The sequence below is a fragment of the Rhizobium altiplani genome (assembly GCF_001542405.1).
Classification (GTDB): domain Bacteria; phylum Pseudomonadota; class Alphaproteobacteria; order Rhizobiales; family Rhizobiaceae; genus Rhizobium; species Rhizobium altiplani.
In genome coordinates this window covers 55,823-110,920 of record NZ_LNCD01000070.1, presented here as the reverse complement: position 1 = coordinate 110,920, position 55,098 = coordinate 55,823, and the positions used below count along the sequence as shown (strand labels likewise).

At 61.0% G+C, this 55,098-nt stretch carries 57 protein-coding genes (1 of these 57 running past the window's edge); 28 read left to right on the top strand and 29 right to left on the bottom strand.

Translation table 11 applies throughout. The features are described from left to right. The 3 genes from ribB to AS026_RS15630 all read right to left on the bottom strand — a co-directional run. On the bottom strand, positions 1-473 hold the 5' portion of the coding sequence (gene ribB, locus AS026_RS15640) for a 3,4-dihydroxy-2-butanone-4-phosphate synthase (protein ID WP_018858978.1). 631 nt of this gene lie to the left of the window's left edge; 473 of the gene's 1,104 nt are visible here — the first part of the coding sequence; it begins with the start codon at positions 471-473; its stop codon lies beyond the left edge, outside the window. Between the two features lie 11 nt (positions 474-484). Continuing rightward, positions 485-1,582: a chorismate synthase gene (gene aroC, locus AS026_RS15635; RefSeq protein WP_018858979.1), complete on the bottom strand. Its 1,098-nt coding sequence runs from the start codon at positions 1,580-1,582 to the stop codon at positions 485-487. Between the two features lie 161 nt (positions 1,583-1,743). Continuing rightward, positions 1,744-4,911, bottom strand: a complete 3,168-nt coding sequence (locus tag AS026_RS15630) for a bifunctional diguanylate cyclase/phosphodiesterase (RefSeq protein WP_062370514.1) — start codon at positions 4,909-4,911, stop codon at positions 1,744-1,746. A 246-nt stretch (positions 4,912-5,157) separates the two neighbouring features. Here AS026_RS15630 and AS026_RS15625 point away from each other — a divergent pair, with 246 nt between their 5' ends. Next, complete coding sequence (locus tag AS026_RS15625) at positions 5,158-5,418, top strand: DUF1344 domain-containing protein (protein ID WP_018858981.1); 261 nt, start codon at positions 5,158-5,160, stop codon at positions 5,416-5,418. Positions 5,419-5,424: 6 nt separating this feature from the next. Here AS026_RS15625 and AS026_RS15620 read toward each other — a convergent pair whose 3' ends face one another. The 4 genes from AS026_RS15620 to AS026_RS15605 form a co-directional block, all read right to left on the bottom strand. Continuing rightward, positions 5,425-6,015 (bottom strand): histidine phosphatase family protein, encoded by a 591-nt coding sequence (locus AS026_RS15620; protein WP_025661090.1) that lies wholly within the window; start codon positions 6,013-6,015, stop codon positions 5,425-5,427. Positions 6,016-6,099: 84 nt separating this feature from the next. After that, entirely contained in the window at positions 6,100-6,918 is an 819-nt protein-coding gene (fabI, locus tag AS026_RS15615; RefSeq protein ID WP_025661091.1) for an enoyl-ACP reductase FabI, read from the bottom strand. A 123-nt stretch (positions 6,919-7,041) separates the two neighbouring features. Then, entirely contained in the window at positions 7,042-8,211 is a 1,170-nt protein-coding gene (locus tag AS026_RS15610) for a DnaJ C-terminal domain-containing protein (RefSeq protein ID WP_062370512.1), read from the bottom strand. A gap of 251 nt (positions 8,212-8,462) precedes the next feature. Next, the gene (locus AS026_RS15605) at positions 8,463-8,921 is read right to left on the bottom strand and encodes an RT0821/Lpp0805 family surface protein (RefSeq protein WP_018858985.1); all 459 of its coding nucleotides are present in this window, start codon (positions 8,919-8,921) and stop codon (positions 8,463-8,465) included. A 66-nt stretch (positions 8,922-8,987) separates the two neighbouring features. Between AS026_RS15605 and pdxH the strand changes: the two genes are divergently transcribed. After that, on the top strand, positions 8,988-9,608 hold the full coding sequence (pdxH, locus tag AS026_RS15600; RefSeq protein WP_062370510.1) for a pyridoxamine 5'-phosphate oxidase: 621 nt from the start codon (positions 8,988-8,990) through the stop codon (positions 9,606-9,608). Positions 9,609-9,613: 5 nt separating this feature from the next. On the opposite strand, the gene AS026_RS15595 is transcribed toward pdxH, so the two are convergent. Beyond that, on the bottom strand, positions 9,614-10,666 hold the full coding sequence (locus tag AS026_RS15595) for a polysaccharide deacetylase family protein (RefSeq protein WP_062370508.1): 1,053 nt from the start codon (positions 10,664-10,666) through the stop codon (positions 9,614-9,616). A 226-nt stretch (positions 10,667-10,892) separates the two neighbouring features. Here AS026_RS15595 and AS026_RS15590 point away from each other — a divergent pair, with 226 nt between their 5' ends. Both AS026_RS15590 and AS026_RS15585 read left to right on the top strand, forming a co-directional pair. Further along, complete coding sequence (locus tag AS026_RS15590) at positions 10,893-12,170, top strand: D-alanyl-D-alanine carboxypeptidase family protein (RefSeq protein ID WP_062370506.1); 1,278 nt, start codon at positions 10,893-10,895, stop codon at positions 12,168-12,170. A 58-nt stretch (positions 12,171-12,228) separates the two neighbouring features. After that, positions 12,229-12,537, top strand: coding sequence for a nucleoside triphosphate pyrophosphohydrolase family protein (locus AS026_RS15585; protein ID WP_018858989.1), 309 nt, complete (start codon positions 12,229-12,231; stop codon positions 12,535-12,537). Here the strand turns inward: AS026_RS15585 and AS026_RS15580 are convergent. The 3 genes from AS026_RS15580 to AS026_RS15570 form a co-directional block, all read right to left on the bottom strand. Beyond that, positions 12,534-13,031, bottom strand: a complete 498-nt coding sequence (locus tag AS026_RS15580) for a GNAT family N-acetyltransferase (RefSeq protein WP_062370504.1) — start codon at positions 13,029-13,031, stop codon at positions 12,534-12,536. The genes AS026_RS15585 and AS026_RS15580 overlap by 4 nt on opposite strands. A 19-nt stretch (positions 13,032-13,050) precedes the next feature. Next, the gene (gene tldD, locus AS026_RS15575; RefSeq protein WP_062370502.1) at positions 13,051-14,466 is read right to left on the bottom strand and encodes a metalloprotease TldD; all 1,416 of its coding nucleotides are present in this window, start codon (positions 14,464-14,466) and stop codon (positions 13,051-13,053) included. Positions 14,467-14,550: 84 nt separating this feature from the next. Continuing rightward, positions 14,551-15,138 carry an invasion associated locus B family protein gene (locus tag AS026_RS15570; protein WP_062370500.1) on the bottom strand — a complete coding sequence of 196 codons (588 nt, stop codon included), beginning with the start codon at positions 15,136-15,138 and terminating at the stop codon, positions 14,551-14,553. Positions 15,139-15,475: 337 nt separating this feature from the next. Between AS026_RS15570 and coxB the strand changes: the two genes are divergently transcribed. From coxB to AS026_RS15540, 6 genes are all read left to right on the top strand, one after another. Continuing rightward, positions 15,476-16,369 (top strand): cytochrome c oxidase subunit II, encoded by an 894-nt coding sequence (gene coxB / locus AS026_RS15565; RefSeq protein WP_025661096.1) that lies wholly within the window; start codon positions 15,476-15,478, stop codon positions 16,367-16,369. Between the two features lie 18 nt (positions 16,370-16,387). Further along, a complete protein-coding gene (ctaD, locus tag AS026_RS15560) occupies positions 16,388-18,085 on the top strand; it encodes a cytochrome c oxidase subunit I (RefSeq protein WP_018858993.1) in 1,698 nt (565 codons plus the stop codon). Positions 18,086-18,154: 69 nt separating this feature from the next. Continuing rightward, a complete protein-coding gene (locus AS026_RS15555) occupies positions 18,155-19,111 on the top strand; it encodes a heme o synthase (protein WP_062370498.1) in 957 nt (318 codons plus the stop codon). Continuing rightward, the gene (locus AS026_RS42335) at positions 19,111-19,248 is read left to right on the top strand and encodes a hypothetical protein (protein ID WP_018858995.1); all 138 of its coding nucleotides are present in this window, start codon (positions 19,111-19,113) and stop codon (positions 19,246-19,248) included. The genes AS026_RS15555 and AS026_RS42335 overlap by 1 nt, the downstream gene beginning before the upstream one ends. Position 19,249: 1 nt before the next feature. Then, a complete protein-coding gene (locus tag AS026_RS15545; protein WP_062370496.1) occupies positions 19,250-19,855 on the top strand; it encodes a cytochrome c oxidase assembly protein in 606 nt (201 codons plus the stop codon). A 58-nt stretch (positions 19,856-19,913) separates the two neighbouring features. Beyond that, positions 19,914-20,792 carry a cytochrome c oxidase subunit 3 gene (locus AS026_RS15540; protein WP_018858997.1) on the top strand — a complete coding sequence of 293 codons (879 nt, stop codon included), beginning with the start codon at positions 19,914-19,916 and terminating at the stop codon, positions 20,790-20,792. Positions 20,793-20,854: 62 nt separating this feature from the next. Here AS026_RS15540 and AS026_RS15535 read toward each other — a convergent pair whose 3' ends face one another. Next, complete coding sequence (locus tag AS026_RS15535; RefSeq protein ID WP_025661098.1) at positions 20,855-21,496, bottom strand: chloramphenicol phosphotransferase CPT family protein; 642 nt, start codon at positions 21,494-21,496, stop codon at positions 20,855-20,857. A gap of 131 nt (positions 21,497-21,627) precedes the next feature. Here AS026_RS15535 and AS026_RS15530 point away from each other — a divergent pair, with 131 nt between their 5' ends. From AS026_RS15530 to AS026_RS15505, 6 genes are all read left to right on the top strand, one after another. Then, complete coding sequence (locus AS026_RS15530; protein WP_018858999.1) at positions 21,628-22,011, top strand: DUF983 domain-containing protein; 384 nt, start codon at positions 21,628-21,630, stop codon at positions 22,009-22,011. Further along, positions 22,004-22,753: an SURF1 family protein gene (locus AS026_RS15525; RefSeq protein ID WP_062370494.1), complete on the top strand. Its 750-nt coding sequence runs from the start codon at positions 22,004-22,006 to the stop codon at positions 22,751-22,753. Before AS026_RS15530 ends, AS026_RS15525 begins: the two co-directional genes overlap by 8 nt. Positions 22,754-22,815: 62 nt before the next feature. Beyond that, complete coding sequence (gene ispH / locus AS026_RS15520) at positions 22,816-23,817, top strand: 4-hydroxy-3-methylbut-2-enyl diphosphate reductase (protein WP_062370492.1); 1,002 nt, start codon at positions 22,816-22,818, stop codon at positions 23,815-23,817. 107 nt (positions 23,818-23,924) lie between these two features. Beyond that, the gene (locus AS026_RS15515) at positions 23,925-24,890 is read left to right on the top strand and encodes a homoserine kinase (protein ID WP_062370489.1); all 966 of its coding nucleotides are present in this window, start codon (positions 23,925-23,927) and stop codon (positions 24,888-24,890) included. Then, on the top strand, positions 24,887-25,327 hold the full coding sequence (gene rnhA, locus AS026_RS15510) for a ribonuclease HI (RefSeq protein ID WP_018859003.1): 441 nt from the start codon (positions 24,887-24,889) through the stop codon (positions 25,325-25,327). The genes AS026_RS15515 and rnhA overlap by 4 nt, the downstream gene beginning before the upstream one ends. An 89-nt stretch (positions 25,328-25,416) precedes the next feature. Further along, positions 25,417-26,220: an endonuclease/exonuclease/phosphatase family protein gene (locus AS026_RS15505; protein WP_025661101.1), complete on the top strand. Its 804-nt coding sequence runs from the start codon at positions 25,417-25,419 to the stop codon at positions 26,218-26,220. Between the two features lie 66 nt (positions 26,221-26,286). Here AS026_RS15505 and fdhA read toward each other — a convergent pair whose 3' ends face one another. Beyond that, a complete protein-coding gene (fdhA, locus tag AS026_RS15500) occupies positions 26,287-27,477 on the bottom strand; it encodes a formaldehyde dehydrogenase, glutathione-independent (protein ID WP_025661102.1) in 1,191 nt (396 codons plus the stop codon). A 258-nt stretch (positions 27,478-27,735) separates the two neighbouring features. On the opposite strand from fdhA, the gene AS026_RS15495 reads away from it, so the two are divergent. After that, positions 27,736-28,044: a Dabb family protein gene (locus AS026_RS15495; RefSeq protein WP_062370487.1), complete on the top strand. Its 309-nt coding sequence runs from the start codon at positions 27,736-27,738 to the stop codon at positions 28,042-28,044. 37 nt (positions 28,045-28,081) lie between these two features. Here AS026_RS15495 and AS026_RS15490 read toward each other — a convergent pair whose 3' ends face one another. The 6 genes from AS026_RS15490 to AS026_RS15470 form a co-directional block, all read right to left on the bottom strand. Next, positions 28,082-28,981, bottom strand: coding sequence for a metal ABC transporter substrate-binding protein (locus AS026_RS15490; RefSeq protein ID WP_062370486.1), 900 nt, complete (start codon positions 28,979-28,981; stop codon positions 28,082-28,084). A gap of 15 nt (positions 28,982-28,996) precedes the next feature. Then, the gene (locus tag AS026_RS15485) at positions 28,997-29,869 is read right to left on the bottom strand and encodes a metal ABC transporter permease (protein ID WP_025661105.1); all 873 of its coding nucleotides are present in this window, start codon (positions 29,867-29,869) and stop codon (positions 28,997-28,999) included. After that, positions 29,866-30,606: a metal ABC transporter ATP-binding protein gene (locus AS026_RS15480; RefSeq protein WP_018859009.1), complete on the bottom strand. Its 741-nt coding sequence runs from the start codon at positions 30,604-30,606 to the stop codon at positions 29,866-29,868. The genes AS026_RS15485 and AS026_RS15480 overlap by 4 nt, the downstream gene beginning before the upstream one ends. Then, a complete protein-coding gene (locus AS026_RS44010) occupies positions 30,603-30,731 on the bottom strand; it encodes a hypothetical protein (protein ID WP_272481253.1) in 129 nt (42 codons plus the stop codon). The genes AS026_RS15480 and AS026_RS44010 overlap by 4 nt, the downstream gene beginning before the upstream one ends. A gap of 135 nt (positions 30,732-30,866) precedes the next feature. Continuing rightward, a complete protein-coding gene (locus AS026_RS15475; RefSeq protein WP_018859011.1) occupies positions 30,867-31,352 on the bottom strand; it encodes a peroxiredoxin in 486 nt (161 codons plus the stop codon). A gap of 62 nt (positions 31,353-31,414) precedes the next feature. Further along, positions 31,415-32,251: a protein-disulfide reductase DsbD domain-containing protein gene (locus AS026_RS15470; RefSeq protein WP_025661107.1), complete on the bottom strand. Its 837-nt coding sequence runs from the start codon at positions 32,249-32,251 to the stop codon at positions 31,415-31,417. Positions 32,252-32,391: 140 nt separating this feature from the next. Here AS026_RS15470 and AS026_RS15465 point away from each other — a divergent pair, with 140 nt between their 5' ends. Both AS026_RS15465 and AS026_RS15460 read left to right on the top strand, forming a co-directional pair. Next, a complete protein-coding gene (locus tag AS026_RS15465; protein ID WP_018859013.1) occupies positions 32,392-32,991 on the top strand; it encodes a YqgE/AlgH family protein in 600 nt (199 codons plus the stop codon). 155 nt (positions 32,992-33,146) lie between these two features. Beyond that, positions 33,147-34,214 (top strand): zinc-binding metallopeptidase family protein, encoded by a 1,068-nt coding sequence (locus tag AS026_RS15460; RefSeq protein ID WP_062370484.1) that lies wholly within the window; start codon positions 33,147-33,149, stop codon positions 34,212-34,214. A gap of 29 nt (positions 34,215-34,243) precedes the next feature. On the opposite strand, the gene AS026_RS15455 is transcribed toward AS026_RS15460, so the two are convergent. From AS026_RS15455 to thrC, 4 genes are read right to left on the bottom strand one after another with little or no spacing between them, the layout of a single operon-like run. After that, complete coding sequence (locus tag AS026_RS15455) at positions 34,244-37,156, bottom strand: EAL domain-containing protein (protein ID WP_025661109.1); 2,913 nt, start codon at positions 37,154-37,156, stop codon at positions 34,244-34,246. Then, entirely contained in the window at positions 37,153-37,767 is a 615-nt protein-coding gene (locus AS026_RS15450; RefSeq protein WP_062370482.1) for a GNAT family N-acetyltransferase, read from the bottom strand. The genes AS026_RS15455 and AS026_RS15450 overlap by 4 nt, the downstream gene beginning before the upstream one ends. Before the next feature lie 29 nt (positions 37,768-37,796). Continuing rightward, complete coding sequence (locus AS026_RS15445; RefSeq protein WP_025661111.1) at positions 37,797-39,095, bottom strand: M16 family metallopeptidase; 1,299 nt, start codon at positions 39,093-39,095, stop codon at positions 37,797-37,799. A 26-nt stretch (positions 39,096-39,121) separates the two neighbouring features. Then, the gene (gene thrC, locus AS026_RS15440; protein WP_425349805.1) at positions 39,122-40,513 is read right to left on the bottom strand and encodes a threonine synthase; all 1,392 of its coding nucleotides are present in this window, start codon (positions 40,511-40,513) and stop codon (positions 39,122-39,124) included. Between the two features lie 237 nt (positions 40,514-40,750). Between thrC and AS026_RS15435 the strand changes: the two genes are divergently transcribed. Next, on the top strand, positions 40,751-41,395 hold the full coding sequence (locus AS026_RS15435) for a hypothetical protein (protein WP_025661113.1): 645 nt from the start codon (positions 40,751-40,753) through the stop codon (positions 41,393-41,395). 49 nt (positions 41,396-41,444) lie between these two features. After that, the gene (locus AS026_RS15430; RefSeq protein WP_018116286.1) at positions 41,445-42,365 is read left to right on the top strand and encodes a diacylglycerol/lipid kinase family protein; all 921 of its coding nucleotides are present in this window, start codon (positions 41,445-41,447) and stop codon (positions 42,363-42,365) included. Positions 42,366-42,408: 43 nt separating this feature from the next. On the opposite strand, the gene AS026_RS15425 is transcribed toward AS026_RS15430, so the two are convergent. The 3 genes from AS026_RS15425 to AS026_RS15415 all read right to left on the bottom strand — a co-directional run bounded on the left by AS026_RS15425 (position 42,409) and on the right by AS026_RS15415 (position 44,977). Further along, on the bottom strand, positions 42,409-43,290 hold the full coding sequence (locus tag AS026_RS15425; protein ID WP_025661115.1) for an MBL fold metallo-hydrolase: 882 nt from the start codon (positions 43,288-43,290) through the stop codon (positions 42,409-42,411). A gap of 190 nt (positions 43,291-43,480) precedes the next feature. After that, the gene (locus AS026_RS15420; protein ID WP_025661116.1) at positions 43,481-44,170 is read right to left on the bottom strand and encodes an HAD family hydrolase; all 690 of its coding nucleotides are present in this window, start codon (positions 44,168-44,170) and stop codon (positions 43,481-43,483) included. A 120-nt stretch (positions 44,171-44,290) separates the two neighbouring features. Further along, positions 44,291-44,977 carry an ArsR/SmtB family transcription factor gene (locus AS026_RS15415; RefSeq protein ID WP_062370477.1) on the bottom strand — a complete coding sequence of 229 codons (687 nt, stop codon included), beginning with the start codon at positions 44,975-44,977 and terminating at the stop codon, positions 44,291-44,293. Positions 44,978-45,049: 72 nt separating this feature from the next. On the opposite strand from AS026_RS15415, the gene AS026_RS15410 reads away from it, so the two are divergent. The 4 genes from AS026_RS15410 (at position 45,050) to AS026_RS15395 (ending at position 47,666) form a co-directional block, all read left to right on the top strand. Further along, positions 45,050-45,379, top strand: a complete 330-nt coding sequence (locus AS026_RS15410) for an NIPSNAP family protein (RefSeq protein ID WP_062370475.1) — start codon at positions 45,050-45,052, stop codon at positions 45,377-45,379. Then, complete coding sequence (locus AS026_RS15405) at positions 45,376-45,729, top strand: antibiotic biosynthesis monooxygenase family protein (protein WP_062370473.1); 354 nt, start codon at positions 45,376-45,378, stop codon at positions 45,727-45,729. The genes AS026_RS15410 and AS026_RS15405 overlap by 4 nt, the downstream gene beginning before the upstream one ends. Before the next feature lie 161 nt (positions 45,730-45,890). Beyond that, positions 45,891-47,021: a site-specific DNA-methyltransferase gene (locus tag AS026_RS15400; protein WP_018116427.1), complete on the top strand. Its 1,131-nt coding sequence runs from the start codon at positions 45,891-45,893 to the stop codon at positions 47,019-47,021. Between the two features lie 177 nt (positions 47,022-47,198). Continuing rightward, positions 47,199-47,666: a DUF6790 family protein gene (locus tag AS026_RS15395; protein WP_018116428.1), complete on the top strand. Its 468-nt coding sequence runs from the start codon at positions 47,199-47,201 to the stop codon at positions 47,664-47,666. Here the strand turns inward: AS026_RS15395 and AS026_RS15390 are convergent. Genes AS026_RS15390 through mutY form a run of 3 tightly spaced genes read right to left on the bottom strand, consistent with a single transcriptional unit; the run spans position 47,654 to position 49,725 of the window. Then, positions 47,654-48,019 (bottom strand): nuclear transport factor 2 family protein, encoded by a 366-nt coding sequence (locus tag AS026_RS15390; protein ID WP_062370471.1) that lies wholly within the window; start codon positions 48,017-48,019, stop codon positions 47,654-47,656. The genes AS026_RS15395 and AS026_RS15390 overlap by 13 nt on opposite strands. Positions 48,020-48,021: 2 nt before the next feature. Further along, on the bottom strand, positions 48,022-48,630 hold the full coding sequence (locus AS026_RS15385; protein ID WP_025661122.1) for an HAD family hydrolase: 609 nt from the start codon (positions 48,628-48,630) through the stop codon (positions 48,022-48,024). A 3-nt stretch (positions 48,631-48,633) separates the two neighbouring features. Then, positions 48,634-49,725, bottom strand: a complete 1,092-nt coding sequence (gene mutY / locus AS026_RS15380; protein ID WP_062370469.1) for an A/G-specific adenine glycosylase — start codon at positions 49,723-49,725, stop codon at positions 48,634-48,636. A 97-nt stretch (positions 49,726-49,822) separates the two neighbouring features. On the opposite strand from mutY, the gene AS026_RS15375 reads away from it, so the two are divergent. The 3 genes from AS026_RS15375 (at position 49,823) to AS026_RS15365 (ending at position 54,704) form a co-directional block, all read left to right on the top strand. After that, positions 49,823-50,311 carry a DUF721 domain-containing protein gene (locus AS026_RS15375; protein WP_018116432.1) on the top strand — a complete coding sequence of 163 codons (489 nt, stop codon included), beginning with the start codon at positions 49,823-49,825 and terminating at the stop codon, positions 50,309-50,311. A gap of 160 nt (positions 50,312-50,471) precedes the next feature. Continuing rightward, the gene (locus tag AS026_RS15370; RefSeq protein ID WP_062370561.1) at positions 50,472-51,164 is read left to right on the top strand and encodes a DsbA family protein; all 693 of its coding nucleotides are present in this window, start codon (positions 50,472-50,474) and stop codon (positions 51,162-51,164) included. Positions 51,165-51,242: 78 nt separating this feature from the next. After that, positions 51,243-54,704 (top strand): chromosome segregation SMC family protein, encoded by a 3,462-nt coding sequence (locus AS026_RS15365; protein WP_062370559.1) that lies wholly within the window; start codon positions 51,243-51,245, stop codon positions 54,702-54,704. Positions 54,705-55,098: the final 394 nt, after the last annotated feature.

Below are 55,098 nucleotides of genomic sequence, written 5' to 3'. Positions count from 1 at the left end.
AGGCCGGCGAGCTTGCAGAGATCGACAGCAGCTTCCGTGTGGCCCGAGCGCATAAGCACTCCGCCTTCCCGCGCAACGAGCGGGAAGATGTGACCCGGGCGCACGAAGTCGGCGGCGCCGACATTGGGATTGGCGAGGTTGCGAACGGTCAGCGTCCGGTCGTCGGCGGAAATGCCGGTCGTCGTGCCGTGCTTGAAATCGACCGAAACGGTGAACGCCGTCGTGTGCGCCGAGTCGTTTTCGGCAACCATCGCATTCAGGTTGAGCCGGCGGGCCTCCTCCTTCGGCATCGGTGTGCAGACGATGCCGGAGGTGTGACGGACGATGAACGCCATCTTCTCCGCGGTACAGTGAACGGCCGCGACGATCAGGTCGCCTTCGTTCTCGCGGTCGTTGTCATCCATCACCACGACGATTTCGCCGGCCTCGAAGGCCCGGATCGCATCGACGACGCGCTTCTGATCGTAAGGCATGTCTGTATTTCCTATTTCAGTCGGCCGGTCTGGCCGCGGTCACGGAGGTAGTGGTCGGCGATGGCGCAGGCGACCATCGCCTCGCCGATCGGCACGGCGCGGATGCCGACGCACGGATCATGCCGTCCCTTGGTGCGGATATTAACATTGTTGCCGTCGGCATCGATCGACTGGCGCTCGGTCAGGATCGACGAGGTTGGCTTGATGGCGAAGCGCGCGATAACCGGCTGGCCAGTCGAAATGCCGCCGAGGATGCCGCCCGCCTTGTTCGACAGGAACAAGGGCTTGCCGTCATTGCCCATGCGCATCTCGTCGGCGTTTTCCTCGCCGGTGATCTCGGCGGCTTCGAAGCCGTTGCCAATCTCGACACCCTTGACGGCATTGATCGACATCAGCAGCGAGGCGATGTCCTGGTCAAGCTTGCCATAGATGGGGGCGCCGAGGCCCGCCGGCACGCCTTCGGCCACGACTTCGACGACGGCGCCGATCGAGGAGCCGTTCTTGCGGATACCGTCGAGATATTCTTCCCAGACGGGAACGATCGCGGCATCAGGTGCAAAGAACGGATTCTGGTCGACCTGGTCCCAATCCCAGTTCTGGCGGTTGATCTTGTGCTTGCCGATCTGCACCAAGGCGCCGCGCACCTTGACCTCAGGCACAACAAGACGGGCAATGCCGCCAGCCGCCACGCGTGCCGCCGTTTCGCGGGCCGAGGAACGGCCGCCGCCGCGATAGTCGCGGATGCCGTATTTCACATCGTAGGTGTAGTCGGCATGGCCGGGCCGATATTGCCGTGAGATCTCACCGTAATCCTTGGAGCGCTGGTCGGTGTTCTCGATCATCATCGAGATCGGCGTACCGGTCGAAATCATCGTCTCGCCGTCAGCGTCCAGCATGACCCCGGACAGAATCTTGACCAGATCGGCCTCGCGACGCTGCGTTACAAAGCGCGACTGGCCGGGCTTTCGCTTGTCGAGCCAGACCTGAATATCCTCGAGCTTGAAGCGCAGACCGGGGGGGCAGCCGTCAACGACGCAGCCGAGCGCCGGGCCGTGGCTTTCGCCCCAGGTGGTTACGCGGAAGAGATGACCGAATGTATTGTGCGACATGTGTCCCGACCGGATCACGCCAACCGATCGTCACCGGCGGCGTCCTTCATCTGAAAATGCGCGACACTCATAGGCCAAAAAAACGCGGCGGCAAAAGCCTTTCTTTGCTCCAAATCGCCAACGAAAGGAAATGGTGTTTCCGCGGATTGTGAACGATGGCCTCAGGAGGCGATGCGCCAGGAGCTTTCGATCGCCATCTCCGTGAAATCCTCGAAGGACAGCGGGCGGGAGAAGGCATAGCCCTGCAGGAGGTCACAGCCGAGTTCGTCAAGGAGGGTGGCATGCGCTGCCGTTTCGACGCCCTCGGCCACCGTTTCGACGCCGAGCGAGCGGGCGATGTCGATGATCGAGCTGACCAGCGCGCGCTCCTGCGGCGAATTCATGATCGGCTGAACCAGCTGCCGGTCGATCTTCAGCCGCTTCGGCTTCAGCTTGAGGAGGCTGACAATCGACGTGTGACCCGTTCCGAAATCGTCGATTTCGATGTCGACCCCGAGCGTCTTGATCCGCTCGAGGTTATGCGCGGCTACATCCTCGCTTTCGTCGAGGAAGATCGACTCGACCAGTTCAAAGGAGAGTTCGCCGGGGCGGATCTGCAGGCCACTCAGCGATTCTGCGAGCATTTCGTCATGCAGCCGTCGCGCCGAAACGTTGACCGAAATCTTCGGAATGGTCACACCCAGTGCCGCCCAACGCATCTTGTCCTTCAGCGCGGTGTCGAGCACGATGCGGTCTAGCGTCTGGACGACGTTGATCTCGTCGGCGACCTTCAGGAACTTGTCCGGCGTCAACAATCCGCGGGAAGGATGCTGCCAGCGAACCAGGGCTTCGACGCCGGTGAGTTGCATCGTGCGCGCCGAGAACTGCGGCTGATACCAGGCGATAAACTCGCCGTTCTCGATGCCGGCAAGGATCTCGTCGGCCAGGCGCTTGTTGTTGATGATGTCGGCCTGGAGATTGTGATTGAAGAACTCGTAGCGGTTCCGGCCCTGGCTCTTGGCGCGGTAAAGGGCGATGTCGGCATTGATCAGCACCTTGCGTGCATCGACGTGCACGCCATTGGCGAGCGCGATGCCGATGGAGACGCCGCAGCGGCAGGCAAAGCCCTCGAAGTCGATCGGCTGGCGCATCTGCTCGATGATCCGGCCTGCAAGGGCAGACATATCCGTATCGCTGGCGTTGTGCGCCAGGATCACGAACTCATCGCCGCCGATGCGCGCCACGAGGTCGTCTTGGCGCAGGTTCCTCGACAGTACCCGCGATGCATGGATCAGCATTGCGTCGCCTGCGGCATGGCCAAGCGTGTCGTTGATCTCCTTGAACCTGTCGAGGTCGATGTGGAGGATGGCGAATTTCTGCCGCTCGCTCCGCCCGTCGAGGGTCAGCCTTTCAAGCGCGATATCAAGCTTGCGGCGGTTGGCAAGCGCCGTCAGCGGGTCGTGCAGCGAATTGTGCTCGATGCGGTTCTTGGCGATCTCGAGTTCGATGTTCTTGGCGATCGCCTCGTCCTTGGCGGCCTTGAGCTGCACCGTCATCAGCGCATCCTCGGTGATGTCGAAGGCAACGCCGATAATCTTCAGTTTGCCGCCTGAGGTCTTATGCACCTTGCCAGTGGAGCGGACGTAACGCATCGCGCCGTCCTCGACGGGAACCCGACAGATCAGGGTATGAGTGTCACCAAGGCGCTTGAAATGACGCGCGCTTTCGCGAGCCAGTGCCTGGTCCTCCGGCAGAATGCAGGAAAGCCAGACCGGTTCGGTCATGAAGCCGACCCTTGGCTTCAGGCCATAGAGCTCGTGCATCCGGTCGTCCCAGATCGAGCCTTCATCACCGAGCGTCGCCTCCCATATCCCGCACTGATAGGTGTCGAGGGCCAGGTCCAGCTTACCTGAGAGTTCGGCGAGTTCAGCCTCGCGCCGCGACAGTTCGTCCAGCGCCATCTCCAGTTCGGCATTCTTGACGTCGCTGACATCCTTTGCCTTACGCAGGGTTTCGGCCGCTTCCGCGTCGGTGGTGACGTCCCAGACGATCCCGACCGTTTTGTCGTCGCCGGCCGCGTCCGTGTAGAAGGAGCCGATCGACCGCAGGTGTCGGACGCTGCCGTCCTCGGCGATGACGCGGTATTGTGTCTCGTAGGCTGAACCGGCGACGTGGTAGTTGAAGAAATGGACCTCCGCGAGGTGCCGGTCTTCGGCAACGATCGCGGCAAGCCAGTCTTCCAGCGAGTGACTGCCATCTTCTGCCGGCTTCCCGTGGAGCGCTGCGGCCCGGGCATCCCAGAAGAGCGTTTCGCCGTGGTCATGCAGCTCCCATATGCCGATGTTCGACGACTCCAATGCCAGATTGAGGCGCTGCGACAGCTTGAGCAGCGTAGCTTCGCGCACCTTGAGTTGGACGATGTTGCGGTTTCGCTCGCCGAGCAGCAAGGTCGCGAAGAAGACTGGGACGATGGTGATGCAGCCTGCGGCAGCGATAATCAGCCGAAGCGTCGACTGGTTTTCCGGAATCGCGTTCCAACCGGTCTTCGGAGCCGCGGCAATTTCCCAGCGCCCGCCGGCAAAGGCGATCTTTCGCGTCATCGGCCGCTTGTCACGCAAATCCGGTGAGCCGAAAAAGGGTAGGGCCGAGTCCGCAAGAGCGAGGTCGCGAACCGCAATCGAGAGATGGTCGAGGTGCGGATATTTCTCCTGATTCTCACTGTTGTGCGCGGGCTTCAATCCGGTGTTCTGATAGAACATGTTCGCGTCGATCATAACCTCGACTGCGCCCCAGATACGGCGTTGCCCATTTTCCTTCACGAAGACGGGAAAGAAGATTCCGAAAGCTTCCTTGCCGTCGCTGGCGGCGATCGGTCCATAGAAACGCGCCTGCTCGGCGCTGGCGCGCGTCACCGCTTGACGGGCGAGGAGGACCTCGCGGACATCCTTGCCGATGCGACCTTTACCCGCTTGCGAGGGAAAGACATTGCCGACGATAAAGTTCGGCGCGATGGCGACATCCAGGAAGTGGGGATTCTGGATGAGCAGCCAGTTGATCTGCCGCTCCATCTCCTCGGCATTTACGCTGGAATTGACCGCAACCATGTTGGCCAAGTCGCGTACGACGGTAATGTCCATGTTGGTCTGCGCGCTGATGCGCGCACGAATCAGACTCACCTCGTTTTCCGTCCGGATCGTCAGTTCGCGCAGATGAGCGGCAGTATTGGCGCGGTCGAGCCCAAAGCCGACGATGACGACGACAATAGCAACGAGGCCGGAGACTAGGAGGGCAAGGCGTGTATTCCTGAAGACGCGCCGCAACGTGTTGCTGTCTTTGTGGCGGAATAGCAAAACCCAGTCTCCCATATTCGAGGGAGACTTTAGATAGGGACGGTTAATTTACGATTTCGCGGAAATCCTCTTTGCCAGAAAGGCGGACATACGGGGAAAATAATTAACGAATGCATGCGGTTATTGTTAAAGTACTATTCATTAATTGGACGCGGAAGATCATTCTTCCGGGCAAATTTCGCCATATTCGGGGGGTTATCTGTGCGCAGTTGGGTTATCGAGTCGCGTTTTCGAGGGAAGTCCGCCATGCGCTTCGTAGTAGCTACGCTTTTGGCCACAGCGAGTTTCTTGTCGCCGATCGGCGGATTTGCTGAAAGCGCGGACGTCGAGGCGACGATCAAGAAGGTCGATATGACCAATCTCAGCCTCACTCTGGATGACGGAAAAACCTACCAAGCGCCGGAAGAGTTCAATTTTGAGGGGCTGAAGGCGGGCGTCAAGGTTATCGTCTTCTATACCGAGGTCGACGGCAAGCGTGTCATCAACGATCTCGATGTCGTTCAGTAATCGGAACTAGATCCAGCCGATCAACCCGTTGTCCCGATCAATCTTAAGGATCCGGTCCTGTGGAATCTCGCCCTCTGCCGCTTCGTCCTTCGGTAAGGCCGCAATGGTCCTGAAAAGACTGCGTATGACGCCGCCATGAGTCACGCAAACCGTAGGCTTGTCGACGGAATTCAACCAGGACGCCACGCGCCAGGACATGATTTCGTAGCTCTCCGCGTCGTCTCCTGGCGGAATGAAATCCCATTTGTTGAGATTACGCTCGGTGATGCGGTCCCGGGCCGTTGCCTTCAATTCCTTGATCGTGAAACCTTCCCAAGCGCCGAAGGAAACCTCCACTAGGCGCTCGTCGGTTCGATAATCTTTCGACGGAAGACTCATCGCCTCGCGCATGATCTCCATCGTGGCGCGGGTTCGCGCGAGCGGGCTCGCGACGAAGTCAAAGGGGATTGCCTCGACTTTCAGGATTTCTGCGAGGTCGATACCATTCTGCCACGCCTGCGCTCTGCCGATGGCATTGAGCGGGATGTCCTTCTGCCCTTGCAGGCGGCGTTCGGCGTTCCAGTCTGTCTGGCCGTGTCTGACGACGTAGATAAGCAATGATCGGCTCCGTTTACGGCACGCAACCCCTCAATCGCTGTCGCGAAGAAGGGGTCGCGAGCACGACGCAGCAAAGGAGTGCGATCAGTCCTTTATGACGGAAATGTCCGGTGCGTCTACCGCCTTCATGCCGACGACGTGATAGCCGCTGTCGGCATGGTGGACTTCGCCGGTGACCGAGCGAGAAAGATCCGAAAGCAGATATAGGCCGACATCGCCGACCTCTTCGATCGTCACCGTCCGACGCAGCGGCGCATTGTATTCGTTCCACTTCAGAATGTAGCGGAAGTCGCCGATGCCGGAAGCTGCAAGCGTCTTGATCGGGCCGGCGGAGACGGCGTTGACGCGAATGTTCTTCGGTCCGAGGTCGACCGCCAGGTACTTCACGCTGGCTTCCAGCGCCGCCTTGGCAACGCCCATGACGTTGTAGTTCGGCATGACCTTCTCGGCGCCGTAATAGGTCAGAGTCAGCATGGAGCCGCCATCCGTCATCAGCCTCTCGGCGCGACGCGCCACCGAGGTGAAGGAATAGACGGAGATCTGCATGGTCTTGGCGAAGTTGTCGGCCGAGGTATCGACATAGCGGCCGGTCAACTCGTCCTTGTCCGAAAAGCCGATCGCGTGAACGATGAAGTCGATCTTGCCCCACAGCTTTTCGACGTGGTCGAAGACGGCATCGATGGTCGACTCGTCGCTGACATCGCAATGTCCGGCAAGAACGCCGTTTACCTCTGCAACCAGGGGCTCGACGCGCTTCTTCAGTGCATCACCCTGGTAGGTAAATGCGATTTCGCCGCCCTGTGCATGAATAGCCTTGGCAATACCCCACGCAATCGAACGATTGTTGGCAACGCCCATGATGACGCCGCGCTTGCCTGACATGAGGCCTGTTGCCTGAGCCATATTTTGCCCCCTAAGAAATTCTGATAGGTCCTGCCTATGGCATAGGCTGCTAATCGGTTCAAGATTAGTAGCAATCATCAACTGTTAGGGATCGTAACAAAGGGTGCGCTTGTCACCTAAATTTCACAGAAACAGCCCGTTCTTCATGCTTCGCATCAGATCGGTGACTTTGTCGTCAGGTTTTTCCCACAACATAATGCGCAGTTCGACGACGAGATCTCCCTTGCCGCCATCTGCGTTCGCAAGTCCCTGACCGGAAATTCGGATCGTCCTGTCGGAGCCAGACCAGGCGGGAACCGTGACGTTGATCGGCCCGCGAGGGCCCTCGATGCGCGCATCGGTTCCGAGCACGGCATTTTCGATTGTCACCGGCAGCACGGTGTGCAGGTCGAAGCCACTGACGGTAAATCGCTCATCGGGCGCAATGTGGATATTGATGACCGCATCGCCCCGCTGCATGCCGGTCAGCTTGTGGCCTTGGCCCTTGAGACGTACCTGGTGGCCTTCCGTCGTACCGGCGGCCAGCGCAAATCCGGCCTCCCGGCCTTCGCCGAGATCGACCGTCAGCCAGCTGCCCTTGATGAGATCGTCGATGCTCACGGTCTTCGTTGCGAACTGGTCGGGCACCTTTTCAGGTGCCTGCTGCGTCCCGCTGCCGGTGAAGCGACGCACCAGGGAAGTCAGCAAGCTGAGTGGCTGCATGATCGCAGAGGCCTGAGCGGCCGCGTCCTCGGCAGCCTGCTGCTCAGCCTCGGCCTTGCCGGCCTCCGGCTGTTTGTCTGCGATCGCGGCCTCCGTTTCCGGCCGCCTCGCGGCGCCAGCGCTAAAACCCTGGTCGCGACCACCACCGGCTGCGGCGCGTGCCTGCGTGCCGAAGATACGTTCGATCATTTCTTCTGCCGGTTCGGCAGCACCAGTCTTCTGCTGGTTGGCGGCATCGGCCGCGGCCTTCTGGGCGGCGGCGCGCGCGAGTTCTTCCATCACGCGCTCGGCATTGGCTTGCGCTGCCTTGGCACGCATGGCGGCTTCGCGAGCCGCCTGGCGCTGTTGCATGATCGTGTTCTCATTGGCTTTGGCTTCCGCCATGCGCGCGGCATTGTCGAAGAGACTCCGCTTCTTCGGATCCTTCAACGTCTCATAGGCGCGGCCAATCTCGGCAAAGCGGGCGCTCGCCGTCGGATCACCCTGATTGTGGTCCGGGTGAACCGCCTTGGCCATGTGGCGCCAGGCTGCCTTGATCTCGTCCTGCCCCGCGTCCCGCTTGACGCCCAAAATCTTATAAGGATCGCGCATGTCCCCAAACCGCCGGTGTTCCGATGCGGTGTGCCTGTCCCTTGCCCTAGCACCCCGAAGCCTCTGACTTGGCGCTCGGCCTCATCCCCAGGGAAGCAGCCGTGCGCACGTCAGGCGGATTGTGAGTAGAAGTTGCTAATCAGTTCTTAGCCCGCGTGGCGGACAACTCGCTTTTGCGCCGAATGGTTAGCCTTTTACTAAACATCATGAGAGGACGGAACCGCGCGTGTTAAGCGCGCAACGCGCGGCACTCAGCTTTCCGGCTGGAAACTCATCAGTTGCCAGTTGCCGCCGCCGACCAAGCAGGTCTTGCCGTAAAATTTCGCGATGCCGACATAGGAGTGCCGCGTCGTGCGGAACTGGCGGCAAACCTGGCCGGAATCCGTGTTCTCGACGATCGTGTCGATGACGCCGGCGCTGCCGGTCGAGGCATTCGCCCAGGGGAGGGGGCGTCCCTCCAACCTTTGGATATCGGCCGAGGTCACGGCGTTGCCGACGGTCATTTCGTCGGAAATCGAGTCGCTCGTCGGCGCTGGCTGTGGCACGGTGCCAGTCGCAACCGACCGATCGACCTTCGAGCTGCTGAAGAGGTCCAATCCGCTGGAGACGCAGGCGGAGAGGGAGAGCACCGCCGTACCGACAACGCATAGGTCCGCGCTGCGACGCAGCAGACCCTTTGTATGGCGATCTGACTTTGCTATGACTTCCACCCTGCGTCCTGTCCAGTAGCTAAAAGCTGGGCAAACTTCGAATAAACCCGGGGCATTTGAGCTAATATGTCGGCAAATGAGTTAACAAGCGGTGACTTCACCGAGCGAAACGAACCCTTCGATCTTTTCTCGGAGTGGCTGAAAGAGGCAGAAGCTTCCGAGATCAATGACCCGAATGCGGTAGCGCTTGCGACGGTCGACGAGGACGGCCTTCCCAACGTCCGCATGGTACTCCTTAAGGGATTCGATCACGACGGCTTTGTCTTCTACACGAATTTCGAGAGCCAGAAAGGCCAGGAAATTCTCGGACAGAAGAAGGCGGCCATGTGTTTCCACTGGAAAACGCTGCGCCGCCAGGTTCGGTTGCGCGGGCCTGTCGAAGTTGTGACGGACGAAGAAGCAGACGCTTACTTCAAGACGCGCGCCCGCGGCAGCCGGATTGGCGCTTGGGCGTCGAAGCAGTCGCGGCCGCTGGAGAGCCGGTTCGCGCTTGAGAAAGCTGTTGCCGAATACACCGCCCGCTACGCGATCGGCGAGATCCCGCGTCCTGCGCATTGGTCGGGCTTTCGGATCCGGCCGGTGTCGATCGAGTTCTGGAAGGACCAGAAGTTCCGCCTGCATGATCGTATCGAGTTTCGCCGGGCTTCGCCGGAAGGCGATTGGACGAAGGTTCGCATGTATCCGTGAAGCGTTCAGCTCCTGTTTGGCGCAAACCGAAACGGAATACCGGAGGCAAGGCCGGACACGTACCGCACCTTTTGATAGAGACCGTTGATCGAAAGCCTCGGCAGATAGGTCATGTTGTTGAGCGAGCGCTTCGTGACGACACCCGCCTGTGTCGTCACCGCGAGGTCGAAACCGACTTCGCGCGCGATCTGTGCCTGTCTCTGGGTTACGGCCTCGCGCGTGCCATAAGGGTAGGCGAAGGAGCCCGGCCGGTGTCCGGTGATCGCTGCAACGTAGTCGCGGGACACCTCCATCTCGTCGCGAACCTCCTGATCGGAGAGGCGTGAGATCGCCCGGTGGCTGATTGTATGGGCGCCGAGTGAGGCGAGGGGGCTCGCCTCAAGCAGATTGAATTCCGCCGGTGTCATGACGAGATCGTCGACGATTTCGTCCGGATCGATCTCGTGCTTTCGCGCCATCAGGTCGATGGCCGCGACGGCGGCGCGTTCGTCATGTCGATGAAGATGGTTGGCGATGCGCGCGAAAGCGCGGCCCTTTGCTTCGGTCGTCGTGATGTCAAGCATCTCGTGGCCACTACCGAAATCGAAGCCGAGCCTCTCCTCTCTCCGAAGAAGCGCTGCCAGCGTCTCCCACCAGATCGTATGCGTGCGTTCGGCGAGGCCCTTGGCGACGAATACCGTGAAAGGCGCATCGTACTTTTCGAAGATGGGCAGGGCGTAGACGAGATTGTTGCGGTAGCCGTCATCGAGCGTGAAGGCGGCAAAGGGCTGGCTCGACCCGGTTTGCGAAAGCAGCGCTGGAATCTCGTGGAGCGCCACGAAACGATAGCCGTCGCTCTTCAGGCGATCGAGAACGAGATCGAGGAATACCGGCGTGATTTCCAGGTGCGCGTTCGGCGCGAAAGCGGTTTCCTCGCGTGGACGGACATGATGGAGCGTGCAGATGGCCCCAAGTCCGCGCGCGCCGCGCATCACGCCTGCTGCGCGCAGGAGGTTGGCCGTCTCAAGACCGCCTGCAATCGCAATCTGCTTTGCAAGCCCTTTGATACTCGCCGCCATCTCAACTGCTCGCTGGTTTCTGGAGCCGCGAAACTAGCAAGCCTGCGGTTAAGTGTTGCTGAATGAAGATTTTTGAGTGTCCTCTTTACGGGATTTTCACTATGAAAGGTAAAACTTGACAAAAATGGTACCGGTTGCCGCAAAGTCGCGCCATATCGGCGACTGCTGTAGTGGAACGGGACAAATCCGAATGGCGCCGGCTATTCGTTCATTGAGGGGAAATTTCATGAAGAAGCTGTTGGCCGCGATTATGACAGCGACGCTCGTCGTTGCGGCGCCGTTGACCGCGATGGCAGGCAGCGCCTCCCTGATCCTGGATGCCCGAACCGGCAAGGTGCTCAGTGCCGAGAACGCCGATGTGCTGAATCATCCCGCGTCGTTGACGAAGATGATGACCATTTATATGGCCTTCGAGGCGATCAAGCGCGGCAAGATCAGCTGGAACACTCCGCTTGTCATGTCGAGATACGCCGCCTCGCGGCCGCCGACAAAGCTCGGCGTTCGCGCGGGCGATTCCATCACCGTTCAAGAAGCAATCCTCGGCATGATCACCAAGTCGGCCAACGATGCTGCCGCAGCCATGGCCGAGAAGCTCGGCGGTTCCGAAGCCAACTTTGCAGCCATGATGACGCAGAAGGCGCGGCAGCTTGGCATGCGCCGTACGGCCTTCTACAATGCCTCCGGCCTTCCGGATGGTCGGCAGGTCACTACGGCGCGGGACATGTCCACGCTTGCTGTGGCGCTGATGCGGAATTTCCCGAGCGAATACCGCCTGTTCTCGACGGCGAGCTTCACGTTCCGTGGGCGCACGATCCGCGGCCACAACAATCTTATGTACCGCTACCAGGGCATGGACGGCATCAAGACGGGTTATACCAACGCGTCTGGCTTCAATCTGGTCAGCGCTGTCAAGGATGGCGACCGCCGGGTCGTCGGCGTCGTGCTCGGTGGCCGCACTGCCCGCAGCCGCGACGCCAAAATGGCCGGTCTGCTCGACAAGTATCTTGGCCGCTCGGCGGGCGGCAACCTCGTCGCGAGCACCAACTCGCGCCAGACAGTCGAAGTTGCTTCGGCTGCCGCTGATGCCGATCTGCCGATCCCGGGAACTGCGCCGCGCACCAATGATCTCGCGCCGAAGGCGCTCGGCTTTCTGAGCGATACGACTGTACCGTTGGAGCGCCCGTTCGCCGCCGCCGAACCCGCCAATGTCGGCAAGATCGCCGCCAAGTCCGCAGGCGCGCCGTCGGCATCCGGCGACTGGCAGATCCAGATCTCGGCTGCATCGAGCGACGATGCCGCCCGTGCCCTTCTGGCCCAGGCCAAGGCCGAAGGTGGTGCGGCACTGAAGGCCGCATCGCCTTATACCGAGGCCGTCGGCAATGGCGCGAACAAGGTCTATCGCGCTCGCTTTATCGGCTTTCAGAGCCGCGAGGCCGCTACATCTGCCTGCGACGCGCTGAAGCAGCGTTCCTACGACTGCATGCTGTTGCCCGATCACGGCTGATCCATCTCGACTTTCCGACAGAATCAGGGTTCTCCTTTGTAAACAAAAGGAGAACATGATGCTGAGTGATCTCGCCGAAAAGTTCGAGCGTGCGTCGCGGAACTACGCCGATGCCAACGGCATCGAGCGCGACGCCGACTGGTTTCTGCTGAAGCTTCAGGAGGAAATCGGCGAGCTTACCCAGGCTTGGAACCGTGTCAGCGGGAGAGGGCGCAAAAAGGGCAGGTCGGATGAGGAGCTACGGCTGGACCTTGCCGACGAGGCGGCCGATGTCCTCGGCCACATCCTTCTTTTCGCGCACAGGAACGATCTGGATCTCTCAGCGGCAATCAAGCGCAAATGGCTCTTCCGGCCAGAGCAGCGCTAGGCTGCAGTGATCCTGCGCCGATAGAATTTGCTGTCCACGGCCATCAGTGGGAACGATGGCGGAAGCTCACTTTTCGAAACTTCGGCGAATCCATTCTTCTCGTAGAACCGGTGGGCGGCGAGGAATTTATCCGTGGTCCCAAGGAAGATGTCTTTGATCCCCTGAGCCTCCGCATGGTCAACCAACCCGGCAAGAAGACGGGCTGCGACTCCATGTTCGCGACCGCGCACATCGGCAGCAACAAACATCTTGCGCAGCGCCGTCTGGCTGTTGCCGATGTCCTTCAGCCCGATCGTGCCGACGATCTGGCCTTTGCGCACCGCCACCCAGAACTGACCTTTTCCGGATTGATAGGAATCAGGAATGGCGCCGAGATCAGGCTGGTCGTCGGCCGTGATCGCGATGCCGAATTCCTCGCGCTGGATCGGCAGGATCACCGCGAAAACATCATCGATATCGGAGGCAACGAAAGGCCTGATTTCGATTTCGCTCATCGCCGCTGCTCGTTCTAGACTAGGCTTTCGTGCCGCCGACGGTGATCTGATCCATCCTGAGGTGCGGCTGGCCGACACCAACCGGAACCCATTGCCCAGCCTTGCCGCAATTGCCGATCCCGGTGTCGAGCTTCATGTCATTGCCGACCATTGAAACACGCTTCATGGCGTCCGGCCCGTTGCCGATCAGCATCGCGCCCTTGATCGGGGCGCCAATCTTGCCGTTGTCGATCAGGTAGGCCTCCGTGCAGCCGAACACGAACTTGCCCGATGTGATATCCACCTGGCCGCCGCCGAACGAAACCGCGTAAATGCCCTTCTTGACGGAGGAAATGATTTCCTCCGGCGTCTTGTCGCCACCCAGCATGTAGGTGTTGGTCATGCGGGGCATTGGAACGTGGGCATAGCCCTGCCGACGGCCGTTGCCCGTCGGTGTCATGCCCATCAGGCGGGCGTTCTGTCGGTCCTGCATGTACCCGACCAGCTTGCCGTTTTCGATCAGCACGTTGTAGCCGGACGGCGTGCCCTCGTCATCGATGGTGATCGAGCCGCGGCGGTTGTCGATCGTACCGTCGTCAACGACTGTGACGCCGGGCGCCGCAACCATCTGGCCGAGGAGACCGGCAAAGGCCGAGGTCTTTTTCCGGTTGAAATCGCCTTCGAGACCGTGGCCTACCGCTTCGTGCAACATGACACCCGGCCAGCCGGAACCAAGCACGACGTCCATGGTGCCGGCGGGCGCCTCGATCGCCTCCAGGTTCACCAGCGCTTGCCGCAAGGCTTCGTCGGCGCCGTATTGCCAGTTGTCCTCGGCGATGAAATCGCCAAAGCCGATGCGGCCGCCGCTGCCGTAGGAACCGCTCTCCTGGCGGTCGCCTTCGCCTGCAATGACCGAGATGTTGATACGCGTCATCGGCCGGATATCGCGAACGCGGTGACCATCGGCGCGCAGAATATCGACAACCTGCCAGCTGGCGGCGATCGATGCGGTCACCTGGCGCACCTTGGCGTCCTTGCCGCGCAGATAGGCGTCGATGTCCTGTAACACCTTGACCTTCTCTTCGAAGGTCGGCGTGCCGATCGGGTTCTCGTCGGAATAGAGCTTCTTGTTGGTCCGCTGGGGAGCCGCCGCATAGCTGCCCGCATGACCGCGGGTGACGGCGCCAACCGCATCGGCGGCGCGCTTCAGGGCCGCGACGGAGAGGTCGCCCGCATGCGCATAGCCGACCGCTTCGCCGGCAACTGCGCGCAGGCCGAAGCCTTGCTCGGTGTTGAAGCTGCCGCCCTTGAGGCGTCCGTTATCGAACATCAGCGATTCCGCCTGGGAATGTTCGATGTAGAGCTCCCCATCATCAGCGCCGGAAAGCGCCTCGGCAACAAGCGAGCGCATCTTCGCTTCGTCGGCATCGAAAAGCGTCAGGAGATCCGTATTCATATCTTTATGCTCCGCTGAAGCAGGAATGCTATCAGCCGATGTAGGTTCGGTGGACGGTTCCAGCAAGCCCCGAAGGCGAGACGATCAGGGGAGGGCGTCGTAGCCTTCAGCGAAACCCTTGAGGTCGACAGGAATGCCGATCCCCTCTTCCGGCGTCTGGAAGACGATGAAGGTGGCGCTCGCGCCGCTGCGGAAGGTCTTCAGCAGCTCGTCCTCGAGAACGACCTCAGCGTAGCAGCCATCGGCGAAGCAACGTACGAAATAGGCGCGGCCGATATCCTTGCCGTCGACGTTAAGGCCGAGGCCGTTCGGCAGCAGGACGCCGAGCGGGGCGAGGACGCGCAGGATTTTTGACTTGCGGTCGGCGGTCTTCAGCACCACGACGGAGAGACCAACCTCAGGCCGATCCTCGGCTATGACGTTCTGCATCAGGGCGCACTGCTCGGTCGAGACGCCGGCCGGCTTGTCGCAGACGACCGACCATGCGCCGTGGTTCGACTTTACGGTGCCGGGTGCCTGCGGCTGCGTCTGGCCGGGCGTTGCCTGCGTGGCGGGAGCTTGGGGCGCGGGCTGTGCCGGCGCGGGCTGCTGCTGGGCGAAAGCGGGAGCAGTCGCTGCGGCCGCAATGCACGCTGTCAGCACGAACGACCGTGCGAGGGAACGGAAACCCATGAAAACCTCTGCAATTCGAATCAGTGCCGCTAAATTGGGGCGCGCCACCAAAAATGAAAAGCCCCACTCGCTGAAAAGCCGGGGACTACGGCGGAAATGGGACGTTTATCGGAGAATGTTGGCGTAGTCGCGCGCTGCACAAGCTTTATTTCGTCGGTGATAGCGAAAAGATGGAATGTTTCTTTATGCTTGGATCAAGCTGTTTGAATGCGAAAATGCCGCACGAACAAACGCTTTGGGCGGTTGCGATCAATGACAAACTGTGGTTTGAAGCGCTGAGATGGCAAGGATTCTGTGCGCGATTTTGCACGGACCAGCGCTCGAGGGAGATATTAAGGTGATTAAGAAGGCTTCTGCAGCTCTGACCGCGCTGGTCTGTCTGCTTTTTGCTTCCGGCAGTTATGCCGACCAGCCGCAGCCGTGGCAGGCAACATTGCAGCCGGCAGCCACGCCGATCATGCGAGACATTCATTGGTTTGAGCAATATACCCTGTGGTTTATCGTTCCGATCACGCTTTTCGTGTTGGTCCTTCTTATTGTCGTCTGTCTGAAGTTCCGCTCCGGTGCCAATCCGGTGCCTTCCAAAACGAGCCACAATACGCTGATCGAAGTCGCATGGACCGTGGGACCGGTTCTCGTGCTTCTTTTCCTCGCGGTGCCTTCGTTTAACCTTTTGACCGCCCAGCTGACTTTGCCGGAAAATCCGGATGTCACCATCAAGGCGACGGCCACCCAGTGGCAGTGGAACTATGAATATGAAGGCTCGGGCGAAACCCCGGTCGCTTTCGACTCCTATCTTCTGAAGGATCAGGACCGCGCCGCTGCCGGCAAGGAAGACAAGTCGCGTTATCCGCGCCTCCTGGCCGTGGACAATGAGCTGGTCCTGCCTGTCAACAAGACCGTCCGTGTTCTCGTGACGGCTGCTCCCACCGACGTCATTCACGCTTTTGCAATGCCGTCTTTCGGCGTCAAGATCGACGCCGTACCGGGTCGCCTGAACGAAACCTGGTTCCGTGCCGAGCGGGAAGGCCTGTTCTACGGCCAGTGCTCGGAACTCTGCGGCAAGGACCATGCGTTCATGCCGATCGCTATCCACGTCGTTTCCGAGGACAAGTACAAGCAGTGGCTCGCCGGTGCTGCTACTGATCTGCCTGGGGCGTACAAGACACTCATGGCCGCAACCGATGGTCCCGCAAAGACCGTCGACGTTGCCGAAAACGTCGCACAGTAAGGGAAGAGGGAACGGGACATGGCTGGACCTTCCGCACACGATCATTCGCATGATCACGGTCATGGCGCACACGCCCATGACGACCATCACGATCACTCGCACAAGCCGAGCTTCATCAATCGCTGGTTCTTTTCGACGAACCACAAGGATATCGGCACGCTTTACCTGATCTTCGCGATCATGGCCGGCATCGTCGGCGGCGCGCTCTCCGTTGCCATGCGCATGGAGCTGCAGGAGCCGGGCATCCAGATCTTCCACGGTCTGGCATCGATGGTTTACGGCTATGAAGGCGACGCCGCCATCGACGGCGCCAAGCAGATGTTCAACATGTTCACCACAGCGCACGCGCTGATCATGATCTTCTTCATGGTCATGCCGGCGATGATCGGTGGCTTCGCCAACTGGATGGTGCCGATCATGATCGGTGCGCCTGACATGGCGTTCCCGCGTTTGAACAACATCTCCTTCTGGCTGATCGTTCCGGCCTTCCTTCTGCTGGTCATGTCGATGTTCGTCGAAGGTCCGGCGGGCGCTTACGGCGCAGGCGGCGGCTGGACGATGTATCCGCCGCTGTCGAGCTCCGGCACGCCGGGTCCGGCTGTCGACCTTGCGATCTTCGCGCTCCACATTGCCGGTGCGTCCTCGATCCTCGGTGCGATTAACTTCATCACCACGATCCTGAACATGCGCGCTCCGGGCATGACGCTGCACAAGATGCCGCTCTTTGCCTGGTCGGTTCTGATCACCGCCTTCCTGCTTCTGCTGTCGCTCCCGGTTCTTGCCGGCGCCATCACCATGATGCTGACCGACCGCAATTTCGGTACGTCCTTCTTCGTGCCGGAAGGCGGTGGCGACCCTATCCTCTACCAGCACCTGTTCTGGTTCTTCGGTCACCCCGAAGTATACATCCTGATCCTGCCCGGCTTCGGCATCGTCAGCCACATCATCTCGACCTTCTCGCGCAAGCCGATCTTCGGCTACCTCGGCATGGCCTACGCCATGGTCGCGATCGGTGCCGTCGGCTTCGTCGTCTGGGCGCACCACATGTACACGGTCGGCCTGTCGCTCGACGCGCAGCGCTACTTCGTGTTCGCAACGATGGTCATCGCCGTTCCGACGGGCGTGAAGATCTTCTCCTGGATCGCGACGATGTGGGGTGGCTCGATCAGCTTCCGCACGCCGATGGTCTGGGCGATCGGCTTCATCTTCCTGTTCACCGTCGGTGGCGTGACGGGCGTCCAGCTCGCCAATGCCGGTCTCGACCGCTCCCTGCATGACACCTATTACGTCGTGGCTCACTTCCACTACGTTCTGTCGCTTGGCGCCGTCTTCGCCATCTTCGCTGCCTGGTACTACTGGTTCCCGAAGATGACCGGCTACATGTACAACGAGTTCATTGGCACGCTGCACTTCTGGGTCATGTTCATCGGCGTCAACCTGGTGTTCTTCCCGCAGCACTTCCTTGGCCTCGCGGGCATGCCGCGCCGCTACATCGACTACCCGGATGCGTTTGCCGGCTGGAACTATGTTTCCTCGATCGGTTCCTACATCTCGGCCGTCGGCGTGCTGATCTTCCTCGTCGGTGTCTTCGAAGCCTTCGCCAGGAAGCGCGTTGCCGGTGACAATCCGTGGGGTGAAGGCGCAACGACGCTCGAATGGCAGCTGTCTTCGCCGCCACCGTATCACCAGTGGGAACAGCTCCCGCGCATCAAGTAAGATGCGAGAAATCGCGACCGCCGCGTGTTACAGTGCGGCGGTCGGCTTACAAGTTTGCAGGACAATAGAATGACAGTTATCGGCAATCGCAAAGCTCTTGCACACGACGGCGAGTTCCGCCTGTCGGAGGCGAGCGCGCGCGATTATTTTGAGCTTCTGAAGCCGCGCGTCATGTCGCTCGTGGTCTTCACGGCATTTGCCGGTCTCGTTCTGGCACCGGGGCACATCAATCCGGTTCTCGGTCTCATTGCCATCCTGTGCATCGCCATTGGCGCAGGCGCTTCAGGCGCGCTCAACATGTGGTACGACGCCGATATCGATGCGATCATGACCCGCACAGCAAAGCGTCCGATACCGGCCGGTCGTGTCGCTCCGCGCGAGGCGCTGGCATTCGGCTTGGTGCTTTCCTGTTTTTCGGTGGTTATCCTGGGGCTCGCCGTCAATTGGCTCGCAGCCTCGATCCTCGCCTTCACGATTTTCTTCTACGCCGTGATCTATACGATGTGGCTGAAGCGCTCGACGCCGCAGAACATCGTTATCGGCGGTGCCGCCGGCGCCTTTCCGCCGATGATCGGCTGGGCCTGCGTGACGGGTACCGTCACGATCGAAAGCTTCGTGCTCTTCATGGTCATCTTCCTCTGGACGCCAGCCCATTTCTGGGCGCTGGCTCTGTTCAAGATGAAGGATTATGAGGCCGTCGGTGTTCCGATGCTGCCCAATGTCTCGGGTGAGCGCACCACCAAGCATCAGATTGTTGCCTATGCCGTGCTGACGGCGGTGTGCGGCGTGCTGCCGACTGTCCTAGGCTTTGCGAGCCTCGGCTACGGCCTGGTTGCCGCAGTCCTCGGCGCAATCTTCATCTACTGTTCCATCGCCGTCTGGCGGATGCCGGACGGCGATGAGAAGATGATCCCGGCCAAGAAGCTCTTCGGCTACTCAATCCTGTATCTTTTCGCAATTTTCTCCGCCCTGATGTTCGACCGGCTGGCGGCCGTGCTCGTTTCGCATGCGGGAGGCATTTTCTGATGGACGTCGTCAAGCTTACGGAAGCGCAACGCAAGTCGCGCCGCAATCGCAACGTCGCTCTTGGCCTGGTTCTGGCCGGCCTTGTCGTACTCTTCTACGCGGTCACGATCGTGAAGTTCACATCGGGGCACATGTAAGATGAGCGAGATGCAGAGCACGCCGAGGAAACAGCGCAACAATGGCGCCGTCGTTTTCATGTGCCTTGCCTTCGTCGTCGGCATGGGCGCTGCGAGCTATGCGGCTGTTCCGCTCTATCGGATGTTCTGCCAACTTACTGGTTATAACGGCACGACACAGCGCGTCGAGCAGGCCTCCAGCGTGATTCTCGACCGCAAGATGCGCGTCACCTTCGACGCCAACATTGCGCCGGGTCTCGACTGGGAGTTCAAGCCGGTCCAGCGCGAGGTCAACCCGCGCATCGGCGAAACCGTTCAGGTGAATTTCACCGCGGTGAACAAGTCGAACGAGCCACAGCGCGGCCAGGCGGTGTTCAACGTCACCCCCGGCGAAGCTGGCGTCTATTTCAACAAGGTGCAGTGCTTCTGCTTCAACGAGACTGTGTTGATGCCGGGCGAAAAGCTTGAAATGCCGGTCGTATTTTACATTGACCCTGACATTACCAAGGCCGTGGAATCGAAAGATATCCACACTGTTACCTTGTCCTATACGTTCTACCCTAAAGAGGGTCCGAAGCCGGTGGCTTCGAATGAGGGTGGAACGGTAAAGCTTGAAAAGAAACTTTGATTGAGGTTCGTGTCCGGCGATGCCGGAGCGGAGAGGAAGAGATCCGGGGATAGCTTACATGGCTGATGCGCATCAGAAACATCACGACTACCACATCATCGATCCGAGCCCGTGGCCGCTGCTGGCTTCGATCGGCGCGTTGATCATCACCTTCGGCGGCGTTGGCTTCATGCGCTACCTCAACGGTGGCTCGCTGCATCTCTTCGGCGTCGAATGGGCGCATCCGTGGCTGTTCTTCATCGGCCTCGCGCTCATCCTCTACGTCATGTTCGGCTGGTGGTCGGACACGGTGAAGGAAGCGAATGAGGGCGCTCATACGCGCGTCGTCTCGCTGCACCTTCGCTACGGCATGATCATGTTCATCGCTTCCGAAGTGATGTTCTTCGTCGCCTGGTTCTGGGCCTACTTCGACGCCAGCCTGTTCCCGAATGAAGCGATCCAGGCCTCGCGCGTTGCCTTCACCGGTGGCCAGTGGCCGCCGAAGGGCATCGAAGTCCTCGACCCCTGGCACCTGCCGATCTACAACACCGTCATCCTGCTGCTGTCGGGCACGACCGTCACCTGGGCGCATCACGCGCTGCTGCATAACGACCGCAGGGGCCTGATCCAGGGCCTGACGCTGACCGTTCTGCTCGGTGTCCTATTCTCGAGCGTGCAGGCCTACGAATACGCGCACGCTCCGTTCGCCTTCAAGAACTCGATCTACGGCGCGACCTTCTTCATGGCGACCGGTTTCCACGGTTTCCACGTTCTGGTCGGTACGATCTTCCTGCTGGTCTGCCTGCTGCGCGCGATCCGCGGCGACTTCACGCCGAAGCAGCATTTCGGCTTCGAAGCGGCGGCCTGGTACTGGCACTTCGTTGACGTCGTCTGGCTCTTCCTGTTCTTCTGCATCTACGTCTGGGGCGGCTGGGGCGCTCCGTTGGCGGCAGGCTGAGCGGGCTGTCTGGAACTTGAATAGGGCGGGTGCCACGGCACCCGCCCTATTCGTTTTGGGGATTAGCGCATGGCGGCGATGCGCTCGAACGCGGAGGGTTCCGGAATGCCGAGGTCCAGGCGTTGCCGGATCGCCTCGGCGCATTCGAAAGGCGTCAATACAGAGGTATCGACCTCCAGGTCGTAGATGCCGGGGATATGCACCTGCTCCTGCCAGAGCTGGACCGGATGGGGGACGGCGTCGTGTTCGTCGGCGCGCACATACAGCGTATGCCGTCCGGGCGCAGGAATGTTCCGCCTTTTCATGATGACCTTGATCGGACATTTGACGCCGACGAAAAGCACCGGCAATCCCTCAAGCCGACGCGCGCAATCGGAAAGAATACCGAGCGGCCGAGAGTAGCTGTCGTGATGACCGAGGTCAGCCACCACATTGAGCCCGAGGCCGGCATGGATTGCAATCGACTCGTAAAGCGCAGCATAGAAGAACGGCACCATCTCCTCGAGGTCGGGACGTTCCCCACCCGGGCGGAGCCCGATTCCCGGCAGATAGCGTTCCGGGGTCATGTCGTTGTAGGTGTCGACGCCGAGGTTCATCCAGGGACCGTCGAAGTGCTCCTGGATCGCGTTGGCGATCGACGATTTTCCACTGCGCGGGGCGCCGTTCAGAATGACGATCTGTCCGGCCGAGCTGTCGTATGTCATCAGTTTTCTTCTTCTGTTTGGCGCGAATCGCTGAGGCGAAAGAGCGCAGGTATTTCCTTTCCCTCTGCGAATACTTTATGGGTGAGTTAAGGCAGACGCACAGGTTGGCCATAGGCAATTGGAAGGATGGCATGAACGAGGACAGCGCGCATTTTCCACCGGTCGATCCGGTGAAGACAGGCATCAGGGGATGCTGCCCGCGCTGCGGCCAGGGGAAGCTCTTTGATGGCCTGCTCGCGCTGAAGCCCCGCTGCTCGGCCTGTGGTCTGGACTACGCCTTTGCCGATGCTGGCGATGGCCCCGCCGTGTTCGTCATTTTGATCGTCGGCTTCATTATCATCGGCTCGGTGTTGTGGCTGGAAGTCAACTACGCGCCGCCCATCTGGCTGCACATTATGCTGTTCGGCCCCCTGACCGTCATTCTCTCCCTGCTTGCCCTTCGCTGGTGCAAGGGGATCTTGATCGCGATGCAGTATCGCCACAACGCCAGCGAGGGGCGCATTTCCCGTGACTGAATTTCATGTTTCGGCGTCACGCCGAAAGCGACCGGTCCTCACCGGCATCGCGGTGGTCATTGCGCTTGCCATCCTCCTCTCGCTCGGCACCTGGCAGGTCGAACGGCTGCACTGGAAGGAAAAGCTGTTGGCCAATATCACCGAGCGCCGGCAGGCGTCGCCGGCATCGCTTGCCGATATCGAAGGAATGGCCGCGACGGGCGAGGATATCGACTATCGCCACATCACGGTCAGCGGCGAATACGTCAACAGCAAGGAGCGGCACTTCTTTGCGACCTGGCATGGCCAGACGGGTTTCTATGTCTACACCCCGCTGCAGGTTGCCGATCGCCGCTATCTCTTCGTCAACAGAGGTTTCGTTCCTTACGACAACAAGGAGCCGGAAATGCGGATGCAGGGCCAGCTCACCGATCAGCAAACGGTGACCGGCCTTGCTCGTGCAAAACTTCCGGGCAAGCCGTCCTGGGTGGTGCCTGATAATGATGTCGCCAAGAATATCTTCTACTGGAAGGACCTCGACGTGATGGCGTCGAGCGTCGGGCTCGACAAGGCCGAGGTGGTTCCGTTCTTCGTGGATGCGGACGATACCCCCAATCCGAAGGGGCTGCCGATCGGCGGGGTCACCGATGTCGATCTGCCCAACAACCATCTGCAATATGCCTTCACATGGTTTGGGCTTGCGGCAACGCTTGTCATCATCGTTGTAGCCGCGCGTCTCCGTAAGCGGGGTCCCGCGCAATAGTATCGCTTCAATTCTTGCCTATATTGGGCTAGAGAGCCCTATCCCTACGAACCGGAACAGACATGAATATTGCGGCGAAACCTCCCTTGACGATCAGGCTCTGCGGACCGCGCGGCTTTTGCGCAGGCGTCGACCGTGCCATCCAGATTGTCGTGCTGGCGCTGAAATCCTACGGTGCGCCTGTTTATGTCCGCCACGAGATCGTCCACAATCGCTATGTGGTCGAAGGCTTGGAAGCCAAGGGCGCCGTCTTCGTCGAGGAGCTCGACGAGATCCCGGAAGAGCACCGCGCTCAGCCGGTCGTCTTCTCCGCGCATGGCGTGCCAAAATCCGTGCCGGAGGATGCAAGCGCCCGCAACCTCTTCTATCTCGACGCCACATGCCCGCTGGTCTCCAAGGTGCACAAGCAGGCGATGCGCCACAACAAGCTCGGTCGCCATGTCGTTCTGATCGGCCACGCGGGCCACCCGGAAGTGATCGGCACGATGGGCCAACTGCCGGAGGGCACGGTCTCTCTCATCGAGACGGTCGAGGACGCCGAGGTCTATCAGCCCGCCGATCCCGACAATCTCGGCTACGTGACGCAGACGACCCTGTCTGTGGACGATACGGCCGGCGTGATCGCGCGCCTGCAGGAACGTTTCCCCAATCTGACCGCACCGGCGGCCGACTCGATCTGTTACGCCACGACCAACCGGCAGGAAGTGGTGAAGCAGGCAGCCCCCGGCTGCGATCTCTTCATCATCGTTGGAGCGCCGAATTCCTCGAACTCCAAGCGGCTCGTCGAGGTGGCTTTGCGGGCAGGGGCCAAGAAATCGCTCCTCGTGCAACGCGCCTCGGAACTGGATTGGGACGAGATCGGCCCGATCTCCACGCTTGGTCTGTCAGCCGGTGCATCGGCGCCAGAGGTGATCGTCAACGAGATCATCGAGGCCTTCCGCGCGCGCTTCGACGCCAAGGTCGAGCTTGCCGAGACGGTTCAGGAAAACGAGCATTTCCTCGTCAACCGCGAACTGCGCAGCATAGAGCTGACGCATGAGGATATGGCGTGGGTGAACGGGTGAGCCGCAATCCCGGTTAGGGGAGCAGTCGTCGAGGGGACGATTGCGGTGGCTGCCAACGCTCTGCGGGGCGCTGGCGTTCGATTGATCAAGCTTTCGTGGGACGTAAATTGGCAGTCTATACCGATATTTCCGAAGACGATTTGAAGTGGTTCCTGACGGAGTACGACACCGGAACGCTGCTCTCCTACAAGGGGATCGCGGAAGGCGTCGAGAACTCGAACTTCCTGCTGCACACCACCAAGGATCCGTTGATCCTCACCCTTTACGAGAAGCGCGTCGAGAAGAACGATCTGCCGTTCTTTCTGGGGCTGATGCAGCATCTGGCCGCTCGCGATCTGTCCTGCCCGCTGCCGTTGCCGCGAAAGGACGGGGCCTTGCTTGGTACGCTGTCCGATCGCCCGGCAGCGCTGATCTCGTTCCTGGAAGGCATGTGGCTGCGCAAGCCGGAAGCCAAGCATTGCCGCGAGGTCGGCAAGGCGCTGGCAAAGATGCACGTCGCCGGCGACGGCTTCGAGTTGAAGCGGCCCAATGCGCTGTCGGTCGATGGCTGGAAGGTACTCTGGGAGAAGTCCGAGGCTCGGGCCGACGAGGTGGAGAAGGGGCTGCAGAACGAGATCCGCACGGAGCTCGATTTTCTCGCGGCCCACTGGCCGAAGGACCTGCCTGACGGTGTCATCCATGCGGATCTCTTCCCCGACAACGTCTTCTTCCTCGGCGACGAGCTATCGGGCCTGATCGATTTCTATTTCGCCTGCAACGACCTCTTGGCCTACGACGTCTCGATTATCCTGAACGCCTGGTGCTTCGAGAAGGATGGCGCCTACAACATCACCAAGGGCATGGCGATGCTGGAAGGCTACCAGAGCGTCCGACCGCTCAGCGATGCCGAACTGGCAGCACTACCGATCCTTTCGCGCGGTTCGGCATTGCGCTTCTTCCTGACGCGCCTCTACGACTGGCTGACGACGCCGGAGGGGGCGCTGGTCACCAAGAAGGACCCGCTCGAATATCTGCGCAAGTTGCGCTTCCACCGGCAGATCGCCAACGCCGCGGAATACGGACTCTCGGCATGAAGCACGTCGATATCTACACCGACGGCGCCTGCTCCGGAAATCCCGGCCCCGGCGGCTGGGGCGCGGTGCTGCGCTATGGCGAAGTCGAAAAGGAACTGTCGGGCGGTGAGGCGGAGACGACCAACAACCGCATGGAGCTGCTGGCCGCCATCTCGGCGCTGACGGCGCTGAAGAGCGCGTGTGAGGTCGACCTCCACACCGACAGCAAATACGTAATGGACGGCATCTCCAAGTGGATCTTCGGCTGGAAGAAAAACGGCTGGAAGACCGCCGACAAGAAGCCGGTAAAGAACGGCGAACTTTGGCAGGCGCTAGACGCCGCCAACCAGCGCCACAAGGTCAAGTGGCACTGGGTCAAGGGCCACGCCGGCCATCCGGAAAACGAGCGCGCCGACGAGCTCGCCCGCAAGGGCATGGAGCCGTTCAAGAAGCGCTAGACTTGGTGCTCGGAATGGTGCGGAAACAAGGACATCGCGCGTTTCCCTGAATCTGCAAGGAATCGTTCGGCGTAGATCGGGGGGATGTGATGCGGATTGTCTCGCTGAATGCATGGGGCGGAAAGCTGCATGCGCCTCTCATTCCCTACCTCGCCGAGATCGACGCCGATGTTCTCTGCCTGCAGGAAATCACGCGCTCGGTAACCGTTTCCAGTGACTGGCTGGTCTACCGCGACGGCAGTCATATCCTGCCGCAACGCGCCAATCTGTTTGCCGAGATCAAGGCGATCCTTCCCGCCCATGATGCCCTCTACGCGCCGACCGCAAGGGGCGAACTTTTCGAAGGCGAGACCTCTGTCGTGTCGGAATTCGGGCTTGCAACCTTCGTGCGCCAATCGCATCCGGTCATTGGCCAGGCGATGGACTTCGTACACGGCGACTTCTCGAGCGATGGCTATGGCGCACACCCCCGCGCGCGCAACGCGCAGTGCCTTCGCCTGTTCGATTATCGCGCCAATCGTCCGATTACCATCGCCCAACTGCATGGCCTACGCGACCTTGCCGGCAAGGGCGACACGCCAGCGCGTCGCGGCCAGGCGGATGTCTTGGTCGCTCTCATCCGCCGCATATGGCGCGAGGGCGAGCCGCTCGTCGTCTGCGGCGACTTCAATGTGCTTCCTGACAGCCTCATGTTCGACGCGCTTGCCGAACTCGGTCTCACCGACCTGGTGACCTCGCGCGGCCATAAGGATACTCGAACCTCGCACTACACCAAGGAAGGCCGCTACGCCGACTACATGTTGGTCACGGCAAATGTTGACGTCGTGGGGTTCGACGTCGTTGAACAGCCCGAGGTGTCCGACCATCGGGCTCTCTTGCTGGATATCGCGTAGGAATTTTGGGGTGGCGCAACGGATGCGGAATGCACCCGCTGCGCCGAGCCTCGGGAGGCTTGTTGATTACGCCGCCTTGGCGACTTCGCCGTGCGGGTCGAGCACGAACTTCATCGCAGCACCATGGTCGAAGCTTTCGTAGCCCTGTACCGCATCTTCAAGCGGGATGACCTTGGCGTTGACGATATCGGCGATCGGCAACCGGTCATGCAGGATCGCCTGCATGAGCTGGCGGTTATACTTCAGCACCGGCGTCTGGCCCGTATGGAAGGACTGCGCCTTTGCCCAGCCGAGGCCGAAGCGGAGCGACAGGTTGCCGTGCTTGGCGGCGTTGTCGACGGCGCCCGGATCTTCGGTCACGTAGAGGCCGGGAATGCCGATCGAGCCGGCCGCGCGGGTGATTTCCATCATCTGGTTCAGAACGATCGCCGGTTGCTCGCCGCCCGAATGCCCGCGTGCCTCGAAGCCGACGGCGTCGATGGCACTGTCCACTTCGTTAGTGCCGGTCACCTGCGCGATCATGTCGCCGAGCCGGTCGCTCTTCGACAGGTCGATCGGCTCGAAGCCGACCTTGGCGGCATGAGCAAGGCGATCCTTGTTGAAGTCGCCGATCATCACGACGGCAGCCCCGAGGATGCGGGCGGATGCAGCCGCCGCAAGCCCGACCGGACCGGCGCCGGCGACATAGACGGTGGATCCGACGCCGACACCGGCGCGCACCGCACCGTGGAAACCGGTCGGCAGGATGTCGGAGAGCATGGTCAGATCGCGGATCTTTTCCATCGCGCGGTCGCGGTCCGGGAATTTCAAGAGGTTGAAATCGGCATACGGAATGGTCACGTAGCGGGCCTGCCCGCCGATCCAGCCGCCCATGTCGACGTAGCCGTAGGCGCCGCCGGCGCGCGACGGGTTGACCGTCAGGCAGACGCCCGTGTCCTGCGATTTGCAGCAGCGGCAGCGGCCGCAGGCGACGTTGAACGGAACGGAGACGAGATCACCGATCTGCAGCATCTCGACATCGACACCCTTCTCGATCACCTCGCCGGTGATTTCGTGGCCGAGAACAAGGCCGGGCATCGCGGTGGTGCGGCCGCGAACCATATGCTGGTCCGATCCGCAGATGTTGGTGGAGATCACTTTCAGGATGACACCGTGCTCGATCTTGCGGCCATCGGGTGCCTCAAGTTTCGGATCGTCGATGTCGTGGATTTCGACCTTGCCGGGCCGCATGTAGACGACGCCTCGGTTCTTGCTCATTTCCATCTCCTCCGTTGAAAATGCTGCCTCGTGCGGGGCTCCTCTTCCCCGCGCACTGGATACCGACAGATTAGACGAGAATGTAGGACGCGCCGTTCCGTTTACGACGGTTTAGGGCGTCGAATTGGTCACGTCTCGCACGCCGGTCTTGCCGTGGCCATTCAGATGGGGATCTCTGCAAAACGGCACATCCTTGTCACTTGCCCCCGCGACGTTTCTCCTTATGCTCGCCTGAAAACGGATCCGGGAGGTCACCACATGATCCTGCACTGCGTGCTGATGCGGCTTAAGGCTGCCATGACAGGGGAAGAGAAGCAGTCCTTGTTTGACGCGATCGTCGCATTGAAGCAGGTGATCCCCGGCATCATCGACATCAAGTGTGGCCCGAATGTCTCGCCAGAGGGGCTACATGCGGGCTACGTCGATGGTTTTGCGGTCACCTTTGAAAGCGCGGAAGCGCGCGACGTCTACCTCGTGCATCCCGAGCACGTCGGCGTCGGCGAGCGCATCGTGTCCTCGACCGACGGCGGCTTGGGCGGCCTGATCGTCTTCGATCTCAACTATTGAGGCCGTGCCGCGCCTTGGCGCGATCCGGCCGTCGCCGTCAGCTGGCTTTCGCCATCGCCGCCACGAGCAGATCGACGTTGTAGCGGAACATCTTCTCGTAGGTCGAAGCCGGCCCCTTGGCGTCGGAAAGAGACTCGACGTAGAGCTCGCCGCCGGGTTCTGCCCCCGTCGCCTTCGCGATCTGCCTGACGAGGCGCGGATCGTTGGAATTCTCGATGAAATACGTCTTCACGTGCTCGGCCCTGATCTGCTCGATCAGCTTGGCGACATCGGCGCCGGAAGCTTCGCTCTCCGTCGAGACGCCGACCGGCGCGAGGAACTGCACGCCATATTCACGGCCGAAATAACCGAAGGCGTCGTGGCTGGTCAGGACCTTGCGATGGTCCTCAGGGATATTGGCAAGCTCCGAGTGCGCGTAGGCATCGAGCGCATCAAGCTTCTTCAAATAGACTTCGGCGTTGGTCTTGAACGCCGCAGCATCGACCGGCGCGGCCTTCGCAAGCGCCCCTTCGATGTTGGCGACCCAGACCTTGACGTTGACCGGGCTGTTCCAGACATGCGGGTCGGTGACCGTCTGCCCATCCTCTTCCATGCTGCGGAACTTGATCCCTTCCGAGGCGACGACCGGTTTGCCCTTGTAGCCCGAGGCGCTGATCAGGCGGTCCATCCAACCCTCCAGACCCTCACCGCTGACGAAGGCAACCTGTGCAGCGTTGAGGTTCTTCGCGTCGCTTGGTGATGGTTCAAACTCATGGGGGTCGCCGTTCGGGCCGACGAGGCTTGTGACCGTGACGCGGTCGCCGCCGACCTGGCGGACGACGTCGGCAAGCACGGTGAACGATGCGACCACCTTGAGGGTTGCGGCAGAAGCCGACGTCGTCGAAAGCGCGACGAGTGCGGGAAGCATCATTGAGAAAAGCAGTCTGCGGGAAATCATTGGGGTCTCCGGTTGTCAGCCCTTCAGATGCGGGCGAGGAAGATACCGCCGGGCAAGGCCCGACGGGGCAAGGAAGATCGAAATGGCGTAAAGCAGCGCCGCCGTCATGATGATCGTCGGTCCGGAGGCGAGTTCGAGATGGTAGGAGGCGATGAGCCCGAGATAGCCGGAGGCTGTGGCACTCGCCGCCGCGATTGCCATCATCGACGGGAGGCTAGGCGACCAGAGCTGCGCGATAGCGGCCGGCAGCATCATAAGGCCGACCGCCATCAACGTCCCCAGGGCCTGGAAGCTCGCGACCAGATTGAGTACGACCAGCAGCAGGAAGATAAAGTGATAGATCGGTCCGCGTCCGCCGATGGCTCGGAGAAAGCCGGGATCGAAGCATTCCGCGACCAGCGGCCGGTAGATGATCGCAAGCGTTGCCAGCGTCGCCGTGCTGATCGCGCCGATCTCGTAAAGGGCGGATGCATCGATCGCGAGGATGGTGCCGAAGAGAACGTGCAACAGGTCGATATTCGAACCGCGCAGCGAAACGATGAGCACGCCGAGCGCCAGCGAGGAGAGGTAGAAGCTGGCGAAGCTCGCATCCTCCTGTAAGGAGGTCGCGCGGCTGACCATGCCCGACAAAAGTGCAACTGAAAGCCCGGCAACGAGCCCGCCCAATCCCATTGCCGTAAGCGAGAGCGAACCGGCAATAAGATAGCCGATGGCGGCGCCGGGCAGAACGGCATGGCTCATGGCATCGCCGACGAGGCTCATTCGCCGCAGCATCAGGAACACACCGATCGGCCCGGAGCCAAGCCCCAGGCACAGGCAGGCGACGAGCGCGCGGCGCATGAAGCCATAATCCGCGAAGGGCGCGAGGAGGAGATCGTAGGCGGTCATCTGGCGGGCTCGCAAATGCCGGCGCTCTCGTCCCATCGCTCGGCCATCGCCCGCGCTTTGCGAAGGTTCGCCTCGGACATGACATCTGCCGTTGCGCCCCAGCCGATGACGTCGCGCGCAAGCAGGAGTGTCTGCGGAAAGTGGGCGCGGACCTGCGCGAAATCGTGAAGGACAGCAAGCACCGTTCGGCCTTCGCCATGCCAGTTGGCAACGATATCCAGAAGATCCCGCGTGGTGCGGCCATCGATAGCCGTGAACGGCTCGTCGAGAAGGATGACATTCGCATCCTGCAGCAGCAGCCTTGCAAAGAGCACGCGCTGAAACTGGCCAGCCGACAGCGATCCGATGCCGCGCCGTTCGAAGCCTCCCAGCCCAACTGCCTCCAGTGCGTCGTGCGCTTTCTGCCACTCCGCTGATGCAATGTGCCCTAAGGCCCCAGACTGTCGCCAGGCTCCCAGCAGAACCGTGTCGAGTACCGAGATAGGAAAGCGGCGGTTGATGTTGGCTGCCTGTGGCAGATAGCCGAAATCCGTGCTCTTCAGCCGGTGCCTTATCATGCCGGAGGAGGGACGGAGTTCTCCGATAATCGCCTTCAGCAGGCTCGATTTGCCGGCTCCGTTTGGGCCGGCGATCGCCGTCAGGCTTCCGGCCGCGATGGTTCCGGTCACATGATGCACGGCTGGATGCCGCTGATAGGCGACCGTCAGATCTTCAAGCTCGATCGCAATGGCGCTCATGGCAGCAGCGTCGCCCAATGGATTGCCGCCCAGAGCGGGATGCCGATCAAGGCAACATAGAAGACGCGACGGCCGGCAGAGAGCGCCATCAGGCCTGAAGAATGTCGAAGCTCCCAAAAAGTCATAGCAACACCAAAATGTAATAACATTACAGTTATGTTATAACAAATGAGGCAAAAAAATGGCGTGCTGTGAACTTTGACGACGAAACAAAAAAGCGGCCGCATGGGCCGCTTTCAGTTTGGTTGAGGCTCGAAGCCTTACAGCTGTTCCAGCATCCTGGCGGCGCCGGAAACCGTAGCCTGACCTGGGCTTTCTTCGACATTCAGTGATTTCACGACGCCGTCTTCGACGAGCATCGAGTAACGCTTCGAGCGAACGCCGAGACCGCCTGCCGAGAGATCGGTGTCGAGGCCAAGCGCCTTGGTAAAGCCCGCGTCCCAGTCGGCGAGGAAGTGGATCTTGCCCATGCCGCCCGAAGACTGGGCCCAGGCACCCATCACGTGCCAATCGTTGACGGCGACGACGGCGATGTCATCGACGCCTTTGGAAAGGATGGTGTCGCGGTTCTCGAGATAACCCGGCAGGTGGTTCAGCGAGCAGGTGGGCGTGAACGCGCCGGGGACCGCAAAGAGAACAACGCGCTTGCCGTTGAAAAGCTGCTCCGTCGAAATTTCGACCGGGCCATCCGACGTCTTTTCCTTGAAAGTGGCCGCAGGAAGCTTGTCGCCGATTGCGATGGTCATGGACGTCTCCTTGTCATATGGCGGCACTAGTGCCGCGATTTTGGCGCGACTATAGAACGAGATCACTCAAAGGCAAGCGGTGTCTCGATGGCGCGCGAGCCGTCGATGACAAGAGCGCTCCATGTCTTTCCGCTGAGGTCATATGCCTTGGGAAGCTTGTCCACGGACAGCGTCGTCGTGAAGTTGCGACCGTCGCGATGGGTTGCCGTCTGTTTGGTAAAGACGCGCCCGCTCGGGCCTGTGACGATCACCTCAGGCGCGCTCTCGCCACTCTCCGGCAGGGTAATGCTGAGGGAAAGTTGCTTCATGTCGGCCGACAGCGCGTGGTCGTCGACTTTGAATGCGGAGGAGGCGGCTTGTGGCAAGGCTGCCTCGGCATCCCTGAGAATGGCCTCTTCGGCCGGCCGCGACTGGGCCAATTGTTTAAAGGTCAGCGATAGCTCTGCCTGGAAGGGGATGCAGATTTCCTCGCAGATGCCGATAAAGGCGTTTGCCTTGAGCTCATGAAGAGCAGGGTCTTTCGCCGTCAGTTGCAGCGGGAAGGTGACAGGCGCGTCGTAGGCAACCTCATCGATCTTGTCGGCGACAATGTGCTTTGGGACGGGGTAGCTCATCTTGTCGAGCGACACGCCTTCGGAGGAGAGAGTGACTTGAGGCGGGATGCCGCTGTTGCCCGGTTCGCGCCAATAGGTGATCCAGCCTGGCTTCGGCTCGATCTGCAATCCGGCGCGAATATTTCCGTTTGCATCGGGCGGAAGCGCGATCAGGCGCATCCGACCGCCCTCGTTGTCGGCCCAGGCGCTCATCTCCGCCCTGGCGGGCTGAGAAAACTGCAGCACGGCGACGAACAGGCACAGGGCGGAACCGAATTGGCGGATGGTGAGTGAAATAGTCTGCATGGATCAATGATGTATTGAAAATCCCTATGCTCGGCTAGAACTCGCGTACATTTAAGTTTTCATTTTCAGTTGATTGATCCGTGACATTGGCTCATGCTCATGGTGTCGGGGCCTAGCGCGGTCTGGCAGAAGGAGGAGTGATGTCCTTGGCGACCGTGAAAAACAAAAGAGAACGCGGCTTCTTCGATGGCCAGTTTCTCATTGCCATGCCGGGCATGGAGGATCGCAATTTCGCCCGCACGGTGATCTACATCTGCGCCCATTCGGATGCGGGCGCGATGGGGTTCGTGATCAACCGCCCGCAAGAGCTGACCTTTACTGATGTTCTCCTGCATCTCGAAATGATCAAGGACGAAGAAGCTATCCTCCTTCCTCAGCATGATTGCCCGATCCAGACGGGTGGGCCCGTGGAAAGCGGCCGCGGCTTCGTGCTGCACTCCGATGACTATCTCTGCGAATCCAGCATTCCCGTCAGTGACGATATCTGCATGACGGCAACGCTCGACATCATCCGCGCCATTTCCAATGGCAAGGGACCGAAGCGGGCGACCATGCTGCTCGGCTATGCCGGCTGGGGTGCGGGACAGCTGGAAGCCGAAGTCGGCAACAATGGCTGGCTCACATGCGCGGCGAATGAGGAGCTGATCTTCGATCGCAGCCTCGACGACAAGTACGAGCGAGCACTGGCCGCAATGGGTATCAATGCCGCCATGCTCTCAGCCGAAGCCGGCCACGCCTGATCGGCGGAACGATCTGCAAAAAAAGCGCGTTCTCTGCTGGCGCGGGCAATAAGGCCCAGTCAGGAGAAGCAGGTTGATGGAAACCACGACCGGAAATTGCCCGCCGTCCATGTTGCACGATGGGTTTTTGATCCCCATCCCGAGGGAGGCGCGCGTTGAGGCTCTTTGTATGTGACAACTGCGACCAGGTTGTTCATTTCGACAATCGCCAGTGTGTTCGGTGCGGTCATCGCCTTGGCTTCCTGTCGAATAGTCTGCGCATGCATGCAGTTCAGCAGCAGGACGGCGATGTCTGGCAATACGTGGCTCAGCCGGATCTGGTGCGCTTCTGTGCCAATGCCGGCCTCGACGTCTGCAACTGGCTGGTGGAGGACGGAGACGCGGGGGATTACTGCGTCGCCTGCCGGCATAACAGGCTTGTGCCGAATTCAGCGACGCAAGATGGCGTCGATCGGTGGCGCCGCATCAGCCAGGCACAGCGGCACCTCTTCTACTCCCTCTTGCGTTGGCGGCTGCCGCACCCGGACCGCACGCAGGATCCCGTAGGCGGCCTGGTTTTCGACTTCCTCGAAGACACCGTCAAGGAAGACGGCAGCGTCGTGCCAGCGATGACGGGACACGAGGAGGGCCTTATCGCAATTCGGGCCGCCGAGGCCGACGACGTCACGCGCGAACAGGCTCGCACCTCGATGAACGAACCTTACCGGACGCTGCTCGGTCATTTCCGCCACGAGACGGGTCATTTCATCTGGAACCGCCTCGTGCGCGATAGGACCGCCTTCGATGGATTCCGAGCGGTGTTCGGCGATGAGCGCAAAGACTACAGCGAAGCCCTTGCACGGCACTACGCGAATGGCGCTCCGCCCGGCTGGCAAGAGAGTTTCGTCAGTGCTTATGCCAGCGTTCATCCCTGGGAGGACTTCGCTGAGTGTTTTGCTCATTACCTTCACATTGTCGATACCTTGGAGACCGCTCGAGCCTTCGGCGTTGCAATTGATCCCCGCGGTCACGAAGAGATGGCGGCCGAGGTGGATTTCGACCCCTACAGGGCAGCAAGTGCCGATCAGCTTGTCGATGAGTGGGTGCCGCTCAGCGTTGCGATCAACTCGATACAGCGCAGCATGGGACAGCCCGATTCCTATCCGTTCGTGCTCTCAGCGCCGGTGGTCACCAAGCTTGAATACATGCATCAGCTGATAGCGGGATCCGCTGCGCCGCAATAGGGAGCGGCATAGCTTGGGTCGCGGGTCGGCTAGGCGCGCTTCGTCAGCGGGAACCGCTCCTTCAGCAGCCGCAAGACGGACTCCGATGCCATCGGCGGTCCGAACAGATAGCTTTGCCCGAAGGTGCAGCCCATCTTGGCGAGTTCCATCGCATCCTCGTTGGACTCGATCCCCTCGGCAACGACCTTCATATCCAGTTCGCGCGCCATGGCGATCACGGAGCGAATCACGGTCGCCTTCTTGTCGCTAGTGTCGCACACCATCGTCTTGTCGAGCTTGATCGTGTCGAACGGGAAGCGCGTCAGATAGGCAAGCGACGAATAGCCGGATCCGAAATCATCCAGAGCAAGGCCAAGGCCCATTTCGCGCAGCTTCTCGAGAACGAGGCGCGCCTGTTCCGGGTTCTCCATGACCATGGATTCCGTCAGCTCGAGTTTCAGGCGTGACGGATCGCAATGGGTCTTCGCCAGCACCGAGCGGACGTCGTCGAAAAGCTCGTTGTTAAGCAACTGCGCACTGGAGAGGTTGATCGAGACGAAGATCGGCAGTTCGCCCGTCTGGTTCTCCCAGCCCATCAGGTCGTTCGTCGCCTGCTCCAGCGCGAAGCGGCCGAGCATGTCGATAATGTCGGATGCCTCCGCGATCGGTATGAACTCCGAAGGCGGAATGCTGCCGCGTTTCGGATGCTCCCATCGCATCAAAGCTTCGAAGCCGGCGATCTCCACGTCTTCAAGCCCTGCGATCGGCTGGTAGACCATCGACAGTTCCTTGCGCTCGATGGCGCGGCGCAGGTCGGATTCGAGCTGCAGCCGGTCGGCGCCGAAATCGCGGAAGGCGGGCTGGAACGGCTCGACGCGATTGCCGCCGGCGCGCTTTGCCCGGTACATCGCGAGCTCCGCGTCGCTGAGCATGCCCGCAGCACTTTCCTGCTGATCGACGAAGGAGGCCAGCCCGATCGACGCCGTCAGGATGATCTCGCGATTGGAGAAGTTGATCGGCACCATGATCGCCTTGCTGATTGCATCGGCAAAATCGGCCACCTTCGTCGGATCGCGTTCGGACGTCAGGATGAGACCGAACTGATCGCCGGAGAGGCGCGCGAGCGTATCCTGCGGCTTGAGGAGGCGGCGCAGGCGGCGCGTGAGCGCGATCAGGATATTGTCGCCGGCGGCGATCCCGAGCGTATCGTTCACCAGCTTATAGCGGTCGATATCGATCACCATCACCGTCGGGCGCAGCGTCTCGCCACCGGGCGCCAATGCCAGCACGGCCTGCAGGCGATCGAGGAACAGCTGGCGGTTCGGCAAGCCGGTCAGGTTGTCGTGCAGTGCGTCGTGGAGCAGCCGCTCGACGGAGTTCTTCTGTTCGGTGACGTCGATGATGGTGCCGACGCAGCGGATGATCTCACCGTTCGAGCCAAGCACAGGCCGCGCGCGGATGAGAAGCCAGTGGAAATGACCGTCTTCCGCGCGGATGCGGAACTCGTGGTTTAGTCGCCCGCGGCGATGTTCAAGGAGCACATCAAGCGTCGCGCGGAAGCGGTCGCGATCGTCGGGATGCAGCCGCGGCAGCCAATTGCGCGCGGCGCCATGCATAGCGCCGAGCGGGAGGCCGAGCTTGACGGAGACATCGGGTATCGTGACGATACGATCGCGCGCCACATCCCAGTCCCAAACCGTATCACCCGAGCCCGTTAGAGCCAGCGATTGACGCTCGAGATCGGAAAACAGCCCTTGCTGGAACGCGCCGCCAGCAAAGGCGTGCTGCATCACGGTAAAGCCGATCAGCAGGACGATGAGAACAAGGCCGCCGCCGAGTGCGGGCTGGATGATGTCGTTATCGAGCCGGCCGGTAATCGTCAGCCATGCACCGAAGATCCAGACAAGGATCAAGGCCCAGGCCGGGACCAGCAGGATCGCGCGGTCATAGCGGTTGAGCCCGAGGTAGACGATCAGCAGAAGGCCCAACGTCGCGGTCAGCGCGAAGGAGAGGCGCGCGATGCCTGCGGCAATTGCCGGGTCGTAGATCGCGACGCCGAAAAGCAACGCCAGGCCGAGCACCCAGGCGAGCGTCACGTAGCCGAGGTGCGTGTGCCACCGGTTGAGGTTGAGATAGGTGAACAGAAAGATGACGAAGCTGGAGGCAAGGGCGACTTCCGCACAGGCGCGCCATATTCGCTGGTCGGTCGACGCAATGCTGATCAGTTTACCGAGAAAGCCGAAGTCGACGCAAATGTAGCCGAGGACGGCCCAGGCGAGTGCCGCCGTTGCCGGCAGCATCGACGTGCCCTTGACGACGAAAAGGATAGTCAGGAACACCGCCAGCAGGCCGGCAATGCCGAGCACGATGCCGCGATAGAGCGTGAACGCGTTGATCGTGTCCTTGTAGGCGTCGGGTTCCCAGAGGTAGATCTGCGGCAGCTCCGGCGTCGTCAGCTCAGCAACGAAGGTGATGACGGCGCCGGGGTTGAGCGTGATGCGAAACACGTCCGCCTCGTCGCTCGGCTGCCGGTCGAGCGCAAAGCCTTCGCTCGGCGTAATGGCGATAACGCGCTGCGAACCGAGGTCCGGCCAGAAAAGCTTGGAATTCACGAGGCGGAAGTGGGGGGCCACGATCACGCGCTCAAGCTGCTCGTCGGAGACGTTGGCAAGCGCGAAGACGGCCCAGTCGCCCTGGTGATTGTCGGAGCTGGCACGTACCTCAATACGGCGACGGATACCGTCGGCACCGGCAGCGGTCGAGACCTGAAAGGCTTCGCCCTGGTTGGCGTAGATCTCCGTCGTGGCAGTCAGGTCGAGTGCCGTGTCGTCGCGGGAAATCTTGACCGGTTCGGCGGCCTGAACGTGGCCAGCCACTAGCAGGATGGCTGACAGCAAGAGAGCTGCGATCACCGCGATCGATCGCCTGGCCGGTGATGAGAGCAGCATGCGGTTGTTGGTCATCGGCTGTCGGTTATCCTGCCTTTATCCGTGTCGGTGGCGAGCAATGAGAACATTACATGGTCGTGCCAATGACCGTTGATTTTCAAGTATCCGCGCAGATAGCCTTCCCGCTGAAACCCGGCTTTTTCAAGCAGGCGGATGCTCCGAGCATTGTCTGGAATACAGGCTGCTTCGATACGGTGCAACTCGAGCCCTGCGAAGATGTAGGGTATAACCAATTGAAGTGCGGCGAACATATGACCCTGACCGGCATAAGCCTCGCCCATCCAGTAGCCGATCATGCAGCTTTGTGCCGCCCCGCGCCTGATGTAGCCGATCGTGATGCCGCCGAGCAGCGTCATGCCCTGTTTGTGAAACAGAAGGAGCGGAATGGCCTGGCCGGAAGCGTACTCCTGCTTGCCGCGGATGACACGGGCGCGATAGGAGCCCTCCGTCAGCTCGTCGCGGCGCCATGTCGGCTCCCACGGTTCCAAGAACTGCCGGCTCGCCGCCCGCAGCTTGTGCCACTGGTTGAAATCCTGGTAGCGCGGCAGGCGCAGCACATAGTGCTCGTTCTCGAGCTCGACCGAATCCGGCTGTCGCGACAGAAACCGAAAAACCGATTTTGGCATCGATCACTCCCGGCAGGATGGATCTGGGATCAGACGAGGGCTTGCTTGCCCTGGTGATCGGGCGAGGAAAGAGACGCGGTAATATCCTCCATCGGGGCCAGATGTTCGAGCGGTCCAATGGCCGAGAGCGTCGGCACGGTATCGAAGAACAGGCGTCCCGCAAGATCCGTAAGGCGCTCGACCGTGATCCCCTCGAGGCGTTCCATCATCTCCTGGTTGGAGATGGGGCGGCCGTAGAGCATCATCTGCCTTGCGATCTGGCCGGCGCGGGCGGCGGGGCTTTCCTGGCCCATCAGCAGCTGGGCGCGGATCTGGGCGCGGGCGCGTTCGATTTCCTTCTGTTCGATCGTCGCCGCCGACTTGTGCAGTTCGTTAATGATAACAGGCACCAGCTCCGGCAGGTTCTCGCCACCGGTGGCGGCATGGATGCCGAAGATCCCGGTATCGGAGAAACCCCAGTGGAAGGCGTAGATGGAATAGCAGAGGCCGCGGATCTCGCGCACCTCCTGGAACAGCCGGGATGACATGCCGCCGCCGAGGATGTTGGCGAGGATCTGCGAACAGTAGAAGTCGCGGGCGTGATAGGCCTTGCCTTCGAAGCCGAGCAGGATCTGTGCATCCATCAGGTCGCGCGTCTCGCGGATATTGCCGCCGATGTATTTTGCAGGCTCCATGACGGGCGTCGCCGATGGCGAGGTGGGAAGGCTCGCGAAGCGCTCCTCGACCATGCGAGCGAACTCGTCGTGCCGGACGGCGCCGGTCGCAACGACGAACATCCGGTCGGTCGTGTAATTGCGGCTGAGATAGCCGCGGATCTGCTGCGGCGTGAACGACACCACGGTCTGCGGCGTGCCGAGGATCGCCCGGCCGAGGGTCTGGTCGCGATAGGCGGTCTCGGAAAACTTGTCGAAAACGACGTCGTCAGGCGTGTCGTTTGCCGCGTTGATTTCCTGCAGGATGACCTGTTTCTCACGCTCGAGTTCTTCCTCCTCGAAGGCGGACTCCGTCAGGATATCGGCCAGGATGTCGACAGCGAGCGGGACATGATCCTTAAGAACGCGGGCATAGTAGGAGGTCGTTTCCGTGGATGTTGCGGCATTGACCTCGCCGCCGACATCCTCGATTTCTTCAGCGATTTCGCGCGCGCTGCGGCGTGCCGTGCCCTTGAAGGCCATGTGCTCGAGCAGGTGAGCGATGCCATGCTCGTCTGTCGTCTCGTTGCGCGATCCTGATTTGATCCAAACTCCCAGCGCAACGCTTTCCAGATGCGGCATGGTCTGTGTGACTACTGTCAGCCCGGATTTGAGCCGGGTGCACTCAACTGTCATTGGCTATCTTTCTGCGCCTGCGTTACTTAGGCCCGAGTATGCTCGCCGATGAAGGTCTCAATGGCTTTGAGCTCAGGCTTCACAATCTGAAAGCGCTCCTCCTTGTGCATCAGATCAGCAAGCCACGTCGGAAGCGCGGGGTCAATACCGGAGGCCGATTTTACGGCGGCGGGGAATTTTGCCGGGTGTGCGGTGGCAAGCGTCACCATCGGCGCGTTCGGCTTCTCGTGTTTACCTGCAACGAAGACGCCGATTGCCGAATGCGGATCGAGAAGATAGCCGGTGTCGGCATGGGTTTTCTTGATCGTCAGGGCGACCTGCTTTTCGCTGGCGCGCCCGGCGCGGAAGTCCTTTTTGATGAAGGCGAGGGCGTCCTTTGCAATCTCGAAGCCGTTGGACTGCTTGAGGCTGTTCATCGCCGCGCGAACCTTCGATGCGTCGCGATCATAGGCCTCGAACAGCAGCCGCTCGAAGTTCGAGGAGATCTGGATGTCCATCGACGGCGAAGTCGTCGCTTTCACGGTTTTCATCTCGTAGCGGCCGGTCTTGAGCGTGCGGTCGAGGATATCATTCTCGTTGGTGGCGACCACCAGCTTGCCGATCGGCAGGCCCATGCGCTTGGCGCAGTAACCGGCAAAGATGTCGCCGAAATTGCCCGTCGGCACGGTAAACGAAATCTTACGGTCCGGTCCGCCAAGCGCGATCGACGTCGTGAAGTAGTAGACGATCTGGGCCATGATGCGGGCCCAGTTGATCGAGTTGACGCCGGAGAGTTTAACGCGGTCGCGGAAAGGTGCATCGTTGAACATTGCTTTGACGAGGTTCTGGCAGTCGTCGAAATTGCCTTCGACGGCAAGCGCGTGAACGTTGGAGGCCGTGGAGGTCGTCATCTGGCGCTGCTGCACCGGCGAGACCTTGCCGTTCGGGAAGAGGATGAAGATGTCGGTGCGTTCGCGACCGGCAAATGCGTCGATCGCCGCGCCGCCAGTGTCGCCGGAGGTGGCGCCGACAATGGTCGCGCGCTCGCCACGCTTCTCCAGGGCATAGTCCATCAGCCGGGCGAGCAGCTGCATCGCGACATCCTTGAACGCCAGCGTCGTGCCGTGGAACAGCTCCATGACGAAGCTGTTCGGGCCGGTCTGGACGAGCGGGGCGATCGCAGGGTGACGGAAGGTACCATAAGCCTCGTCGATCATGGAGCGGAACGTCTCGTCGGGAATCTCGCCGTTGGTGAAAGGCGAAAGGATCGTAAAGGCGACCTCCTGGTAGCTCTTGCCCCGAAGCGCGCGGATTTCCTTTTTCGTGAAATGCGGCCACTTACGCGGCACGTAGAGACCGCCGTCGCGCGCCAGGCCGGCCAGCAAAGCATCACAAAAACCGAGGGGAGGGGCTTCGCCGCGGGTCGAGATATAATCCACTGTCGTCATCCTTGATGTGCCGGCCGGAGGAAATCCGGGTTGGAGGGGAAGTCTGCCTGTCGCCGCATATCGCTTGCCCTGCCGGCCGTGGCCCGCGATCCCGAAATGTGCATCAAAACGGTTCTTACCCAATCGATTTTTGTTTGCGCCGCTGATATAGACCATCGCAAACTGTCACGAAAGGCCTGCCATCAAGTGATTGGGCCTGCCAAAAAACTTTGTGAAGAGGGTGGAATAATCGTGCTTGGCAAGGTCTCGCGTCTCATCGTTTCGGCTTCTTTTGCGGCAATTCTTGCCGGCTGCAACTCGCTCGGTGTGGGCGGGGGAGACAGCGCAACAGCACCGGCCCAGCCGAATGGCAATGCGCAGATCATGCCGATGGCGCCGGCCAATCCCTCGTCCAATAACGCATCGATCGGCACCGCCAAGACCGCGTCGGGCAACACTGCCCCTGTCGTCCAGGGAGCATGCCCGCAGATCTTCATGAAGGACAAGGACGCGATCTTCCGCACCTATGCCGGCGGCGCCAAGACCGGCGATGCGGACAAACTCGCCTTCCAGGCATCGATCGGTGACTATACGCGCCAGTGCAGCCTGAACGATGCAAACCTGACGATGACTGTTGTCGCCCAGCTTCGGGTTCTCGCCGGCCCGAACGGTTCGCCCGGTAAGGTCACGCTCCCGGTTCGCATCACGGTCTTTGACGGCGAGGATGCGCTTTATTCCGAAGTAACGAATTTCCCGGTCGAGGTCGGCTCCGGAGCCACCCAGGCGCTGTTCCGCAAGGACGGTATCAAGCTTCCGGTCGGTTCCGGCTCAATGGTGCGCGTGAACATCGGTTTCGACCAGGGGCCGGTTTCGACGAAAAAGAAGAAGGCCTGAGGAACGTTTCCGTATCGCTAAGCTGATCGGCGCGGGGAGAGCAGATCGCTTGAAAATCGGCATCGTATTGAATCCGGCGTCGGGTCGACGCGGAAAGAAGCTGTTCTGGTCGGCGCTGCGGCGCGCCATAGAGGCGAGATTTACCAATCTCAGCCTGCGTGAAACCAAGGGGCACGGCGATGCCGAACGGTTCGGGCGCGAACTGGCGGATGACGGCGCCGATCTGGTGATCGCCGTCGGTGGCGACGGGACGATCGGCGAAGTGGCCGGCGGCATTTTGAAGTCGCATCGGCCGGGCACGGCCTTCTCCTTTATTGCGACCGGCACCGGATGCGACTTCGCACGCAATTTTCCGGTGTCACGCGATCCTGCTACGATCGCCAACCGCCTGACCTCTCCAACGGTACGGCAGATCGATGCCGGATTGCTCACCTGCGACGACGAGGATGGGGACACCGTCAGCCGCCACTTCGCCAACATCGCGAGCTTCGGCGTTTCCGGTCACATCGTGCAGGCCGTCAACGAGGCGCCCAAGGGCAGGCGTCTGCCGGGACCGATGGTCTTCTTCTTCCACAGCCTGCTTCAAATCCTGCGTTACACGCCACGCGACATCCGTCTCAGGCTGGACGGCGAGGATATCTATGAAGGGCCGATCACCGCGGTTGCCGTTGCCAACGGCGCATGGTTCGGCGGCGGCATGAAGGTCGCTCCGGATGCCGATGTTGCCGATGGCCTGTTCGACGTAGTCATCATCCGCGGCGCCGGCAGGCTGAAGGTCCTGACGCTGATGAACAGCATCTACAGCGGCGGCCATCTGAAAAGCCCGCTCGTCAGCATCCATCGCGCAAGGCTCGTCGAGGCTTGGCCGATCGGCAGGGAGCCGGTGCCGATCGACAGCGACGGCGAAGCCCCTGGGCAGCTTCCGGCGCGCTTCGAGATTATGGTCGGTGCGCTAAGCCTAAAAATCTAGCAATTGCAGGATAACAAAGGGACGATCGGCAAGGCCGTGGCTCTCATGCGACGTTCAACCCTTCCAGGCGTGCTTGAATCGTCGCCCCGAGATTGGTTTCGTGAAACGTCTCGTAGAATGCCACCGCTTCCGGCGACATGTCGGCCGGGATGGCCACGAAATCCTGAAGTCGAAGGCTCACCAATTTTCCCAATTCCGGGTTTGCGAGTTCAGTCGCGCTTAGGTTTTCGACCCGGGCCGCCAGTGCTCGGAAATAAGACAGGTTGTCGTCAACAGTGGACGGCGAGATCGTCCGTCCATGTGCGGGGATGACGAACTTGGGGTGCAAGTCGCGGATCCGTTCGAGCGATGAACAGATCAGCCGAAGGTCGTTGGAGCTTTTACTCCAGACCTCCGGAATGGGCGTCTCGACGGCGTCGGCAGCCAGGCAGACACGGATCTCCGGAAACCAGATGGCAACATGGTCAGGCGTGTGCCCCGGTGTGTGGATGAGCTCCAGAGTGAGGTCGCCGCCATGAAGGGCCATCGAATCTGAAAAGGTGATATCGGGCGCGATGAGTTCGACGTTTCGGAACCGCGGCTCCTCACGCATCTTCTCGTCCAGAACTTGACGGCAGGAAGTGTCGCTCAGACGTGCACGCGCAGCCGTGTGGGCAATGATCGGGGCCTTGCCGGCAATCGCGGCGTTGCCCCAGAAGTGATCCCAGTCCATGTGGGAATTGACAACGATGAGAGGACGAGCGCGCATGTCCTCGTCAAGCAACTCCAATGCCATCCGGCATAACTCAGGCGTTCCGAGAGTGTCGACGAGGACGTTGAATCTCTCTGTGCGGACGAAGACGGCGTCAACCTCTTCTCCCGCCCTGAGGATGGAAATCCGATCGTCGAGTTCGGGATGGGTGCACAATTCCACGGAAATAGTCATGCGAGACAACCAGCATTCAGACACAGACAGTTACTTTGATAGCTGAATGAGTTCGTTCTGTCGCGATGCTATGCGGGGACCCCGGTCCCCATAGCAAGATCGGTCGCAGAGTTTCGACTCTGCGACCGATCTTGTAGCTGAACTTCAAATGGGGACTGTTCCGGCGGCTGCTGCTCGAGAGTAACCGGAGTTACACTGCGCCTTCCCACTCGGCGAGCGCGGCGACGACGCCGGGCAGATCGTTCATGCGGGAGATGACGGTTTCAGCGCCGGCATCGGTCAGCTTGTCGGCATGTGACGGATAGGTGTGCGAGGCACCGGTAAAGCCGATGACTCGCATGCCTGCTGCGCGTGCGGCGTGGATGCCGTGAACGGAGTCTTCGACCACGACAACACGCTCGGTCGAAACGCCCATCTGCTCGGCGCCGTGCAGGAAGATATCCGGCTTCGGCTTCACGCGATCGGCCCCGAGATCCTTTGCCGAGAAGATGTGGGGCGCGAAGAGGCGCTTCAGGCCGACTTTGCCAAGCATCATGTCGAGGCGCGCGGTGCTGGAGTTGGAGCAGATGCAGCGCTTCAGCTTCAGACGCGAAAGAGCGGCTTCGACGCCCGCTATCGCCTGCACGTCTTGCTCCAGGCGCATATCGAGGAGCCTCTCGGACTTGTCGAGCAGCGAGGCTGATATCGGGATGCTGGCCTCGCGCTCGACCTGGAAGAGAATATTCTGCCACGTCATGCCGGCGAAGCGTTCGCCCATTTCTTCGATGCTGATCGGATAGCCTGCTTCGGTGAGAAGCTTGGATTCGACATCCGCAGCGATGATTTCCGAATCGACCAGAACGCCGTCGCAGTCGAAGATAATGAGGTCGAAGCCTTCCATTTACTCACGCCTTGTTTGGGATGATGCCCCTTTACACGATGCCTCGCAGAAGCTCAACCGACAGCGGGGCATGGCTGGATTGCGTGTCGCGGGCGGCTTCGATTTTACGGGTGTTCGCGGCTATTTGGTGGCTGGAAACAGTGCAAGAAACTGCCGTTCGCCTTCCGGGGAAAAGACCACGGAGCGGCTTTCCGCCGTGCGGCGGGCCCAGCCCTTCTCGAGGAAATTCGAAAGCAGGGCCTTGCCGAGGCTGCCGGCGAGGTGCGCCCGCCGTTCACTCCAATCCAGACAGGAGCGGCAGAGCGGCCGACGCGACGATTTCAGGGCGTGGACGTCGATTCCGATAGTTTTGAGCTCGGTTTCGCCGCTCTCCGTCAGGGCAAGACCGTCGCCCATGGCATCGATCGCTCCCTTGGCAATCAGGCTGTCGAGCATGCGAACGCCGTAGTCGCCGGCGAGGTGATCGTAGCAGATGCGGGCCTTGCGCAATGCCGGTTCCTTTGGCCCTGGCTTATGGCGCAGATGGCCGCGCCCTGCCGCAAAGCCCATGATGCTCTCCAGGAACTTGCCGACGCTGTCATCCGCCAGCGTGAAATAGCGATGGCGGCCCTGTTTGCGCTGCACGAGCAGATTGCCCGCTTCCAGCTTGGCAAGGTGCGTGCTCGCCGTCTGCACGGTAACACCGCCCGCCGCTGCAAGCTCGGTCGCCGTCAGCGCCTTGCCGCCCATCAATGCAGTCAGCATGTTGGCGCGGGCGGGGTCGCCGATCAGTGCGCCGATCTGAGCTATATCAGGTCCTTCCTTCATACTTCGATCATAACCGAAGCATCGTCGTCGGACAATGTGCGAAAACTATCTCCAGACAACAAGGAGACGACGATGATTACTTGCTTCATCCGCTACGAGATCGATCCGTTCAAGAAGGAAGCCTTTGCCGAGTATGCCCGCAACTGGGGCCAGGCGATCCCGCGCAACGGTGCAGACCTGATCGGCTATTTCGCACCGCATGAGGGTTCGGTCACGACGGCTTACGGCGTGTACAATATCGAAAGCCTCGCCGCCTACGAGGCCTATCGCGCCCGTCTTGCCGCCGATACGCTCGGCAAGGAAAACTACGAGTTCGCCAAACGCGAACGTTTCATTCTCAAGGAAGATCGTATCTTCCTCAAAAACACTTCCCTTCCTCATGCAAAGCTGGTGATGCCATGATCGCTGTTATCTTCGAAGTCCTGCCCTTCATGGGCGAACGCCACACCTATCTCGATCTCGCCGGCGAGCTTCGCGGTGAACTGGAAAAGATCGACGGCTTCATCTCGATCGAGCGCTTCGAAAGCCTCACCAATCGTGGCAAGCTGCTTTCGCTTTCCTTCTGGCGTGACGAGGAGGCTGTGAAGACGTGGAGAAACCTGGAGGCGCACCGCGCCGCCCAGCACGCCGGCCGCAACGGGGTCTTCGCGGACTATCGGCTGCGCATCGGCCACATCGTCCGCGACTACGGCATGAATGACCGCGGCGAAGCGCCGGCGGATAGCCGCAAGGTGCACGACGAGGCGGCCTAACGAGAGCAGCCGGAAGGGCAGGGGCCTCTGCCCAACTCCTTCGGCGCCAAAGCGCCTGCGACTTATTTTCCCGAAATCGCTCATGCCTTCAGGCTTTGGTAACCAAACTGAGTAACCATAACAGACAGTAAAAAGCGTAATGTGTATGAGCGAGTTTCCAGATGGCGTCAGTATTTCCGCTTGCCGATCTCAAGGCCTCCGCAAAGCCGGGCTCCTGGATCGACACGATCATCAAGGGCGATTGCGTTGCTGCCCTTGAAGCCCTGCCGAACCACTCCGTAGACGTAATTTTCGCCGATCCGCCGTACAATCTGCAGCTTGGCGGCACGCTGCATCGTCCCGATCAATCGCTGGTCGATGCCGTCGATGACGAGTGGGATCAGTTCGCCTCGTTCGAAGCCTATGACGCCTTCACCCGCGCCTGGCTGCTCGCGTGCCGCCGTGTCCTGAAGCCGACGGGCACGATCTGGGTGATCGGCTCCTATCACAATATCTTCCGCGTCGGCGCCACGCTGCAGGATCTGAACTTCTGGATCCTGAACGACATCGTCTGGCGCAAGACCAACCCGATGCCGAACTTCAAGGGCCGTCGTTTCCAGAACGCGCACGAGACGATGATCTGGGCGAGCCCGAACGCCAAGGCCAAGGGTTACACCTTCAACTACGACGCCATGAAGGCTGCCAACGACGACGTGCAGATGCGTTCCGACTGGCTGTTTCCGATCTGCAGCGGCAACGAGCGCCTGAAGGGCGACGACGGCAAGAAGGTGCACCCGACGCAGAAGCCGGAAGCGCTGCTTGCCCGCGTCATCATGGCTTCCTCGAAGCCCGGCGACATCATCCTTGACCCGTTCTTCGGCTCCGGCACGACGGGCGCCGTCGCCAAGCGCCTCGGCCGCCACTTCGTCGGCATCGAGCGCGAGCAGGACTACATCGACGCGGCCTCCGCCCGCATCGAAGCGGTGGAGCCGCTGGGCAAGGCTGAACTCACCGTCATGACCGGCAAAAAGCAGGAAGTCCGCGTGGCGTTCAACGTGCTGGTCGAAAGCGGCCTGATCAAGCCCGGCCAGGTGCTGACTGATGCGCGCCGTCGCTACAGTGCGATCGTTCGTGCTGACGGCACGGTCGCCTCCGGTGGCGAGGCCGGCTCCATTCATCGCCTTGGGGCAAAGGTCCAGGGCCTTGATGCATGCAACGGATGGACATTCTGGCACTTCGATGACGGGCAGTCCCTGCGCCCGATCGACGAATTGCGGTCCGTGATCCGCAGTGATCTGGCAAAGGCGGAATGACGCGCGCCTCGACCTGATCGAGACTCCCTTCTTCCGGTGTTTTGTACCTCCAGTTACGGAAGAAGGCCTGGCGCCCGGGATCAACACCCCGGGCGCTCTTCATTTTGGCTCGCGCGGCAGCGCAATTCCGTGTCATGTATCGGCGGCTGATGATCTGAAAGAGGCAAGGACCCCGCCATGTATCTTGCGATCATACTGTTGCTGATGCTTGTCCTGCCGCTGGGTTCGGTTGCCGCCGAAGCCCATTGGAGCGCGGACGCCAACGTCGTCTTCCTCGTCGGGAAATGGTTCGTCTTTTGGGGTGTCGGCCTGCGACTGCTCGTGGCAAGCCTGAAGCAGATCATCAACCCGGCCTTCACTGCGGAGACGATCTTCGGTGTCACCGATCACAAGGCGCAGGCATTGGTGCAGGAGATCGGCTTCGGCAATCTCTCGATCGGCATGCTTGGCATATTCAGCCTCTTCGAGCCGCGGTGGATTGTCCCGGCAGCGATCACCGCCTGCCTTTTCTACGGGCTCGCCGGTCTGAAGCATCTTCTCGAGCGGCCGAGAAACAGGTCGAGGAAGATCGCGATGCTCTCCGACCTGTGGCTCTTCTTCGTACTCGCTTTTTATCTTTCCGCAGCGTTCTTTCAAAACGCCTGATAGTCCGTCACCTCGACGTGAGTGACACGACCGTCGTCGTTGAAGGTGATCGTCTCTTCGCCTTCCCGGACGAGTGGCTTGCCCGTCTTGCTGTGCGTTGCGCGAACGGACCACACGGCGCGGCCGGCATTTGGGCTGACCTTCTCGACCAGCGTGTTGATTGCCGTCTGGTCCGGGTAGTCGTCGAAATACTTGCGGAAGGCGACCATGATCTCAGCCCGCCCCGACAGGCTTCCGACCCCGTTCGAGACATAGGTCGCGTCGTCCGCGAAATAGTCCTCGATCATATCGAAGTCGAGCGCGTTGATCGCGCCGTGAAAGCGTTTGATTTCCTCAACCGGATCGAATGCCATCGTCAGAGCCTCACGCCGCGCGCTGCAAGATCGGCGCGCAGCTTGTCGGCGCCGGTGAAGAGAACCGCATCCCAGCCGGCCGCCTTGGCGCCTTCGACGTTGGGGGCGGAGTCATCGATGAAGATTGTCGCCGCCGGATTGAGGCCGAAGCTCTTGGCGTGTGTTTCGTAGATCGCGATGTCGGGCTTGATGAGACCGACGTCGCCGGAAACGGTAACGCCGCGCGGCTTCGTCAGGAACGGAAAGCGGACCTGCGCTTCGCGGAAGGTGTCGGAAGCGAAGTTCGTCAGCATCGTCACGTCCTGGCCATCGGCAATCAGGCCTTCCATGATGGTGACGCTGTCGTCGTAGGAGAGGGGGACCATCTCGTGCCAGTATTTGCGGAAGGCCCGGATATGCTCCTCGCGATCCGGATGAACCTCGATCAGCAGGGCTTCAGCTTCCTCCCAGGTGCGGCCGCGATCCTGCTCGACGTTCCAGTCATGAGTGCAGACATTCTCGAAAAACCACTTGCGTTCGGCCTCATCGGGAATGAGGCGGCTGAACGGAATATTCGGATCGTAATGGATGAGTACTTTTCCAATGTCGAAGACAATATGGTCGATGGGCATCGATCAATCCTTGGCATGTTTGAACGCGAGCGGGATAGCCGCGGTGATTGCTTTTTTCATGACGGTCGGCAGTGCCCGCGAGTCAAGATTTGTAACCGGCTCCCACCAACCGTTATCCGTTTGAATTCGCGAGGGGATCGCGACGCGGTAAATCGACAGCCTGAGCTCGAAATGGGTGAAGACGTGGGTGATGGTCCCGCAAGGCTCCCAGGCAGCCGGGAAAGGCGCAGCATCGGCCGAGGTTTCCCCGTCCTGCCGCGCCGTCCAGTTGGTCGTCGGCACTTCCGTCATGCCGCCGAGCAGGCCGCTCTCGGTGCGCCGCCGCAACAGAACGTCACCATCCGCGGTGACCGCAATAAAGGCTGCGCCCTGGCGGAGCGGCTTTTCCTTCTTGGCAGCCTTGACCGGAAAGTGCTCGGGATCGTGCAGGCGCAGCGTCTCGCAGGATCCCCTGAAGGGACAGAGCGAACAGGCGGGCCGCTTCGGCGTGCAGATCGTGGCGCCGAGATCCATCATTGCCTGCGCAAAGTCGCCGGGCCGATCCTGCGGCGTCAGCAGAGCCACCTTCTGTTTCATCAATGGTTTGGCAGCGGGTAGGGGCGTAGCGATCGCGTAAAGGCGCGAGATCACCCGCTCGACGTTGCCATCCATCACGGCTGCCTGCCGGTTGAAGGCTATCGCCGCCACCGCGGCCGCCGTATAGTCCCCGATGCCGGGAAGCGACTTCAGCCCCTCCTCGGTATCTGGAAAGATGCCGTTATGATCGGACGCGACGGCCTCGGCGCATTTCTTGAGGTTGCGGGCGCGGGCGTAGTATCCAAGCCCGGCCCAGGCCGCCATAACGTCTTCGCTGGCGGCATCGGCGAGGTCGCGCACGCTCGGCCAGCGTGCCAGGAAATTGGCGAAGTAGGGTTTCACCGCCGGCACCGTCGTCTGCTGCAGCATCACCTCGGAAAGCCAGACGTGATAGGGATCGGCCTTGATGCCGCGCGCCGCCATCGGCGGCGAGACGCGCCATGGCAGATCGCGATGGTGGCGGTCGTACCAGTCGAGAAGGGGCTTGGCGGCTGGCGCGTCCAGTGTCGTCGATGTCATCATTTGCCGTCGTGAGGGGAAGTGCCCTATACTTGGCGAAGCAATGCCGCGCGATCAAGGCAGTGGTGCCTGAACGCAGCGCGATCTGAAGGTTTCGATGAGTTATCCACGCAAAGGTGAAAAGCAGATCTCCGAATTGGCCAACGGGCTGATCGATCCCGTGCTGGCGCGCCGCGCCGGAATCAACACGGCGCTGCTCGGCTCGTGGGATGAAATCGCCGGTGCAGAGTTCGCCGACTGCACGCGTCCGGAAAAGATTGCCTGGGCGCGCGGCAACGACGAGGGCAGCTTTCGGCCCGGTGTGCTCACGATCGCCTGCGAGGGCGCACGCGCGCTGTTTTTGACCCATGCGCAAGGCGAGTTGATCCAGCGCGTCAACAGCTTCTTCGGATTTGCCGCCGTCCACCAGATCCGTATCGTCCAGAAACCCGTCTATCCGGTGGTGAAGCGCTCCCGCACGCCTCCTCCCTTGAAGGGGGCGGCTGCGGCAAAGCTGGAGGATATGATGGAGGGGATCGAGGGCGATAAGCTGCGCGAAGCCGTGAAGCGGCTCGGCACGGCCGTGCTGGGCAAGCGCGGTCGCTAACGCCTTCCAAGTGTTGGCCCTGCAATTCTGTCCGCAATTTAATCGGGCTGTCCAACCAAGGTCACAATTCTTTGAAGAAAGTTCGCGAGCCGTGTCTTGTTCAGGACTTCGAGGCGCTATATCGGACTCACAGCCACTACTCTCATTTATGGGGACCTTCATGCCGATTTCTGAAATGCAACTGACGAAACGCCAGCTTCTGGGCGGCGTGGCTGCCGCGACCGCGACCCTGGCGGTTTTCAGTAGCGCGCATGCCGCTGTCGAAGTGCCTCAGCCCGATGGCGAGGTCGACATGGCCGCCGTGCTGAAGCCGGGCGCGCTGCCGGAAATGGTGCTTGGCAAGGAAGACGCCCCGGTAACGATCGTCGAATACATGTCGATGACCTGCCCGCACTGCGCTCACTTCCACACGACGACCTTCGACGCGATCAGGAAGAAGTATGTCGACACCGGCAAGGTCCGCTTCATCATCCGCGAATTCCCCTTTGATCCGCGCGCCGCTGCCGCCTTCATGCTGGCCCGCTGCAATCCGCCGAAGCCGGAAGAAATGAGCACGCCGGAACAGTATTTCGCGATGGTATCCATGCTCTTCAAGCAGCAGCAGACCTGGGCCGCTGCCGATGACGGCCGCGCTGCACTGCTGCAGATGGCCAAACTTGCTGGATTTACTGAGGATAGCTTCACGAAGTGCTTGACGAACCAGAAGCTGCTGGATGAAGTGAACGCAACGCGGGAACGAGGTTCCAAGGAGTTTGGCGTGAATGCCACGCCGACGTTCCTCATCAACGGCAAGCGCTTTTCTGGAGACATGACGGTTGACACCATGTCGGCCCTTATCGACAGCCTGCTCTAATCTGAACCGTATCCGATCGACGGGCGACGGCGGAAGCCGTACGCCCGTCTTTTGCTTTATCAGGCGCGGGGACGCGGCATGAAGTTCAACAAGCTTCGCGTCGTCGGCTTCAAGTCCTTCGTCGAACCCACCGAATTCATCATCGAGCGCGGACTGACCGGTATCGTCGGCCCGAACGGCTGCGGCAAGTCGAACCTCGTCGAAGCGCTCCGCTGGGTGATGGGCGAGAATTCCTACAAGAACATGCGCGCGTCCGGCATGGACGATGTCATCTTCTCCGGCTCCGGCAATCGTCCCGCCCGCAACACCGCTGAAGTAGCACTCTATCTCGACAATGCCGAGCGTACGGCGCCCGCTGCCTTCAACGACAGCGACGAGATCCAGGTCACGCGCCGCATCGAGCGGGAGCAGGGATCGATCTACCGCATCAACGGCAAGGAAAGCCGCGCCAAGGACGTACAGCTTCTCTTTGCTGACGCCTCCACCGGCGCCCGTTCGCCGTCCATGGTCGGGCAAGGACGGATCGGCGAGTTGATCTCGGCAAAGCCGCAGGCCCGCCGCCAGTTGCTTGAAGAGGCAGCCGGCATATCAGGCCTGCATTCGCGCCGTCACGAAGCCGAGCTTCGCCTGCGTGCCGCCGAAAGCAATCTTGAACGTCTCGACGACGTGACTTCTCAACTGGAGAGCCAGATCGAGAGCCTGAAGCGTCAGGCCCGCCAGGCAAGCCGTTTCAAGTCGCTGTCCGCGGATATACGCGCCCGCGAGGCGCTTCTTCTGCACATCCGCTGGGTTCAGGCCAAGGAGGCCGAAGCCGAGGCCGATAGCGCGCTCAATCAGGCCACCGTCATCGTCGCCGAAAAGGCGCAGATGCAGATGGAGGCCGCCAAGGTTCAGGGCATTGCAAGCCTGAAGCTGCCGGAATTGCGGGACGCCCAAGCACGCGCCGCTGCCGCGTTGCAGCGCCTGCAGATCGCCAAGACCCAGCTCGAGGAGGATGCCAACCGCATCCTGCGCCGTCGCGACGAACTGACCCGCCGTCTTGCGCAGCTCGGCGAGGATATCCGCCGCGAGGAGCGGCTGGTTGCCGATAACGCCGAAATCCTGGCGCGGCTGGATGCCGAAGAGAGCGAGATCACTGAGATTCTTGCCGATTCCGGCCGTTTTGCCGAGGAGACACGCGAGGCCTTCGAGGAGGCTGCCGCAAAGCTCGCCGACAGTGAGCGCACTTTTACCGCGTTGACAGCCGAACGCGCCGAGGCTGCAGCCGGGCGCAACCAGCTCGAGCGCGCCATTCGCGACCTTGCCGATCGCAAGATGCGCCTTGAACGGCAGATGGATGAGGCCAACCGCGAGCTGTCGGCCATCGGGGAGAAGATTTCCAGCCTGCCCGATCCGGACGAGAAGCGGGACGTGGTCGAGGCGGGCGAGCAGGCTCTTGACGAGGCGGAAGCCGCAATCCAGGGCCTCGAGCAGGCCTTGGCCGCTGCCCGCCAGACCGAGGCTCTTTCCCGATCGCCTGTCGATCAGGCGCGTGCGAAGCTGAACGCCATCGAAACGGAAGCCCGGACCATTTCGCGCATGCTGGCTGCCGGTGCCGCGGCAGGCGAATTTGCACCGGTTGCCGATGAACTTCGCGTCGATCGCGGCTTTGAGACGGCGCTCGGTGCGGCCCTTGGCGACGACATCGAATCCCCGCTCGATCCTAAGGCGCCGGTGCATTGGTCCGGCCATGGTGACGGTGCCGCCGACCCGGCATTGCCGGCTGGCGCGACGCCGCTGATCGACCATGTGCGCGCTCCTGCGGCACTGATGCGCCGCCTGAAGCAGATCGGCCTCGTCTCCGGTTCGGATGCGGCAACCCTGATGAGGGACCTCAAGCCAGGCCAACGCCTGGTGACCAAGGAGGGCGCCGTCTATCGATGGGACGGCCATGTCACCGGCGCGGATGCGCCGAGTGCGGCGGCACTCCGGCTGGCACAGAAGAACCGGCTCGCCGAACTGGAAAGCGAAGCCGCGCTTGCCCGCGACATACTTGATGAAGCGGAGGAACGCCTGGCGAGTGCGGCCGATGCCATCCGACTTCAGGAACAGCGCCTCGCCGAGGCGCGCGAGAAGAGCCGTATATCCGCGCGGCAACTCGCCGAGGCGCGCGAAGCGCTGGCAGCGGCCGAGCGGGCCTCTGGCGATCTCATCCGCCGCCGTGATGTCATTACAGAATCTGTCAGCCAGCTTCAGATCCAGCTTCAAGATCTCTCGATCCAGGAAGAGAACGCCCGGATCGAGTTGGAAGACGCCCCTGATTTGACGGCGATCGACGTACGGCTTCAAGCGCAGCAGGCGGAAGTCGCGACCGATCGTGGCGCACTTGCAGAAGCGCGGGCACGCCATGAAAGCCTGAACCGCGAGAACGAAGCCCGTCAGCGCCGCATCATTGCCGTCGGGCAGGAGCGCGAGACCTGGCGCCAGCGCGCTGCCAGTGCCGAGGACCACATCGCGACACTTCGCGACCGCGAGGAGGAGGCGCGGGAGGAAGCGTCTGAGCTCGAAATGGCGCCCGATGAGTTCGACGACAAGCGCCGCGCGCTCTTGACCGAACTCCAGAAGGCCGAGGAAGCACGTCGCCACGCGGCCGATGTGCTTGCTGAAGCCGATCTCGTCCAGCGTGACGCCGACCACAAGGCCGCGACAGCGCTTTCCGAACTCGCCGAAAGCCGCGAGCGCCGCGGTCGCGCCGAAGAGCGGCTGGTCTCGGCGCGCGAAAAGCGACAGGAAACCGAGGCCCGAATTCGTGAGGCGCTGAACGTTGCGCCGCACGAGGCGCTTCGGCTTGCCGGACTTGAGTCGCTGCAGGCAGCACCCGATCTTCGCGAGGTCGAGCGCGAACTCGAACGCCTCAAGATGGAGCGCGAGCGCCTTGGCGCCGTCAACCTGCGCGCCGACGAAGAACAGAAGGAACTGAGCGGGAAGCTCGAGGCGCTGATCAAGGAACGCGACGACGTGATCGATGCGATCCGCAAGTTGCGTGGCGCGATCCAGAGCCTCAATCGCGAGGGTCGCGAGCGCCTGCTCGCCGCGTTCGACGTGGTCAACGGCCAGTTCCAGCGCCTTTTCACCCATCTTTTCGGCGGAGGAACGGCCGAACTGCAACTGATCGAATCCGATGATCCGCTCGATGCAGGCCTGGAAATTCTCGCCCGTCCGCCGGGCAAGAAGCCGCAGACGATGACGCTCCTTTCGGGCGGCGAGCAGGCGCTGACGGCAATGGCACTGATCTTTGCCGTCTTCCTGACCAATCCGGCCCCGATCTGCGTGCTGGACGAAGTGGACGCCCCGCTCGATGACCACAATGTCGAGCGCTATTGCAACCTGATGGACGAAATGGCTGCCTCCACCGAGACGCGTTTCGTCATCATCACACATAATCCGATCACCATGGCGCGCATGAACAGGCTGTTCGGCGTGACGATGGCGGAGCAGGGGGTATCGCAGCTCGTGTCGGTCGATCTTCAGACCGCCGAACAACTGCGCGAGATTGCCTGAGCCAAAGGCTGGGAAAAGCCCAAAAAAAGTCTGCCAGAATGGGCTATCTCCACCATTCAGGTAATGTTTTCCTACCGATCTTGTATTAGAGATTGCTTCATGGCGTCGCCGAATTGCCGCGAAAAGGTATCGGCTGCATGGTTTCCTGCGCGACGCGCTCGGAGCAATATGGTTTTGGCTCTGACAGTCCGTATGGACGGAACCCCCCGTCCGGTTTTCCTGGCTGGACGGACATAAGGCTTTGCGGGACTTTGTTGCAGTCCCGCAAAGCTTTTTCTCCCCTCAATCGCTTCAGTCTGTCGCAGTTATTGTGCGCCGCAACATTTCGGCCGCATTTGTCGATTTTCATTTCAACACCAAGGGATTAAGTTGATCCTGATTTGGTGTTGGGGGG

Bases quoted from the DNA above. Each gene is read 5' to 3' on its own strand.
- AS026_RS15595 (WP_062370508.1), bottom strand. From the start codon at position 10,666: ATGGCGGCGAGTATCAAAGGGCTTGCAAAGCAGATTGCGATTGCAGGC.
- AS026_RS15505 (WP_025661101.1), top strand. From the start codon at position 25,417: ATGCGGATTGTCTCGCTGAATGCATGGGGCGGAAAGCTGCATGCGCCT.
- AS026_RS15530 (WP_018858999.1), top strand. From the start codon at position 21,628: ATGAACGAGGACAGCGCGCATTTTCCACCGGTCGATCCGGTGAAGACA.
- pdxH (WP_062370510.1), top strand. From the start codon at position 8,988: ATGTCGGCAAATGAGTTAACAAGCGGTGACTTCACCGAGCGAAACGAA.
- AS026_RS15610 (WP_062370512.1), bottom strand. From the start codon at position 8,211: ATGCGCGATCCTTATAAGATTTTGGGCGTCAAGCGGGACGCGGGGCAG.
- AS026_RS15370 (WP_062370561.1), top strand. From the start codon at position 50,472: ATGCCGATTTCTGAAATGCAACTGACGAAACGCCAGCTTCTGGGCGGC.
- AS026_RS15480 (WP_018859009.1), bottom strand. From the start codon at position 30,606: ATGAGCGCCATTGCGATCGAGCTTGAAGATCTGACGGTCGCCTATCAG.
- AS026_RS15540 (WP_018858997.1), top strand. From the start codon at position 19,914: ATGGCTGATGCGCATCAGAAACATCACGACTACCACATCATCGATCCG.
- AS026_RS15425 (WP_025661115.1), bottom strand. From the start codon at position 43,290: ATGACTATTTCCGTGGAATTGTGCACCCATCCCGAACTCGACGATCGG.
- AS026_RS15385 (WP_025661122.1), bottom strand. From the start codon at position 48,630: ATGCCCATCGACCATATTGTCTTCGACATTGGAAAAGTACTCATCCAT.
- AS026_RS15570 (WP_062370500.1), bottom strand. From the start codon at position 15,138: ATGGGTTTCCGTTCCCTCGCACGGTCGTTCGTGCTGACAGCGTGCATT.
- ctaD (WP_018858993.1), top strand. From the start codon at position 16,388: ATGGCTGGACCTTCCGCACACGATCATTCGCATGATCACGGTCATGGC.
- AS026_RS15375 (WP_018116432.1), top strand. From the start codon at position 49,823: ATGAGTTATCCACGCAAAGGTGAAAAGCAGATCTCCGAATTGGCCAAC.
- AS026_RS15395 (WP_018116428.1), top strand. From the start codon at position 47,199: ATGTATCTTGCGATCATACTGTTGCTGATGCTTGTCCTGCCGCTGGGT.
- AS026_RS15405 (WP_062370473.1), top strand. From the start codon at position 45,376: ATGATCGCTGTTATCTTCGAAGTCCTGCCCTTCATGGGCGAACGCCAC.
- AS026_RS15490 (WP_062370486.1), bottom strand. From the start codon at position 28,981: ATGATTTCCCGCAGACTGCTTTTCTCAATGATGCTTCCCGCACTCGTC.
- AS026_RS15475 (WP_018859011.1), bottom strand. From the start codon at position 31,352: ATGACCATCGCAATCGGCGACAAGCTTCCTGCGGCCACTTTCAAGGAA.
- AS026_RS42335 (WP_018858995.1), top strand. From the start codon at position 19,111: ATGGACGTCGTCAAGCTTACGGAAGCGCAACGCAAGTCGCGCCGCAAT.
- AS026_RS15365 (WP_062370559.1), top strand. From the start codon at position 51,243: ATGAAGTTCAACAAGCTTCGCGTCGTCGGCTTCAAGTCCTTCGTCGAA.
- AS026_RS15390 (WP_062370471.1), bottom strand. From the start codon at position 48,019: ATGGCATTCGATCCGGTTGAGGAAATCAAACGCTTTCACGGCGCGATC.
- AS026_RS15585 (WP_018858989.1), top strand. From the start codon at position 12,229: ATGCTGAGTGATCTCGCCGAAAAGTTCGAGCGTGCGTCGCGGAACTAC.
- AS026_RS15580 (WP_062370504.1), bottom strand. From the start codon at position 13,031: ATGAGCGAAATCGAAATCAGGCCTTTCGTTGCCTCCGATATCGATGAT.
- rnhA (WP_018859003.1), top strand. From the start codon at position 24,887: ATGAAGCACGTCGATATCTACACCGACGGCGCCTGCTCCGGAAATCCC.
- aroC (WP_018858979.1), bottom strand. From the start codon at position 1,582: ATGTCGCACAATACATTCGGTCATCTCTTCCGCGTAACCACCTGGGGC.
- mutY (WP_062370469.1), bottom strand. From the start codon at position 49,725: ATGACATCGACGACACTGGACGCGCCAGCCGCCAAGCCCCTTCTCGAC.
- AS026_RS15535 (WP_025661098.1), bottom strand. From the start codon at position 21,496: ATGACATACGACAGCTCGGCCGGACAGATCGTCATTCTGAACGGCGCC.
- AS026_RS15415 (WP_062370477.1), bottom strand. From the start codon at position 44,977: ATGAAGGAAGGACCTGATATAGCTCAGATCGGCGCACTGATCGGCGAC.
- tldD (WP_062370502.1), bottom strand. From the start codon at position 14,466: ATGAATACGGATCTCCTGACGCTTTTCGATGCCGACGAAGCGAAGATG.
- AS026_RS15420 (WP_025661116.1), bottom strand. From the start codon at position 44,170: ATGGAAGGCTTCGACCTCATTATCTTCGACTGCGACGGCGTTCTGGTC.
- fdhA (WP_025661102.1), bottom strand. From the start codon at position 27,477: ATGAGCAAGAACCGAGGCGTCGTCTACATGCGGCCCGGCAAGGTCGAA.
- AS026_RS15400 (WP_018116427.1), top strand. From the start codon at position 45,891: ATGGCGTCAGTATTTCCGCTTGCCGATCTCAAGGCCTCCGCAAAGCCG.
- AS026_RS15465 (WP_018859013.1), top strand. From the start codon at position 32,392: ATGTCCTTGGCGACCGTGAAAAACAAAAGAGAACGCGGCTTCTTCGAT.
- AS026_RS15450 (WP_062370482.1), bottom strand. From the start codon at position 37,767: ATGCCAAAATCGGTTTTTCGGTTTCTGTCGCGACAGCCGGATTCGGTC.
- AS026_RS15485 (WP_025661105.1), bottom strand. From the start codon at position 29,869: ATGACCGCCTACGATCTCCTCCTCGCGCCCTTCGCGGATTATGGCTTC.
- AS026_RS15545 (WP_062370496.1), top strand. From the start codon at position 19,250: ATGAGCGAGATGCAGAGCACGCCGAGGAAACAGCGCAACAATGGCGCC.
- AS026_RS15470 (WP_025661107.1), bottom strand. From the start codon at position 32,251: ATGCAGACTATTTCACTCACCATCCGCCAATTCGGTTCCGCCCTGTGC.
- AS026_RS15445 (WP_025661111.1), bottom strand. From the start codon at position 39,095: ATGACAGTTGAGTGCACCCGGCTCAAATCCGGGCTGACAGTAGTCACA.
- AS026_RS15590 (WP_062370506.1), top strand. From the start codon at position 10,893: ATGAAGAAGCTGTTGGCCGCGATTATGACAGCGACGCTCGTCGTTGCG.
- AS026_RS15625 (WP_018858981.1), top strand. From the start codon at position 5,158: ATGCGCTTCGTAGTAGCTACGCTTTTGGCCACAGCGAGTTTCTTGTCG.
- AS026_RS44010 (WP_272481253.1), bottom strand. From the start codon at position 30,731: ATGACTTTTTGGGAGCTTCGACATTCTTCAGGCCTGATGGCGCTCTCT.
- ispH (WP_062370492.1), top strand. From the start codon at position 22,816: ATGAATATTGCGGCGAAACCTCCCTTGACGATCAGGCTCTGCGGACCG.
- AS026_RS15455 (WP_025661109.1), bottom strand. From the start codon at position 37,156: ATGACCAACAACCGCATGCTGCTCTCATCACCGGCCAGGCGATCGATC.
- AS026_RS15410 (WP_062370475.1), top strand. From the start codon at position 45,050: ATGATTACTTGCTTCATCCGCTACGAGATCGATCCGTTCAAGAAGGAA.
- AS026_RS15555 (WP_062370498.1), top strand. From the start codon at position 18,155: ATGACAGTTATCGGCAATCGCAAAGCTCTTGCACACGACGGCGAGTTC.
- fabI (WP_025661091.1), bottom strand. From the start codon at position 6,918: ATGGCTCAGGCAACAGGCCTCATGTCAGGCAAGCGCGGCGTCATCATG.
- AS026_RS15495 (WP_062370487.1), top strand. From the start codon at position 27,736: ATGATCCTGCACTGCGTGCTGATGCGGCTTAAGGCTGCCATGACAGGG.